53 protein-coding genes and 2 pseudogenes are annotated in these 44,493 nt (G+C 43.5%); 8 read left to right on the forward strand and 47 right to left on the reverse strand.

Annotated elements, in window-relative coordinates; all coding sequences use genetic code 11:
* Positions 1-265: 265 nt before the first annotated feature.
* Complete coding sequence (locus tag FLB61_RS10840; RefSeq protein WP_221920148.1) at positions 266-1,066, forward strand: helix-turn-helix domain-containing protein; 801 nt, start codon at positions 266-268, stop codon at positions 1,064-1,066.
* Between the two features lie 39 nt (positions 1,067-1,105).
* Positions 1,106-1,675, forward strand: coding sequence for a DNA-3-methyladenine glycosylase I (locus tag FLB61_RS10845; RefSeq protein ID WP_005934810.1), 570 nt, complete (start codon positions 1,106-1,108; stop codon positions 1,673-1,675).
* A gap of 731 nt (positions 1,676-2,406) precedes the next feature.
* Here FLB61_RS10845 and FLB61_RS10850 read toward each other — a convergent pair.
* The 18 genes and pseudogenes from FLB61_RS10850 to FLB61_RS10935 form a co-directional block, all read right to left on the reverse strand.
* Positions 2,407-2,526: pseudogene (locus FLB61_RS10850) on the reverse strand (helix-turn-helix domain-containing protein); the annotation flags it as partial.
* Positions 2,527-2,609: 83 nt separating this feature from the next.
* Positions 2,610-3,080, reverse strand: coding sequence for a signal peptidase I (locus tag FLB61_RS10855; protein ID WP_221920151.1), 471 nt, complete (start codon positions 3,078-3,080; stop codon positions 2,610-2,612).
* Positions 3,073-4,230 carry a hypothetical protein gene (locus FLB61_RS10860; protein WP_221920153.1) on the reverse strand — a complete coding sequence of 386 codons (1,158 nt, stop codon included), beginning with the start codon at positions 4,228-4,230 and terminating at the stop codon, positions 3,073-3,075. The genes FLB61_RS10855 and FLB61_RS10860 overlap by 8 nt, the downstream gene beginning before the upstream one ends.
* Positions 4,227-6,221, reverse strand: coding sequence for an isopeptide-forming domain-containing fimbrial protein (locus tag FLB61_RS10865; protein ID WP_087200386.1), 1,995 nt, complete (start codon positions 6,219-6,221; stop codon positions 4,227-4,229). Before FLB61_RS10865 ends, FLB61_RS10860 begins: the two co-directional genes overlap by 4 nt.
* Positions 6,222-6,233: 12 nt before the next feature.
* Positions 6,234-6,755, reverse strand: a complete 522-nt coding sequence (locus FLB61_RS10870) for a hypothetical protein (RefSeq protein ID WP_087200384.1) — start codon at positions 6,753-6,755, stop codon at positions 6,234-6,236.
* A gap of 15 nt (positions 6,756-6,770) precedes the next feature.
* Positions 6,771-7,430, reverse strand: coding sequence for a SipW-dependent-type signal peptide-containing protein (locus FLB61_RS10875; protein WP_087200382.1), 660 nt, complete (start codon positions 7,428-7,430; stop codon positions 6,771-6,773).
* 235 nt (positions 7,431-7,665) lie between these two features.
* Positions 7,666-7,845, reverse strand: coding sequence for a DUF4250 domain-containing protein (locus FLB61_RS10880; RefSeq protein WP_087200380.1), 180 nt, complete (start codon positions 7,843-7,845; stop codon positions 7,666-7,668).
* Positions 7,838-8,422: a 5-formyltetrahydrofolate cyclo-ligase gene (locus FLB61_RS10885; RefSeq protein ID WP_087212965.1), complete on the reverse strand. Its 585-nt coding sequence runs from the start codon at positions 8,420-8,422 to the stop codon at positions 7,838-7,840. The genes FLB61_RS10880 and FLB61_RS10885 overlap by 8 nt, the downstream gene beginning before the upstream one ends.
* Complete coding sequence (locus tag FLB61_RS10890; RefSeq protein WP_087200375.1) at positions 8,400-8,621, reverse strand: DUF896 domain-containing protein; 222 nt, start codon at positions 8,619-8,621, stop codon at positions 8,400-8,402. The genes FLB61_RS10885 and FLB61_RS10890 overlap by 23 nt, the downstream gene beginning before the upstream one ends.
* A 33-nt stretch (positions 8,622-8,654) precedes the next feature.
* On the reverse strand, positions 8,655-9,038 hold the full coding sequence (locus FLB61_RS10895; RefSeq protein WP_087200373.1) for a hypothetical protein: 384 nt from the start codon (positions 9,036-9,038) through the stop codon (positions 8,655-8,657).
* Positions 9,039-9,084: 46 nt separating this feature from the next.
* The gene (locus FLB61_RS10900; RefSeq protein ID WP_087212962.1) at positions 9,085-9,897 is read right to left on the reverse strand and encodes a PfkB family carbohydrate kinase; all 813 of its coding nucleotides are present in this window, start codon (positions 9,895-9,897) and stop codon (positions 9,085-9,087) included.
* A gap of 10 nt (positions 9,898-9,907) precedes the next feature.
* A complete protein-coding gene (locus tag FLB61_RS10905) occupies positions 9,908-11,557 on the reverse strand; it encodes a putative polysaccharide biosynthesis protein (protein ID WP_221920155.1) in 1,650 nt (549 codons plus the stop codon).
* A 64-nt stretch (positions 11,558-11,621) separates the two neighbouring features.
* Positions 11,622-12,116 carry an rRNA maturation RNase YbeY gene (gene ybeY / locus FLB61_RS10910; protein WP_087200368.1) on the reverse strand — a complete coding sequence of 165 codons (495 nt, stop codon included), beginning with the start codon at positions 12,114-12,116 and terminating at the stop codon, positions 11,622-11,624.
* Positions 12,117-12,118: 2 nt separating this feature from the next.
* A complete protein-coding gene (locus FLB61_RS10915) occupies positions 12,119-13,132 on the reverse strand; it encodes a PhoH family protein (RefSeq protein WP_221920158.1) in 1,014 nt (337 codons plus the stop codon).
* The gene (locus tag FLB61_RS10920; RefSeq protein ID WP_221920160.1) at positions 13,107-14,354 is read right to left on the reverse strand and encodes a sporulation protein YqfD; all 1,248 of its coding nucleotides are present in this window, start codon (positions 14,352-14,354) and stop codon (positions 13,107-13,109) included. Before FLB61_RS10920 ends, FLB61_RS10915 begins: the two co-directional genes overlap by 26 nt.
* Positions 14,348-14,677 (reverse strand): sporulation protein YqfC, encoded by a 330-nt coding sequence (gene yqfC / locus FLB61_RS10925; protein WP_221920162.1) that lies wholly within the window; start codon positions 14,675-14,677, stop codon positions 14,348-14,350. Before yqfC ends, FLB61_RS10920 begins: the two co-directional genes overlap by 7 nt.
* Before the next feature lie 68 nt (positions 14,678-14,745).
* Positions 14,746-15,237 (reverse strand): pyridoxamine 5'-phosphate oxidase family protein, encoded by a 492-nt coding sequence (locus tag FLB61_RS10930; protein ID WP_087200363.1) that lies wholly within the window; start codon positions 15,235-15,237, stop codon positions 14,746-14,748.
* The gene (locus tag FLB61_RS10935; RefSeq protein ID WP_158095384.1) at positions 15,230-16,165 is read right to left on the reverse strand and encodes a tRNA dihydrouridine synthase; all 936 of its coding nucleotides are present in this window, start codon (positions 16,163-16,165) and stop codon (positions 15,230-15,232) included. The genes FLB61_RS10930 and FLB61_RS10935 overlap by 8 nt, the downstream gene beginning before the upstream one ends.
* A gap of 79 nt (positions 16,166-16,244) precedes the next feature.
* Here FLB61_RS10935 and FLB61_RS10940 point away from each other — a divergent pair, with 79 nt between their 5' ends.
* Positions 16,245-17,072, forward strand: a complete 828-nt coding sequence (locus tag FLB61_RS10940; RefSeq protein ID WP_221920163.1) for a polysaccharide deacetylase family protein — start codon at positions 16,245-16,247, stop codon at positions 17,070-17,072.
* 244 nt (positions 17,073-17,316) lie between these two features.
* Here the strand turns inward: FLB61_RS10940 and FLB61_RS10945 are convergent, their stop codons facing one another.
* Positions 17,317-17,919 (reverse strand): flavin reductase, encoded by a 603-nt coding sequence (locus FLB61_RS10945; RefSeq protein ID WP_221920165.1) that lies wholly within the window; start codon positions 17,917-17,919, stop codon positions 17,317-17,319.
* Positions 17,920-17,960: 41 nt separating this feature from the next.
* The gene (locus FLB61_RS10950; RefSeq protein WP_221920166.1) at positions 17,961-20,180 is read right to left on the reverse strand and encodes a L,D-transpeptidase family protein; all 2,220 of its coding nucleotides are present in this window, start codon (positions 20,178-20,180) and stop codon (positions 17,961-17,963) included.
* A gap of 276 nt (positions 20,181-20,456) precedes the next feature.
* Between FLB61_RS10950 and FLB61_RS10955 the strand changes: the two genes are divergently transcribed.
* Positions 20,457-20,681: a helix-turn-helix domain-containing protein gene (locus FLB61_RS10955; protein ID WP_087200355.1), complete on the forward strand. Its 225-nt coding sequence runs from the start codon at positions 20,457-20,459 to the stop codon at positions 20,679-20,681.
* A gap of 49 nt (positions 20,682-20,730) precedes the next feature.
* Here the strand turns inward: FLB61_RS10955 and FLB61_RS10960 are convergent, their stop codons facing one another.
* From FLB61_RS10960 to FLB61_RS10995, 8 genes are all read right to left on the reverse strand, one after another.
* On the reverse strand, positions 20,731-21,471 hold the full coding sequence (locus FLB61_RS10960; RefSeq protein WP_221920167.1) for an HAD family hydrolase: 741 nt from the start codon (positions 21,469-21,471) through the stop codon (positions 20,731-20,733).
* A gap of 13 nt (positions 21,472-21,484) precedes the next feature.
* Positions 21,485-22,018: a putative ABC transporter permease gene (locus FLB61_RS10965; RefSeq protein ID WP_158095383.1), complete on the reverse strand. Its 534-nt coding sequence runs from the start codon at positions 22,016-22,018 to the stop codon at positions 21,485-21,487.
* Positions 22,019-22,035: 17 nt separating this feature from the next.
* Positions 22,036-22,542, reverse strand: coding sequence for a P-loop NTPase family protein (locus FLB61_RS10970; protein WP_087200348.1), 507 nt, complete (start codon positions 22,540-22,542; stop codon positions 22,036-22,038).
* Between the two features lie 86 nt (positions 22,543-22,628).
* Positions 22,629-25,283: a hypothetical protein gene (locus FLB61_RS10975; RefSeq protein ID WP_221920168.1), complete on the reverse strand. Its 2,655-nt coding sequence runs from the start codon at positions 25,281-25,283 to the stop codon at positions 22,629-22,631.
* A 35-nt stretch (positions 25,284-25,318) separates the two neighbouring features.
* Positions 25,319-26,107, reverse strand: coding sequence for an ROK family protein (locus FLB61_RS10980; RefSeq protein ID WP_221920169.1), 789 nt, complete (start codon positions 26,105-26,107; stop codon positions 25,319-25,321).
* Positions 26,104-26,259: a hypothetical protein gene (locus FLB61_RS10985; protein WP_221920170.1), complete on the reverse strand. Its 156-nt coding sequence runs from the start codon at positions 26,257-26,259 to the stop codon at positions 26,104-26,106. Before FLB61_RS10985 ends, FLB61_RS10980 begins: the two co-directional genes overlap by 4 nt.
* A gap of 97 nt (positions 26,260-26,356) precedes the next feature.
* The gene (locus FLB61_RS10990) at positions 26,357-27,235 is read right to left on the reverse strand and encodes a hypothetical protein (protein ID WP_087200342.1); all 879 of its coding nucleotides are present in this window, start codon (positions 27,233-27,235) and stop codon (positions 26,357-26,359) included.
* Between the two features lie 64 nt (positions 27,236-27,299).
* Positions 27,300-28,313, reverse strand: coding sequence for an aldo/keto reductase (locus FLB61_RS10995; protein ID WP_221920182.1), 1,014 nt, complete (start codon positions 28,311-28,313; stop codon positions 27,300-27,302).
* Between the two features lie 215 nt (positions 28,314-28,528).
* On the opposite strand from FLB61_RS10995, the gene FLB61_RS11000 reads away from it, so the two are divergent.
* Positions 28,529-30,079 carry an L-glutamate gamma-semialdehyde dehydrogenase gene (locus tag FLB61_RS11000; RefSeq protein WP_221920171.1) on the forward strand — a complete coding sequence of 517 codons (1,551 nt, stop codon included), beginning with the start codon at positions 28,529-28,531 and terminating at the stop codon, positions 30,077-30,079.
* 34 nt (positions 30,080-30,113) lie between these two features.
* Here FLB61_RS11000 and FLB61_RS11005 read toward each other — a convergent pair whose 3' ends face one another.
* The 18 genes and pseudogenes from FLB61_RS11005 to FLB61_RS11085 all read right to left on the reverse strand — a co-directional run bounded on the left by FLB61_RS11005 (position 30,114) and on the right by FLB61_RS11085 (position 41,846).
* Positions 30,114-30,980 carry a S66 family peptidase gene (locus FLB61_RS11005; RefSeq protein ID WP_330620403.1) on the reverse strand — a complete coding sequence of 289 codons (867 nt, stop codon included), beginning with the start codon at positions 30,978-30,980 and terminating at the stop codon, positions 30,114-30,116.
* Between the two features lie 52 nt (positions 30,981-31,032).
* Positions 31,033-31,455 (reverse strand): annotated as a pseudogene (locus FLB61_RS11010) (alpha/beta hydrolase); the annotation flags it as partial.
* Between the two features lie 120 nt (positions 31,456-31,575).
* Entirely contained in the window at positions 31,576-32,106 is a 531-nt protein-coding gene (locus tag FLB61_RS11015; protein ID WP_087200335.1) for a dihydrofolate reductase family protein, read from the reverse strand.
* Between the two features lie 68 nt (positions 32,107-32,174).
* Positions 32,175-32,813, reverse strand: a complete 639-nt coding sequence (locus FLB61_RS11020) for a hypothetical protein (protein ID WP_221920172.1) — start codon at positions 32,811-32,813, stop codon at positions 32,175-32,177.
* A 17-nt stretch (positions 32,814-32,830) separates the two neighbouring features.
* Complete coding sequence (locus FLB61_RS11025) at positions 32,831-33,508, reverse strand: HD domain-containing protein (protein ID WP_087200331.1); 678 nt, start codon at positions 33,506-33,508, stop codon at positions 32,831-32,833.
* A 40-nt stretch (positions 33,509-33,548) separates the two neighbouring features.
* Positions 33,549-33,971, reverse strand: a complete 423-nt coding sequence (locus FLB61_RS11030) for a DUF5301 domain-containing protein (RefSeq protein WP_087200329.1) — start codon at positions 33,969-33,971, stop codon at positions 33,549-33,551.
* A 159-nt stretch (positions 33,972-34,130) separates the two neighbouring features.
* The gene (locus FLB61_RS11035) at positions 34,131-34,526 is read right to left on the reverse strand and encodes a GNAT family N-acetyltransferase (RefSeq protein WP_275952213.1); all 396 of its coding nucleotides are present in this window, start codon (positions 34,524-34,526) and stop codon (positions 34,131-34,133) included.
* Positions 34,527-34,691: 165 nt separating this feature from the next.
* Positions 34,692-35,099 (reverse strand): GNAT family N-acetyltransferase, encoded by a 408-nt coding sequence (locus tag FLB61_RS11040; protein WP_087200325.1) that lies wholly within the window; start codon positions 35,097-35,099, stop codon positions 34,692-34,694.
* A 100-nt stretch (positions 35,100-35,199) separates the two neighbouring features.
* Complete coding sequence (locus FLB61_RS11045) at positions 35,200-35,769, reverse strand: AAA family ATPase (RefSeq protein ID WP_246599214.1); 570 nt, start codon at positions 35,767-35,769, stop codon at positions 35,200-35,202.
* A 25-nt stretch (positions 35,770-35,794) separates the two neighbouring features.
* Positions 35,795-35,956, reverse strand: a complete 162-nt coding sequence (locus tag FLB61_RS11050) for a glycine zipper domain-containing protein (protein WP_191435171.1) — start codon at positions 35,954-35,956, stop codon at positions 35,795-35,797.
* Between the two features lie 46 nt (positions 35,957-36,002).
* Positions 36,003-36,923, reverse strand: coding sequence for a GNAT family N-acetyltransferase (locus FLB61_RS11055; RefSeq protein ID WP_087200321.1), 921 nt, complete (start codon positions 36,921-36,923; stop codon positions 36,003-36,005).
* A complete protein-coding gene (locus tag FLB61_RS11060) occupies positions 36,920-37,315 on the reverse strand; it encodes a DUF2500 domain-containing protein (RefSeq protein ID WP_087200319.1) in 396 nt (131 codons plus the stop codon). Before FLB61_RS11060 ends, FLB61_RS11055 begins: the two co-directional genes overlap by 4 nt.
* A 37-nt stretch (positions 37,316-37,352) precedes the next feature.
* Positions 37,353-37,994, reverse strand: coding sequence for an HD domain-containing protein (locus tag FLB61_RS11065; protein ID WP_221920173.1), 642 nt, complete (start codon positions 37,992-37,994; stop codon positions 37,353-37,355).
* Between the two features lie 20 nt (positions 37,995-38,014).
* Entirely contained in the window at positions 38,015-38,425 is a 411-nt protein-coding gene (locus FLB61_RS11070; protein ID WP_221920174.1) for a TIGR04076 family protein, read from the reverse strand.
* A 144-nt stretch (positions 38,426-38,569) separates the two neighbouring features.
* Complete coding sequence (locus FLB61_RS11075) at positions 38,570-40,393, reverse strand: nucleoside hydrolase (protein ID WP_221920175.1); 1,824 nt, start codon at positions 40,391-40,393, stop codon at positions 38,570-38,572.
* 122 nt (positions 40,394-40,515) lie between these two features.
* Positions 40,516-40,833, reverse strand: coding sequence for a hypothetical protein (locus FLB61_RS11080; RefSeq protein WP_246599215.1), 318 nt, complete (start codon positions 40,831-40,833; stop codon positions 40,516-40,518).
* Positions 40,830-40,979 carry a helix-turn-helix domain-containing protein gene (locus FLB61_RS13085; RefSeq protein ID WP_246599216.1) on the reverse strand — a complete coding sequence of 50 codons (150 nt, stop codon included), beginning with the start codon at positions 40,977-40,979 and terminating at the stop codon, positions 40,830-40,832. The genes FLB61_RS11080 and FLB61_RS13085 overlap by 4 nt, the downstream gene beginning before the upstream one ends.
* A gap of 363 nt (positions 40,980-41,342) precedes the next feature.
* The gene (locus FLB61_RS11085; protein WP_221920177.1) at positions 41,343-41,846 is read right to left on the reverse strand and encodes a DUF7000 family protein; all 504 of its coding nucleotides are present in this window, start codon (positions 41,844-41,846) and stop codon (positions 41,343-41,345) included.
* Positions 41,847-42,133: 287 nt separating this feature from the next.
* On the opposite strand from FLB61_RS11085, the gene FLB61_RS11090 reads away from it, so the two are divergent.
* From FLB61_RS11090 to FLB61_RS11100, 3 genes are all read left to right on the forward strand, one after another.
* Positions 42,134-43,042, forward strand: coding sequence for a helix-turn-helix transcriptional regulator (locus FLB61_RS11090; protein WP_087213706.1), 909 nt, complete (start codon positions 42,134-42,136; stop codon positions 43,040-43,042).
* Between the two features lie 61 nt (positions 43,043-43,103).
* The gene (locus tag FLB61_RS11095) at positions 43,104-43,670 is read left to right on the forward strand and encodes a GNAT family N-acetyltransferase (protein ID WP_221920179.1); all 567 of its coding nucleotides are present in this window, start codon (positions 43,104-43,106) and stop codon (positions 43,668-43,670) included.
* A gap of 65 nt (positions 43,671-43,735) precedes the next feature.
* The gene (locus FLB61_RS11100) at positions 43,736-44,140 is read left to right on the forward strand and encodes a winged helix-turn-helix domain-containing protein (RefSeq protein ID WP_246599217.1); all 405 of its coding nucleotides are present in this window, start codon (positions 43,736-43,738) and stop codon (positions 44,138-44,140) included.
* A gap of 39 nt (positions 44,141-44,179) precedes the next feature.
* On the opposite strand, the gene FLB61_RS11105 is transcribed toward FLB61_RS11100, so the two are convergent.
* A partial coding sequence (locus tag FLB61_RS11105) for a helix-turn-helix domain-containing protein (RefSeq protein ID WP_221920180.1) occupies positions 44,180-44,493 on the reverse strand: 314 nt, incomplete at its 5' end.

The raw sequence follows: 44,493 nt of genomic DNA on the forward strand, positions 1-44,493 counted from the left end.
CACATACATCACAGTTCTCCGATTGCCACACTTATGTTTATTCTTGTTATGAGATTTTCTTGCCCTTGCATTTGCCCTTATGAGCAATGAGGGAAAGAGTAAACTTGTGTGTGACCGTATAAAGAGATAAGGCGAACACATTGCGATAAATCCTTTATTTTCAAGGCTTTTGGAGGATTTTATTAAAACACTGTAACCTCTGTTGAGAGGTTATAATTTACTGATATTCAAATCCTAATTTATCGGGCAGACAAGGAGGGAGAGCATGGAGTTATCCATACAGGAACGGCTAAAAGACCTGCGTGTGGAGCGTGGGCTGACATTGGAACAACTTGCGGAGCAGACCCATCTCTCCAAGTCTGCGCTGGGCAGCTATGAAGCGGAGGACTTCAAGGACATCAGCCACTATGCCATTATCAAGCTGGCAAAGTTTTACGGCGTGACCGCCGATTATCTGCTGGGGCTGTCCGAAACCAAAAATCACCCAAACACCGATCTTGCAGACCTGCGTTTGAGTGATGATATGATTGAACTATTGAAAAGCGGGCTGGTGGACAATTCCCTTTTGTGTGAACTGGCGACACACCCGGATTTTCCTCGGCTCATGGCTGACCTTGAAATTTATGTGAATGACGTGGCAGGAAAACAGGTGCAGAGCGCAAACGCCATTGTGGACGCTGTGAGTGCAACAATTATGAAACAACACAATCCCGGCTTGACTGACCCGCAGTTAAGACAGCTTATCGCCGCCCACATTGACGATGACAGCTTTTGCCGCTATGTGATACAGCAGGACATAAACAAGATAGCCCTCGACCTGCGGGAAGCGCATAAGAACGATTTTTTCAGCGTTCCGGAGGACAACCCGCTGGAAGATTTCTTGCAGACCGCCGAGGAAACCGCCAGAGAGGACAGCGACCCGGAGCAAGCGGCTTTGGCGTTTATCTGTAAGCGGCTTAAACTGAATTACAAGAAGCTGTCTGAAGAAGAAAAGAAGTGGCTGAAAAAGATTGCACAGAAGTCGGACTTGCTGAAAAATCCAAACCCACAGCGGGGGAGAAAATAAGTGGGCGACAAAAACAAATTTTACAAAACGGAGGATACCATGAAGAAAGACGATAGAGAAAGATGTTCGTGGGCAACCACAGAACTCTATAAAGAATACCATGATGAGGAATGGGGAAAGCCCGTTCATGATGATAGAAAACTATTTGAAATGTTGGTTCTTGAAGGTATGCAAGCCGGATTATCATGGCTGACGATATTAAATAAAAGAGCTGCATTTAAGGAAGCCTTCAACGAGTTTGATTATCAAAAAATTGCTCTCTATGACGAAACTAAAATTGATGAGTTAATGCAAAATCCCAATATTGTTCGCAATAGATTAAAAATTAAGTCGACAATCACAAACGCACAGCAATTTATCAAAATCCAAGAAGAATACGGAAGTTTTGATAAGTTTATTTGGTCTTATGTTAAGAATAGACCGATTCATAATCATTTCAAATCGGAAGCGGACATTCCTGCAACAACGCCACTTTCAGATAGAATCAGTAAAGACTTAAAAAAACGAGGCTTTAAGTTTGTAGGCAGCACGATTATATATGCGTATATGCAGGCAATCGGAATTGTAAACGACCATGTGAAAGGTTGCTATTTGTATGTACCAGAATAATTCAATATTTCGGTACAATTTATCGAGAGATAGCAAAGCCAGCCGAGCCAGTCAACGGTCAAGATGAACGGCGCGGCGGTGCCGTTGACAGTCCCGCCCGTCTTTGCTGATGGGCAATCAAGGCGGGAAAGCCCTAAAATGGCTTCCCGCCCATTTTAATTTTTACATCTTTAAACACTCCAAAATCAGAAAGAGAGCGGCCAAGCACTTTGAGGGATTGGCCGCCTTGTCCACCCATCCAGCGGGGCGGCGGTCAAGGCCGGGTGTAACCCCGTTCATTTCAGCCTTGACGGTTGCCCGCTGTCCTGCTACTTTTCCGGGAGTGTGGCCACAACTTCGGGACACTTTGTCCACAAGTCGGAGCGTAGGACGAGGGACGGGGGCTTTCATATACGCCCAGTCTGCTGTTGAAACCAGACCTGTGCTTACGGCTCTACGCCACGCAAGCACAGCCCTGTTTTCCTGCCGCTTCAAATGCCCTTGCCCTCCCCGGCGGCAACGGCATTTTCACGGCAACGCCGACAGAGCGTATAACACACTACACTTTGCTTCGCAAAGTCGTGTGCCAAATGGGGGCGTTGCCCCCTTTGGAAACCCCCACAAGAAAAGGCGGTACGCTACCCCTCCACGGGGCGCATACCGCCTTTTCTTGTTATCCAGCCCTCCGGCTGTATCGATTGAGCAAAAGTCAGCGTGGGATTGATGTGGTATCTTTATCTTTGGGAAACTCCCGTTTCCCACTTTGAAACTGTGGCTTTTGTTACCCCGACAAATTTAGCCAGTTCTTCCTGTGTAATTTTCTTTTCTTTCCTTAACCTGGAAAGATTTTCTGCAAATTTGATTTTATCCATTTTTTTCTTTCTCTCCTTTGCCTCCATTATACGCCGACAGCATAATAAAACAATGGAGGCAAAAGATACTTTTTGAAATTAAATCAACCAATGCGATACATGCGTTTCCTTTTCTGTCCTTTTCTGAAAATTCCACGCACAAGAAAATACCCTGCCAGATAGAGAAGTGTTCTGTAACTACGCAGAGCATCGTAGATAACAGCCCCTTTTCGGAGAACAAACACCATTTTCCCATATACCTGATCTTCCGCTACCGGACTGAAATCTTCCGTTTCGTTTGCATCCCCTTTTGTCACAAAAGCGCCGTTTTCTTTTCTCTGTACTCTGTGAAGGACAAAGCTTCCGCCAGAGAGCCGAAACGCAATCACATCGCCGGTCGAAATAGGATGGATATCGTCTTTTTTCAGATATACAAGATCTCCTGCCCGCACCGTCGGTGTCATAGATCCTGAAAGTACTCCAAAAGGTTCCAAACCAGCCAAAGGAAGAATTCCGATAAAAAACAGATACGCCGCCAGAAGAAAGGCCTGCATCCGGTCAAGCATCCTAAACATGCCGTCTCTTTTCCTTTCTTTTCCTCCGGATCCATCCATAAGCGCATCCAAAAATCGTACATCCGGCGGCTGCGAAAATCAAGAACAAACCGGAAATCGACCTCTCTCCTGTTTTTACCGGTTCTTTCTGATCCGGCATGATGTCTCCTCCTGAATTTCCCTGTTCCGGCGGATCTGCCATAGCACTTTGCCCCAGGAATGTCCATGTCATAGAACCGTTTTTCCTCGCATATGCGTTGTCCAGATTCTCTGGGATTGATAAGGAGAAAGAAAGCGTGTCTTCCTCTCCCGGACCATATTCTCGCAAAAATTGGAATTTGGAAAGGGAATCCGGATCCAGATTATCGTCGTATACAGTTTCTCCGCTCTTTTCCGTAATCGTCAGATGCATCTCCTGAATCAGTTCACTTTCCAGTTCTGCCGCCACTTTCATCCACAACGTCTCTGTAACCGGAAAGTTATTTTTGATTTGGATCTCTCCTTGGAAAACATCTCCCGGGGCCAGATCTCCAAAATCTTCAAAAAATGTATCTGGATTTGCCGCGATCCGATCGCCCTCCAGGATGACTTTACAAAGCCCGGCATCAGAATCCATAAGGCGGAATGTATACCCCTCTTCCGGTTCATTTGCCTCCAGGATCTCCGTGTCGCCCCACGGTGTATCTGATGTAAAATCCGGTTCAAAGTTCCGGCTCTGGACAGCATCTGCCTCGGTCTGAATTTGGATATTTTCCTTGTCAATCTTATCCTGATCCCATGATTGTGGCAGAGCAAATGTTTTGTAAACCTTGACGCTCTCGCCATGAGAAATCGGTTTTTCATAGTAAAGATACTTGCCTTTTTCGATCCAACCGTCCGGAATTCCGCCGAAACATGTAAGCGGTATCTCCTCCTTGGCATCTGTTAAAAGCCGCACTCTTACATAGCAGCTGTCTCCCTGGACTTCAATATCCGTCGGCATGCTGACTGGTTTCCCTGGCACAAGATTCCGAGCCTCTTCCACAGTTTCCTGCCGGATGGCAATCCGCACCTCTCCTGTTCGAAATCGGGATGTGACAGATGTCTCTTTTTCTCCGGATGCGGATGCCGACATGCCAAGAACAGACAACATGATCAGAACCGCAGGGACGATTTGTATCTTCTTTTTCATTCGCCCACCTCTTTTCCAAATCGATTGACAGTCACGTCATTATGACTCAAATTCCTGTAATTGGAAAGTTCATTGCAGAATGTTGCTTTGGCATCATTGTGATCCAGCGTCTGAAGTTCTGCCTCCTCTCCCTTTACTGTACCATGTTCTACTTCTTTGATGCCTGTAAAACGATAACGTGCCACCTCTATCTCGCAGACGGTCCACGTTCCTGCAGGAACATTCACAGTGACAGATTTTCTTCGGATTTCCTCCTCTCCGAAAGGGTCATCAAAGGAAATCATTCGGTAAAAAGTTCGTTTTCCGCCATCGATGTCCTCTCCGGAAATCCGGAACAGAAAGGTAGGCACGCCGTAGGGTTCATAGGCCCCTTTTACTTCTTTTGTGATCGTCAATACAGGATTTCTGTTGTAAATAACCTTTATCTGATGGTCCGCATTGAGTTTTGTAAAAGAATATTCCGAAGGGAATTTAGACGGATCGATTGTATTTCCGTCCACAGATATGGATTCCAGTTCAAATCCTTCCTCCGGAGCATACTGAATTTTCTTTGTGCTCCCGGCTTCTGCTTTTTGATCTGATGAGGTAATGGTTCCATTCTTGACTTCAGTTTGAATTTGAAAATAGAAACGGTTCGTGACTGGTTTGCTTTCCTTTTCTCCGAGATCCGTTTTCAGAAATGCAGTGTTGCTTATTTCATTAGAGTTTCCGAATATATAATCCGGCCGCTTATGTACAGTAATGCGTACTTCCAGCGTCTTCCCATAGATCCAGCCAGAACTGGTATCTTTTGCTCTTACTTCGACTTTATCTTGCACGCCTTTTTCTGTCTGTATATCGAAAGATGAAGTGACTTCTTTTTCGTTATCAGCATCAAACACCGTCACAGTATCGCATGTCACAGCTTCAGGCAGTGTATCTGTCATCACGATATATTCATAATAATCCGCCGGCTGACACTCCGGTATTTTGAAATTAACCTGATACTCGTATGGCTCAGATCCGTGAATGTCTGTCTTTGACACATTTTTCTGCGGAGTTGGAGTGATGAATTTCCCATATCCTTTCGCGGAACCGGCAATCCATCCTAGCGTGACTCCGCCTTCATTTACTTCCTCTACAGCCCGCTCTCCTTCCATGTAGATTTCAAATTTGGAATAAGCTTCCTGAAGCTGCTTAGTGACATACTTCTCATATGTGCATGTTCCAGGAAGCGCCACACCTCCTCCTACTCTAAGCGTAAAGACTGATGTATCTTCGTACTGGATTTGTACACTGTCCTTTTCATACTCCTGCGAATCTATGTTATCTGCATAGAAATAATGGAATCCGTCCTCTTCCTTGTAATAAACTCTGCTGTCTTCCGGTATATTCATCCCGCTTAACGAGTCGTTTTTGCTGATCCCAAGTATCTGTCCGTAATCCAGATCTTCCGCCCGATAGGTCATATCCACTTTCAAAGGATTCCCCTGATCGTCAAATATTTCCAGTTTTGCTTCATACCAAATGTCGCTGAAAGTCAGCCCATAGAGATCTGTCGTAAGTGACAGAACTACGCCTACTACCGGGTAGTATCTTTCCCCTGATTCGGTTCGATAATCTGGCCAGTCTGTAAATGTGATCTTCAGATTCGTGCTTTTTCCTTTGTAATTTCCCATATTTGTAAGATAACAGGAAATTTTCCCTTTCTGCGCGTCGCTCGTGACCATCTGTCCCCACCGTTCGATGGAGGCTCCTTTCTGATGATACGGCTTTTTCCCATTAACTCCACTTGCATCTGTCCATGTACATGTCGTCTGTTCTGTCCTCTTCAGCCGGAAAGAATAGTCAGAGTTTTCCGGATCCCCATAATTTTTGACTGTAATATCACTTCCTTCCTGCTTTGCTGCTTCGAGAGCAGGGACATGGGTTGCTGCATGGGAGACGATGCCTCCAAATCCCAGAAGGAACGCCATACAGACAGTAATAAAGAGTGTTTTCCATTTCTTCAAATTGATTCCTCCTTACTTTCCCTTTATGGATGCAAACGCTTCTATGGGAGAGTCGTACCCTGCTGCCTGGACCGTCTCCTCGTACACGATCACTTCAAACGGAACTGCCTCGTCGTGTGTACGCACCGCACGAATGATCGGTTCTGTCTCTTCCCCTGGTCCAAGGATGTGTTGATAATAATAATACCCATCCTCTCCTTTTTCAGACCAGTCCTTAGTATTCACGTCCATAGTTACATGTACTGCACTGTCCCAGGTTTCCGCGATGACTCTGACATAGCAGTCGGTATCCGTATCATTTTTGACTGTCACAACTTTTTCATATTCCGTATCCGGCTTTACTTCATCCGGCGGGGTAAACTCTTCCTCGATATGGCTTTTATTGCTTCCGGCACGGACTACATTGACCTTTTCATCCAAGTTGGATAGATATGCATCCGCCACCCCGGCAAGACCCTGGTACAATTTGATGCCTCCAAAGAGAAAACCTCCCAGAACAGCCAGTATACAGAGTTTCCTGGTCCATCTTCTCATAGCCGCTCCCTTCTTTTATCCTTCCTGGTTTTGCTTCATATACATATCGTAAATATCTTCCGGCAATTTGGAATCTCCTGCGTTTTCCGCCTGGATCGCATAGCTCTTTACCGGGATTTCCAATGTAGCGTCATCGATCTGTCCTTCCACTGCATTGACAAGTGTGATGTCAGTAAAAAGCGGCGGTGTCGTCTCGCCCGGTTTGAGCATCATGCACTCTGTTTCGCTTCCGTACGCATAGACATATTTCCGGAATTTCTCCTCGTCGTTTTCTCCAACATCCTCCTCCTTGATCTTGGTCCATCCTTCCTGGATTTCATAGGAAAAAAGTTCCGTCTCAGCGGCAGGAAGCTTCTGTCCATCCTCTCCCACACAGACTATATTTTTAACCGGAATCTGTACTTCAGCGAAGACAAAAGCATCATTTTTCCCCGTGTTCGTGATTTCCGGATCTTTCTGGATCATTTCGTTCGGAGTAATATCCTGCTTGTCGTCTTCCGGCACATCCTCCCATCCCGGTTCTTCCAAGTCTGTCTTTACATTTCCAACTGTTACCGTGTTGATCTTCTCATCAGAATCTGTAAAATACGCAGACAGTCCGCTAAGAGCGCCAAAACAGGCGGTTCCCACAAGCGCCATGGCGATAATCGCCTTCCATATTCTATTTTTTCTCATAAAATTCCTCCATAATCATCCTTTATTCAGTAAATAGGTACAAAAATAAAACCACCAAGGGAACCACCTCCTCTGCTCGTCCTGCTTTGTCTCAATAAAATAAATTGGGATTGCTGAAACAGAATCGTTTCAGACAAAATAGAATGGCTGTCTGATGCAGCCTTTTTAGAAATGTCTACAGTATAGCACGGGCATATATAAAAAGCAAGCAGAAAGTAGATAAACTGCTTTCTGCTTACACAAACTGATTTCTTTCCGAATCGTATTCATAATCGATAGCTCCAAGCGCAGAACAGATCTTTGCTTTTTCCACGCCCATATCCTCACACATGGCATCCAGGTTCGGATAATAGTCTCTCAGTTTCATATTGACTGCGCTCAGCATCATGACCGGATCTTTTGGCAGACTATACATGTTCTTCCCTCCTCTGCATGTAAATATGACTCTCTGTTACGATCATCTCCGGGCAAACGTCAAACGGACCAGAAGGAATCTTGTCCAATACCTGGATATCAAACCCCAGCGCCGCTGTGCGGATATTCTCTCTTCCTTCCAGGTAGCGGTCATAATATCCCCCTCCGTAGCCGATCCTTCTGCCCTTTTTATCAAAAACCGTCCCGGGAAGAATGGCAAAGATATCCACACCTTTTTCCGCCTCCCGAAAAACCGGGCACGACATTTTCGGCTCCTGGATCCCCCACACTCCGCTCTCAAAATCTTCCCGGCTTCTTACCTGACAGAAACGGATCTCATTCCCTTCCACTCTCGGGGCACAGACTGTTTTATTTCGTTTCCACGCATCGTCAAAAATTACTTCTGTTTCTACCTCCGAGCGGAAATTTCTGTAAATGAGAAGAACATGTGCCTTTTGGTAGACTGGGAGATCCTTTATTTTCTCTGCAATCCGAAGGCTCTTTTCATGCCTTTCTTCCTCCGGCATGGCATCTCTTTTCCTGATGATCGCTTCCCTAATGTGTTTTTTTCTTTCCATACTTTTCGCCCAGGTTGGTTATCGAGCCATCTTTTTCTTTGATGGAAATATTGTTAAGCTGCCCTCTCAGATTTTCCCGGAATGCATCGATATATTCCTGACGCAAAATCTTCTGCTCTATCTTTTCCTCTTCTGTGAGGCCTTCAGCTTTTGACTTATGATATAATTCGTTGATTCTTCGAATCCGTTCTTCTTTCATATCCTTTGTACCTTTCTCTTTTTACTTTCTTACTTAACTGGAGTAATTCTCCAGAAATCCGTACAGTTTTTTGACAGTGCGGATTTCCTTTCCCTTCTCTATTTCTTGGCGCACATCTTCTGGCAGATCCGCTGTAACGATATTTGTGTATTCATAGATCGTCGTCTTATCGGATTTATATACAGCCACAAACCCATTGAGATCCATCAAATAAAACACTTCGTCCTCGCCTTTGCTTCCTTTGGCGGAAACTTCATATCCTGCTTCTTTCTGTGCTTCCTGAATCTTTGCCTCCTCAATTTTGGCTTCCTGCCTGGCTTTCTCTTCCGCGTAATGGAAGCTGATCTGATAAGCAGCCCCCAGAAGTCCAAGACAGCAGGCAAAAATCACACAATACCAGATACCGTATCTTTTCATAAGAAGTCCTCTCCTTTTTTATACAGTATCGGCAAAATGACAGAATTTATACAAGCCGACGCAAAAGCGTCTCAAAAGGAAGACCGTCCCTTTCCGGCGTCCCTTCTTCTGCTTTCATCTGAAGGCAGTCCGCAACAAAATCCGATGCTTTCTTTACGCATTCTCCGCATTTGGCTCCATTTATATAGACACCTGCAAAGACTCCGTCAAACAGATCCCCTGTCCCGTGAGACATATATGGGACCTTTTCCCTTTCCTGGATCTCAAATATACCTTTTTCCCAGATGGCAGTCCGGATCTTTTCTTTTCCGGAAACTGCACTTGTGATAACGACAGTTCCTGCCCCAAGTGTTGTCAGATGCTTTGCCATATCAAGCACCTCGTTATCGTCCGCCTCATCTCTGTACGGTTTACCAGACAGAAATGACGCCTCGGTCATATTTGGCAAAAGAACGTCCGCACAAGATGCAAGGCGTCTTAGCGCACTACAGTAGGAATCATCAAAATTGGAATAATACTTTCCATGATCCCCCATAATGGGATCAAAGATAACAGGAATACCCTGCATCTTTTCCAGAAGTTCAAAAACTTTCTCCGCCATTGCGGCACTGCCCAGGTATCCGATGAACACGGCATCAAAACGGATCCCTTCTCTCTCGTAATGCCGAAGGCAATCCTCCACGTATGTCCCCGGAACCGCAAGTACAGCCGGCTTCCCGTAACCACCCGTATGGGTGGAAAGAAGCATCGTGGGAATCGGACAGACTTCCACGCCCATTCCATTCAGTATCGGGATCATGTTCATCATCCCTGCTTTGCCGGCAGAACAGAGATCGTGAATCAAAAGCAGTCTTTTCATCCTCTCTCTCCTATTTCAGTAAATGTACTTTTTTCAATAGACCTGCAATCTGAATTCCTTTTGGCATTGAGCGGATTTCCTGCTCCGTCAGTCCGCCAATTGCAAGCAGTCCTACTCCATATACGACAACACCTACAACGATGGCAATGACAGTTGCCACTTTATCATGGATGACAAGTGCCAGCATGAATTGCACTACAAAAACGACAACTCCCATAATCACGGCTGCGATCGTAGGAAGGATAAACGTCTTTTTCTTTTCCTGTATATACCCGACCGCTTCCCGAAGGTCGTGTGCATTCAGAATACACATCGTAATGCCAAATACAACCTTGCTTGCCACCACGGCATAAATGCTCCAGTGGAAAACTACCAGCATAATAAAAAGGCATACTACATGGATGATAAGGGAGACCGTCGCATTCTTGACCGGAGCCATCATCTTGTTTATCCCTTGAAGCACCGCATTGGTCAGCGTAGATATCGAGTAGAACACAATGGAGACTGCACCGATCCGGAACAGGTTGGCCGCAACTGTATTGTCGATAGATCCCCATATGAGATCCAGCATCTCTTTTGGGATGACGATGAATGCCACCGCACTCGGCACCGCGATCAGCATCGTCATTCGCATTGCAAGTTCGATTTTCTGATGTACCTGGCCACTGTCTTTGTTCTCGTACGCACGCACAAGCGGCGGCACGACTGAAGACCCCAGCGCATTTGCCATGAAAAGAGGAACGTTAAACAGCGTATAATACTGTCCAAGGCTTCCAAGAAGATCGGCCGCATACTTTTCGGAAAATCCCTGTGCAGACATGATACTTGTAAACATGGCACTGTCTATAACATTTTGTATATTATAAACAGTTGAACTTAAAATGACCGGTGCGATCGTAAGGATCAGGATACGAAAAAGGAAACGGAAAGATTCTTTCTCCGCATGTTTGTCCCGGTACATTTTTTTTCTCAATACATTTTTATATGCATAGAAAATCAGGATCAGGAACATAAGAGCTGTCAACCCACCGACGATAACGCCCAGTGTTGCTCCTGCCGCCGAGTATGCCGGACCGTAAAGCTTGTTCCCCTGTTTTTCTGCAATATTCTGCCCATACTTCAGAAGCACTGCCGCGCCGACAATACTTACAATGGCATGGATAATCTGTTCCAGTATCTGGGAAACCGCTGTAGGCACCATAGAGCCTCGTCCCTGGAAATACCCTCTGAGGACACCCATCACAGCCACGATAAAGAGACCTGGTGCTAAAACCCGAAGGCCATAGGCACTCATTCCCATTTTCATAATGTCTCCGGCGATAAAGTCCGCCCCAAAGAAAATCAGAAAGCTTACTCCGCCTCCCACAACAGCCGCAAACAAAAGAGCTGTCTTTAAGATTCGGTATGCATTCTTTTCCTGCCCTTTGGACAATCTTGCAGAGACCAGTTTTGACACGGCAAGCGGCAGACTGTAGGACGTCAGGATCAGCGCAATATTGTAAATCTGATATGCAACTTCATAAAATCCCTGTCCTGTGATCCCCATTATATTCAAAAGGGGAATACGGTATATCATACCAATAATTCTGGAAATCATCCCCGCCGCCGCAAGAATGCTGCCTTGCACAAGGAACTCATTTCCATTTTTCTTTTTACCCATAAAACACCCCGCTATTTCTTTTTCTTTTGTCTGATTTTATACACTTTGTGTCAGCGCCAACACATCATCTGGATATCCCAAGCTTTTCCAGGATCTCTTTTTGTTTCGCCTCCATCACAAGCCTCTCTTCTTCCTCCATATGGTCATATCCCATCAGATGCAGCATACTGTGAGCGATCAAAAACGCGTACTCTCGCAAAACCGAATGCCCGTATTCCTGTGCCTGAGCCAGAACTTTTTCTTTGGAAATCACAATATTTCCAAGTACCGCTTCCCCGGTCTCAGGGTTGAAGCAATCTTCTTCCGACTCCAGGATTGAAAAATCCCCTGCTTTGTCGTAGGAGATCATTGGGAAAGACAGGACGTCTGTCGGCCTGTCTATATCTCGGTACTCTCTGTTCAGTTCCTGGATCGCTTCATTGTCCGTCAGAAGAATTTCCACTTCCGCTTCATATGGAAAGTTCTCATAATCAAGGGCTGCATCTATCACTTCCCTGGCCGTCTTTTCACAGTCGATAGAAAGTCTGATATCTGACTCTTCTTCAAAATATAAACTCATCTTTACTCCTTTTGTCCTCTGATTCTCCTGCTTTTATTCTTTCTCTTCTTCCCCTTGTCTTCCATTTTTTCGTATGCCTCATACGCTTTGACGATCTTCTGTACGAGCGGATGACGCACTACGTCTTTGCTGGTCAAACGGCAGATGCTGATACCATCCAAATTTTTGACTACTTTTACCGCCACATCAAGACCTGACATCTGACCTGAAGGAAGGTCCTTTTGTGTCTCATCCCCGGTAATAACGACTTTTGACCCGAATCCGATTCTCGTTAGAAACATCTTCATCTGAGCCGGCGTCGTATTTTGTGCTTCATCCAGAATGATAAAAGCGTTGTCCAGTGTCCGTCCTCTCATGTAAGCCAGCGGCGCCACCTCAATCAGACCTTTTTCTGAATTTTTCTGGAAGCTTTCTGCACCCATGATCTGATACAGTGCATCATAAAGCGGTCTCAGATACGGATCGATCTTACTTTGCAGATCGCCCGGAAGGAATCCAAGCTTTTCCCCTGCTTCAATAGCCGGTCTTGTCAGGATGATCCTGCCCACTTCATTGTTTTTAAATGCTGTAATAGCCATGGCCATGGCAAGATAAGTCTTTCCTGTTCCGGCAGGGCCAAGTCCGAATACAACCATATCGTTGCGGATGGCATCCACGTAAGATTTCTGTCCAAACGTCTTTGGCTTTACAGGTTTCCCCTGGATCGTATAGGCAAGCACGTCTTTGTCGATTTCCAGGACATCCCCTTTTTCATTTTCCATAGACAGTGCCAGCAGATAATCCACATTTTGTTCTGTTATGACATTTCCTCTTCTGGAAAGCTCCAGAAGCTTTTCAAGAATTTCTTCCGCCTGTTTTGTCCGATGTTCTTCTCCCATGATCTTCACGCTTCCATTTCTTGCGATAAAAGTCACGTGAAGAATCCGTTCTATCTTCTTGGCATGGACGTCCAGCTGTCCAAATACATTTCCTTCGTGCTCAGCCGGAATTTCAATCATTCTCTCTAACGTTCCCATGTTCTGTCTTTCTTTCCTTTCCGCATTTTTCAAGCAGAGTTAATGTTCCCCTTGCATATGCGTTGTCTTTGTCCTTGTATATTTTAACATTATTCTCCAAAATTTGAACCCCTTTTTTTCTTAAATCCCTCTGGAATAGTGCAAATCTTTCACTGAGGATTTTCTGAAACTCTTCCTGGGTGTAGGTTTTCCCAATATTTTTGTACGTCCGCATCGTCCGGATGCCTACGGAAATGGGAAACTGAAAACTTTTCGACAGACCGATCCTTACTTCTGAGGAATGAATCTCCATCTGTTTTCCAGCTTTCATCTCGCTCCCAAGAGCATATTCCTTTTTCCCTGTTTTCCAATAAATCTGATGCTTTTCCCGTTTTTCATAACGCTTTTCCTTGTAACTAAGGTTCAGAATATCCTCATACTCCTGTTCTGTTTCCATCCAGATGTCCGCGTCGGAATGCTGGTATTGCCATCCTGTGATTTCCTGGCTGTCATTTTTTATCTCCACTTTCCCTGATACAAGAAGATCTCCTTTTTTTACCTGATCTCCTTCATGGACCTGCGGAATACCATTTCGAACTACGATCTTTCGCACGACACCGTCTTTTTCCGCGATAAGATCTGTCCCTTCTTCACTGTTTTCTCCTGTCTTCTTTTCTTCCGCCCCTTGTTCAGCCTCTTCCCCGGAATCGCTGTTTTCTTTTATAGCAATGCGGATGCGGCACCCTTCCAAAGAAGCGGAGACCCATATCACATCTTCGAACTCTTTCCGGATCATCTTTGCGATCTCTGGGCAATCCACTTCCGAGCGTCTCATTCCGCAGGCAATCTTCTCTTTTCTCAGGAAAGCAAGGAGCGTCTCGTCGGTCTTTTTATAATTTCCTTCTATCTGTATATCCCACACAAACAACGACAGCACATAAATAAGAGCCAGACATCCCAGACACCCGGCAAAAAATACTTTTCGTTTTCTATGCTGAAAGAGAAAGAAAGGAAGGCCGTATTTTTTCAGGATCCGCATTCTCGTGTTGGTCTTCCGCAAAATGGGGCCAAGATGTTTTACTCCGTGGATGGTAACATACATCTCATACGCATGCCCCTTTGGTTCCAGACCCCATACCGGAATATGATGATACCGACACAGATTCAGAAACCGTTCTGGAGAATTTCCCCTGATCCGGATTCTGACATAACCTTTTACGTATCGCAATATCCGAGTCAGCAATGTCCATCCTCCTTGTTCTCAAATTCCACTTTTGCTATATTCCCTGTGATCTGCATCTCATCATCAAGATAGTACTCAATCCGCATTCGTCGTCCTGTGACCCTAAGAACACCTTCCTTTGTCCGAATCCGGATCAATTCTTCTGTATATTCCAAAATCCCTCTGTAATTCTCTATACATAGTTCCGCTTTTCCCGTCAAGGAAACCAGCGGCATCCCAAGCACAACATCTTTAGGAACATCTGCCGCCTCAGCAATCTTTTTTCGTACGATATCTCCACGCGGCTCTTTTCCGTTGTTTTTTTTGTTTTGCCTTGTTCCCATAAAAACGCCGCACACCTTGCTTTTCTAGCAATATATGCGGCAGATTTCTCCTTCATACGTTGTCTTTTTTATCTCTCTTTTCCTGTAAAAGAAGTCACATCAATACAGTACACATCCGCTGCTTCGATCATATTTGTCTCGAATCGGATATCAGCGTCAGGGGCCATATGTTCCATGATCTTCTCAAGACCATGCAGCTTTTCTTCCTTTTCTGTCAAAAGACGTATCTTGCCACTTCCCATAATACTCTGATAGGAACAGGAATATGCACAGGAATACTCTCCAGTAATAACACCTCGTTCGATATCCATCTCAATGGCAACGACGGGATGTTTTCGGAAAGCGTCTGCCTTTCTTCCTTTCTGAGCGGAATGAATATAGATTTTCCACTCCGGTTCTCCTGTTTTTTTGATCGTCCAGTCATATCCGAAGTTCAACGGGATAACAAAGATTCCGTCTTCATCCGCGACGCCTATCCGTACGACCGCGCTCTTTTCAACGATCTCCCGAAGTGTGGCCTGATCCGTAATTTCCCGCTTTTTCAATCTCATCTCACGCATTTACTTCCTCTCCTTCGCTTCTTTTTATCTCTTCCATATATTCTTTCAGACTTCTGGTCCTTTGTATCCGCTCTATCCCGGTGCGCCCAAGAAGCCCTGTCATCCCGCGGTATGTCCACAGTTCTTTCATCTTCGCAAGTACATATTTTTCCTTCCCGAGTTTTTCCCGATATGCTTCCACAAGGGCATTTTGAAATTCCAGATAGACGGAGGGCCCTGCTTTTCTTTCGCCCTTTATTTCCGACAAAAGAGAGGGATTTCCAATGAGTCCTCTCCCAAACATCAATCGCTCCACACCTGGACATTTCTTCCGAAGACGCTGCACATCCTCTGCAGTAAAAAGGTCGCCGTTGTAACAGAGTGGATGCCTGGATTTTTTCATGGCCTTTATATATGCATCAAGGTGTGGGGCGCCTTTATAATATTCTGTCAGTGTACGAGGATGAACGATGAGTTCTTTGACTGGGTACTGATTGTAGAGTTCTAAGAGCATATCAAACTCCTCCGGATCTTCTGCCCCTATTCTTGTTTTTATAGAAATTTCCACATCGGCCTTGTCGAAAATACGATCCAGAAATTCCCTAAGGTATTCTCTTTCCCTGAGTAATCCAGCCCCCTTCCCTTTTGATACGACTGTCCTGGACGGACATCCAAGATTCAGGTTCACTTCCCTGTACCCCCATTTGTGAAGCCTGACAGCAAGGGCAGCAAACTCCTCCGGGGAATTGGTCAGAATCTGAGGCACCGAGGCAAGCCCTTCATTGTTCTCCCAGAGGACATCCGCTTTTTGTCTTCTGGAAAGCTTTCCTCCTTCTGCAGGTGTCAGGAACGGAATAAAATATTTGTCAGCCGGTCCAAAATACCGGTCAAACAAACCTCGATACACGAAATCGGTCACTCCCTCAAGAGGTGCCATATAATACATCATCGTTTTAATCCTTTCGTCTACTATTTTTACAGTTTTCCGCATACTATCAATCAACAAGACAATTTGCAGGTAAACGTATATGAAACATATCCGATGTTATCGGAAACTTTTCCTGACCGCTCTGTTTCTCGTTGTCTCTTACTTCGTCGGCATCGGAGCAGGAAAACTCACGGAGCAGATGAACGCCAGGGAAACTGCCTCTTCCGCTTCAGAAAACTGGGGACTTGGGTTCCAGGAAGAGGGCTCTCCTCCTGTGGGGAATGCTTCTTCAGACGAACTCTGGAACTATCATGCATCTTTTCTTGACGATACAGATGAAAAAGTCATTTATCTTACTTTCGACTGCGGATTTGAAAATGGAAACACAAAAGCTATTCTGGATGCTTTGAAAAAACACGAAGCACCGGCTGCTTTCTTTATTGTGGGGACCTACCTGGAAAGCGCTCCCGATATGGTAAAACGCATGGTCGACGAAGGTCATATTGTAGCCAACCATACATATCATCATCCAAATATGTCTTCCATTTCCTCAAAGGAAGATTTCCTGAAAGAATTAAAAAGCGTCGAAAACCTTTTTAAAGAGACGACGGGGCAAGAGATGCCCCATTACTACCGACCGCCTCAGGGGAAGTACAGCCTGCAAAATCTGAAAATGGCTGACAGTCTTGGCTACTATACCTTTTTCTGGAGTCTTGCCTACGTAGACTGGTATCAGGATCAACAACCTTCAAAAGAGGAAGCATTTGAAAAGCTCCTCGGACGGATTCACCCGGGGGCTATCGTGCTTCTCCACAATACTTCCAGCACGAACGCCCAGATTTTAGATGAACTTCTGACAAAATGGGAGGAAATGGGATACCGCTTTGCTTCCCTGGAAGATCTGCTTTCCAAAAAACAGGATGCCTAATCGGTGTCCTGTTTTGGAAAAACAGAACTCTTCTCTGCTTTCTCTGTTGCCCGTCCTCTGTCCCTGTGTTATACTGACATCATACTTTTCATATCATTTCTTGGCGAGGACTATTATACCCTTTTTGTTCCTCGATTCCAACTGTTTTTTTCCTGCATTTGTACAGTCTCCCCCCTACAATCGCTGTTCAAGACACAAAACGCGGGGGTGCGCTTACGTCATCCCCCGCATCAGTATTCTAATATCAGATTTTCTCAAAATCTGCCGCTCCATGTTTGCATATTGGACAGATAAAGTCATCCGGAAGCACTTCTCCTTCATAAATATATCCACAAATCTTACATCTCCACCCCGCTTTTTTCTCCGGCATTGGAGCATTTTTGATATTGGACTGATAGTAGGCGTATGTGGCTGACGGCTCATCGGAAAGCACCTCTGCGTCCGTCACATCTGCGATAAACATCGTGTGAGTTCCTAGATCCACAGTCTGTACAACCTTTGCTGAAAGCCATGCATTCGTCCCTTCTGTGACAGCAAAAAGTCCGTTTTCTGTCCTCTTGGCCGCCTGAAAATCAGCAAACTTATCTACTGTTTTTCCACTCTGGAACCCAAAATGCCGGAACAGGCCGAAAGATGCCTTCTCTGATATCACAGACACATTGAATACACCTGTCCTCATGATCATCCCGTGTGTGTAATTCTCTTTATGTACTGTGAGGGAAATTCTGTTTGGTGTGGAAGTGACCTGCCCTGCTGTGTTTGTTATGCAGCCGTTGTCCTTTTCTCCTTCCTTTGCTGTCACTACAAATAAACCGTAAGTTAATTTATACATTGTTTTCTTATCCATTCTTTTTTTCCTCCTAAAACAGATGCTGCCGTTTGCATGGATCAGATCGTTGGATCTGTTGGATCCCAATTCTGATTTGCCGGAATCTTTGCATAGACTGGTTTCCCAAGCGGACCTGGGCTGGATTCATTATAGATAATGACCTTTGTTCCGGATTTGCAGTAATCGTAAATCCATTTTGCGTCTCCTGCCCTCAGGCGGATACAGCCGCTGGACGCCCATGTTCCAAGCTTGTTGTACTGATTTGGCATCATAGTCCGATTGTTGAAATCTGTATACGGAAGTGAGTGGAACAGGATATGTCCTGTAATCCTTGTACACCACTGTCCTTTTGCTCCATAGAGTGTATGCCACCGATATTTGTCTGATGTACTGAAAGTGCCGGTCGGTGTACCGGATCCAGGGGAGCAAGCAAATGCCACAACCGGAATGATATAGCCATTGCTGCCGTCGTTTGCGTAAACTGTCACACAACTTTGCGCTTTGTTGATCTTGATGACATAGGAAGACTGGGCTCCGATCACATTTCTGATATCAGTCTGTTTCACATTGTTCACATAATAAAATTTGTATCCATTCTCGTAGTACCATCCCGCTTTCCCTTTACGGAATGCATTTGATGTGGAACCTGGTGCCTGGGAACCTTTTGGAAGCAAACGGATCTCAAAAGCTTCCATGCGATATCCATACTGAGACGTCCCAGCTGACTCCCCGTTTTTTGCCCAGCCAAGCCAGCCGAACTGCTGGACATGGGCGCGGTAATAAATATCGTAATACTTTGCCATTTCTCCTGTCAGACGAATCTCGATAGCTTCCAGGCGCTTATTCTCTCCTGTAGTGCCGCTCGTGGCTCCATTTTTTACCCAGGACTGCCAGCCGATTCCCTGGACATGAGATCGGTACTCGATATCCCCTGCATACTTCTGTCTGTTAAGCCGGATTTCAAGAGCTTCCATTCTCTTGCTCTCTCCGAACGTTCCGCTTGCGGATCCATCAGCAGACCAACCAAGCCAGCCATATTTCTGAACATGAGCACGATAGAGTGTCGGAGGATACTTACATGCCTCCCCGCCTGTCCCCGGTGCTGCCCCGCCTTTTTCCACAAGACGGATTTCCAATGCTTCCATCCGATATGAATATTCCTGAGTTCCCGCAGGTTCCCCGTTTTTTGCCCAGCCAAGCCAGCCGAACTGCTGGACATGGGCGCGATAATAAATATCGTAATACTCTGCCATCGCACCCGTCAAACGGATCTCTATAGCTTCCAGACGTTTATTTTCTCCGACTGTTCCGCTTGTCGCACCATTCTGTACCCAGGACTGCCAGCCGATTCCCTGGACATGAGATCGGTACTCGACAGATCCTTCATATTTCTGATGATTCAGAGAAAGAGAAAATGCCTCCAGCCTTCTGCTTTGCCCGAGCGTTCCGCTTGTATCCCCATCTTTTACAACAGGCTGCCAGCCAATTCCCTGAACGTGGGTTCTGTATAGCAGCGGCGGATATTTGCACGGTTCTGTAGTCTCTCCAGGTGCTTCCTGATTTTTCTCTACCAGACAGATTTCCAACGCTTCCATTCGGTAAGAATACTGTTCTGACCCTGCTGTCTGTCCGTTCTTGGCCCAGTCAAGCCAGCCGAAATTCTGCACGTGCGCACGGTAATAAATATCATATTGCTGTTCCAGGTCGCCTGTCAAACGGATTTCAATAGCCTCCAGACGTTTGCTCTCTTGCATCGTCCCGCTGATTGCTCCGTTTTTTACCCAATTTTGCCATCCATACGTCTGTACATGAGTACGGTATTCCACATCTCCTGATATTCCAGTGTCATTCAGCTTGATACGGATTGCTTCTAAACGTTTGGACTGTTCTGTTGTTCCGCTTGTTACACCGTCTTGTACCCAATCCTGCCATCCATATGTTTGTACATGTACCTGATACTCCACATGTGTCTCTGTCTCCTCAGGCACTTCTGGCGTTTCTTCTGGTGTCTCCGGCGTTTCCGGACTCTCTTCCGGTACTTCCGGCGTCTCCTCCGGTACTTCCGGTGTCTCTTCCGGCGTCTCCTCCGGTACTTCCGGCGTCTCTTCCGGTGTCTCCTCCGGTACTTCCGGTGTCTCCGAGATTACGTTACCGGTCTGGGTTTCATTTGCTGCCGTATTTTCCGCTGTGTCTGCCGCATAGACAGGAACCGATGTACTTACCAGCATTATCCCCAAAAGAGCCGCAGCAACTTTTTTCAGAAATTTTACTTTTTTCATAGCTTCCTCCCTTCTCAATTTTGTTAATAATTGCTTTTCTATTTTAATTATATCGTAGATTACCCTTTATTTCCAATCCAATCTTACAATTTCCCGATAAAAATCTGATTTTCGTTCCATTTCGGAACATAATTTCAGTGAAATTTTCTGATTTTATTTTTCATTTTTCTTAGTTTTCCATTATTTACCACATTGCTCCATTTAATATACCGCTATATGGTAGCAATTCAAGAATTGAAATGCAATTATTTGATAGCATAATAAAGAGGTGACTTTATGCAATTTCAACGATTGGAACATTTACGAATTGACAATGATAAGACCCAGGCGGATATTGCACGCTACCTGGGATGTCATAGGGAAGTTTACCGCAGATATGAAAAAGGTGTCAGGCAGATCCCTATCGATTTTTTAATCCGTCTTTCGGAATTATATCACGTAAGTATCGACTATCTGGTCGGTATTACAGATCAGAAAAAACCATACCCCAGAAACAAGTAGTTTTGCTTTGTATCTGAGGTATGGTTTTTTTGTAAGATGATATGCGCTCCTATACTTTTCTATCCAAAAGATAATTTTCCAGAGCTTTCATATCTACCATTTTTAAAGTCATATCCGCTTTTGGATTATCTTCTTCCGGAGAAAGGTTGGAGTGGATATACACTGTGTCAAAACCGGCTTTCTTCGCCCCTGCAATATCACAGATCCCGTCATTCCCGATCATGACAGCCGTATCTTTCGAAATGGAATATCTGTCCAAAAGCATCTGAAAAAATCCAGCTTCCGGTTTTTTTATTCCTGCTTCTGAAGAAATTAATATCCCGTCAAAACAGTCATAAATACCCAGCGCCTTCATCTCCGGCTCGGCAAAAATCTTCTGCGCATTTGACAAAAGATATAGCTTTTTTCCTTCTTTTCTAAGGCTTTGCAGCATTTCTTTTGTTCCTTCGTAAAGCCGGATATACTCTGTTGACATGGCACGGAAAAACTGTGCTGTATGAATAACCAGATCACTGCCAGGGACAATACCTTTTTCCTGGTAGCATCGTGCGAAGACTTCTTCGATCTGAATTTCCGGAAATGCCTCATGGCTGTCTTGTCTGAGAGATTTCCCTGGCATCTGCAGCTCTTTGACTATTTTGCAATACAGGTCATGCAGCTCTTTGGATGTATATACCGCCCCTTGATACCCCAAAAACAAAGAAAGGCACTCCCATATTTCTTCCTTTTCTTCCTCTGTGTGAATATCGATCAGTGTCCCGTACAAATCAAATATACATGTCTCGTACATGTTCTTCCTCCCTTTACCGAATCAAAAACACATAGATTGCGTCTGCTGCAAGCAAGACCGCCAACGTGTAGAAACATATATTTCGCACTTTTGCTCCCATGGCACGTACTGCCTTTTCAAACAATGGCTGCAGCAAATACAGAAAAACCATGCCCCCAATCCCAAAACGGATGCTTGGATTTAAAGCGATCCTTCCTTCAAAATTAAACGCAAACCGTGTGTAGTCCCACAGCCATTCTCCTCTTGTAAATTCCATGATATAGCTGGCTGCCAGCTCGACTGCCGTTGTGATCACAACGATACCGACAAATACAAGTACCGGAGTCACATTGATCCCTGCAAGTCGGATTTTCTTTTTCTTCAGACCGTCCAGTGCAAAAATCAAAAGCAGTGCCCCGAATCCGTAGATGACACAATAAGGTCCAAAAAGGACACCCCGATTGGAAAATCCCCACCTGTATACGACCACTTCCAAAAACACTTCATAACACCATCCAATGACGGAGTAAAATATAAAATACAAAAAATATTCTTTCGCTTTATTCATCTCACTTCTCATACTTTCTAATCTTTTATCAAAAATTGTTTCATCTGTCTCTGACACTTGATACAGACCATTTTATCCGGATATTTTCTTTTAACGGTTTCAAATATCCGGCGTCGCCTACGGACTCTGCCATCCCACAGAATCCATTTTACAAATTCTATATCTATCTTTTCCGGGCACCCTTTCGTCATGGACTTTCTCGTCTTTCCTCGCCAGGTTACATATCTTTTCAGTGCCCGCAGCAGACAGGTTCCCCTTCCAAAAGCAAGAAACACGATCCTGTCAGCCTCTTTCATTCTTCTGTCCCAGCATATCTTGCTATAATTTCCGTCAATGACCCAGCTGTCATGCTGATCCAGAAAATCTGATACGATCTTCCTTTCTTCTTCTGCCGGCCTCTCCTTCCATCCTGGAAGCCAGTGGACTTTGTCAAGAAACAATATCGGCAGTTGTCTCTTCTTCCCGATATATTCGGTCAGTGTCGACTTTCCACATCCACTGTATCCTATCACAGCAATCTTCATTTTGTTATCCTCTCTTTTTCATCTGCATCCATCTTCTGTACTGTCGGAAACAGAAACCGGGACGCAAATCCCGGTCTCTTTTTCTGCTATGAAACAAGCTCATAGCCGCTTTCTTCATTTCCTCTATAATAGGATATCGTGTTGTTTTCAGCGTCATAAACAGCAATGTCATATCCTTTTTCCGCGATGATGGCGTCTGAAAATTCCATCAGATAACATCTGTCATTTTGCGCGAGTGAAGCGATCGCACTGCTTGCCGTCGCTTTGTCGATATAGGATGCAAACCAGTCAATCCCTGAATAATCCACACTGCTTTCCGGACTCAGAGCATCCGACTTGCGCATTTCAAAAAGTCCGCACGCCATTTCTTCAGACGCGGAATTGAAGGTGCTGGATCCATACCCAGACATCCGGATCTCCGGATTGAAAAACAATATCAGTTCCGCTGCCACAGAGGAATCTACATCTGTTATTCCAAGTCTGTCCAATTCCTCCTGTTTCTCCGGATACAGGCCTGTAGGTGTATTCGGATGTCCTTTGTAGTAGTACAGGTAGTCTTCCCCGTAATACATTTTTGTCATACGCGCATAATCCTCAAAGGATTTTTCATTATAGACATATGTTCCAAGAAGAAGCATAACCTTTTTATTCTGCTCTTCGGCATCTGCAAAATACTCATCGTTGAAATTGTAAAGAGCCTTGAATTCATTTACCGTCTCTTCTCCTTTTGCCGTCAGATCCTGCAGCATTGTATTTATATTTTTTACTGTAACATCGCTCTTGATCTTTTCTGCAAACGCATTGTCATCTCCGCTTGTAAAGAGATTATCCCTGGAAACCCACCATTGTGTACCAGGTTCACATGATAAAACAGCATACATGCACTCCCAATGTGCATGCCATCCCCAGTCCTCTCCAAATGTTCCTGTCCTATATGCTTCCTCTTTAGCGTCATTCCAAAGTTTGATCAGTTCCTGGTGCTTCGCTTCCGGATTTTCCACGCCGTATGTTTCATTCATGATACTGAATGTGGCGGAACCATCTGAGAGCATCGTAATCGTATACTGATTTTGTGGTATACGATTCGCGTAGATCCCCCAGTGGATGAAACTGCAGTCAATATCATTAATAAACAGATGGAACTTGGAATCCGGACTTACCTCATACAGATCTTTTATGTACTGTGCATATGCAATGTGATCTGATTTCGTACGAAGATCTTCATCAGAAAGGTATGGTACTCCGTATACTCCTTCCGGGAGCTGATCCCAGTCATATGCGGACGCCCTCGAGAGCATCACTATCGTCGGGATCTGTTTGCCTGTTTCCTGGGAAACATTGATGTCCCAAAGCGAAAGTGAAAAATAAAGTACCGGGAATGTTGCGGAAAGCGGGGCCAGATTGTATTCGCTTGCAGTCACACCGAATACTTGCTGCTGTGTCTCTACCGTGGTTCCTGCAATCTTGTACTCAATTGTCACATAAAACTTTCCGTATGTCCCAAAGTCCATATCGAACCCTTCTGCCGGTATATCGGAAAACCGCATTTCCTTTTGCTGTTGGCGAATGACTTTGCTTTTATATTTGATGGCCGCGGTTACCTTGACTGTCGTATCTGCATTATTCTGTATGATTTCTTCCGCTCCACCCGGCTTGATGCTTACAAGCGTTGTCTCTCCCTGCTGTGTGAGCGTCGTATTCCATTCGGATGAAATGTAGGCATTGTCTGTGGATCCTGGCGCCGCCTCTCCCTTTTTCACAAGCTGGATCTCTATGGCTTCCAAACGTCTCGAAAGTCTGGATGTCCCTGCACTCTCTCCGTTTTTTGCCCATCCAAGCCAGCCGTATGTCTGAGCATGGACACGGTAATAGATATCGTATTGTTCTGCCGCCTCCCCGGTCAGTCGTATCTCGATAGCCTCCAGGCGTTTGTGCTCTCCTTGTGTCCCACTCATCTCGCCATTTCGTTTCCATCCATCTTCCCAGCCGTATGTCTGTATATGTGTGCGGTATTCCACACTTCCGCTGATCTCTGACTGATTCAACTGGATACGGATCCCTTCCAGGCGCCGGGATTCCCCTATCGTCCCGCTTACCGCACCGTCGCTTACATAATTCTGCCAGCCATGATCCTGAATATGGGTCGCATACTGGATTTTCATAGCTTTGTATGGTTCATTTGTGCTTCCTGGAGCCTCCGCTCCTTTTTCTGTCAGAACGATCTGAATCGCCTCCAGACGCTTCGACTGTCCGGATGTTCCTGCTTTTTCTCCGTTCTTCGCCCAGTCAAGCCAACCGTATGTCTGAGCGTGGACACGATAATATATATCGTACTGTCCGCTCATTTCCCCTGTCAGCCGGATCTGGATCGCCTCCAGACGCTTCGACTGATTGGATGTGCCGCTTGAAGAACCGTCTTTCTTCCATTCTCCTTCCCATCCGAAGCCCTGGATGTGTGTGCGGTACTCCACTCCTCCGGAAATACCCTCCGGCTTGTCAAGCTGGATTTCGATGGCTTCCAGGCGTTTCGACTGCCCGATCGTCCCGCTTGTCTTTCCATCCGTCACATTTTCCTGCCAGCCGTATGTCTGCACATGCGTGCGATAAGAAACATGCGCTTTTCCCGTCCGCCTCTGCGCATCCTTTTCAGACGCATCTGCTGCGCTTGCCGGCACTGCACCAAACAGTATCGCAGCTGCCAGCACAAACGCCAAAATCTGTTTTATTGGTTTCTTTTTCATTTTTTCCTCCTGATCATTTCGATGTTATGCCTTCATTATAACGTATGGTCTTCTCCATGTACAGACAAACAAACTTCTCTTTTTCTTCTGGAAAGATTCACTGCAACACCGATCAGATTGGCATCTTCCCGAAAAGTACACACATCGATGTTTGGGACAACTACTTTTGTCTTTGCACATTCCCCCACTTTTCCCACAATCTCTTCCAGTTTTTTGCGAAGCGTCTCTGCAAATCCTTCTCTCCGGCTGATGCCTCCTCCAAGAAGAATAAGCTGTGGATCAATGACATGCTGTATATTGTAGATCCCTTCCGCCAGATTATAGAAAAAGGTATCTATTGCCTTCCTGCATTCCTCGTTTCCTTTTTCCGCCTCGGCAAATACTTTCACGCCATTCCACTCCTCCTGTGGATATTTTTTCTGGATCTTTCTCACAAAAGACATCGTAGAGGCCTCTGATGAAAATGTGCTGAGCTCCCCATTTTCATTGCGCATGACCATACAGCCGAATTCTCCTCCGTAAAGATTGGTCCCGTGCTGTATTTCCCTGTTGATGACAACTGCCCCTCCGATTCCGGTTCCGCACACGACAAATGCCATATCTTTCATTCCTTTTGCACTTCCTAATGCCAATTCGGCAAGTGCTGCACAGTTGGCATCGTTCTCGATTGATGCCGGCACCCCAAAGCGCTCCTCCAGTTTCTCTGTCCAGGATGGTCCATGAATACATGGAAGTGCACTCATGCCTCCGATGATACCTGTTTGGACGTCCACTGCGCCAGGCGCACTTACCCCCATCCCGTCGATCTGGTATTTTTCTTTCATTTTTTCACATACTGGTCAATCTCGCAGAAAATCTCCTCTAATGTCTCATGCACCGGCAAAATACACTGCTCTCCAAGTATTCCGCTCTGTGACATGAATCCAGCTTTCATGGACGTCCCTCCAAGATCGATACATACAATCCCTCTCTCCATTATATCTCTTTCAGCGCCCGAGGACAAGCTGTTCTTCTTCCTATTGGCACACCGGACTCAGAGAGGTCTGCCTGAAAGTAAAATCCGGCGTTTACAGTCACGCCGGATTATGCTTCTTTTTTACCTCATATTCTACCGCTGCACGCGCAGCCAAAATTTCCTTTTCCTTCTTTTTGCCGCAGAAAAAAATATAGTCTGCCTGACAGGATGGATACTCACAGATCTTCCGGGTCATCTTTCCGCTGCATGGTGCATGTAGCATACTCCCTTCCTTTTCCCGCAGACGAATGAGAACTGTCTTTCTCCCCTGACGGATCTTAAGCACGTTTTCTCCCATTTTCACGACAGAAGCTCCAAGATAGGTCGCAAAGCGGCATTCTTTGTCTTTTTGTCTTACGATACCGATCGTTCCTTTAAAGTGCACTCCCAAAATAGGAATGTCTGCCGCTGCAAAGACAAGTGAACCATCCCGAAAGAAATGTTGTGTCCATACATATGTCTCCGGAAAGGAGGTTCCGCTGTCTCCTTCCATATAACCGCGTGCATCCGAAAATCGTATATCTTTCCCCTGGATCTGTATCGTCCCATTCACACTGTGCTCCATACTGTAGACAGAATGTCTGCACTCCATCCCTGGAATACAGCAAAACGGTCCCATGATATCAAAAGCCGGTTTTGCAAAAGGCCCAAAGTCAAGTCTTCCTTTGATCTTTATCCCGGCTCTCTCAATATCCAGCCGAATCCCTTTCTCGGAAAAACAGTTCTTTTCGATCTGCATTTTCATCTGCTTCCGGCTGAGCTTGAATTCGGAAATGGGGAATTCCATATTCCATACCCCTCGTTCTGTTAAAATCTGAATCGAACTGCTGCTTTTCTCCCCCGATATGTGAACTGCCGGTATCACAGCTATCGTATCGGTCTCAGACTGGCACCGGAAATACCAGCCATAGAAAAATGGTCTTCTTTGAATGTGCATCCTTCTTCCTCCATCCGTTTTTCTATTCAGTATTCCCGATCTTCTTTTTTTGATCCCTTATGTCTTACAGAAAGGTCTTATAATCTTCGTAGTTTTTCCGAAGGAGTTCCGGTGTGTCAAGTCCGTACGGGCACTTTTTCCGGCAGTTGCCACAGTGCAGACAGTTCTCTATTTTCTTCATCTTGTCCTGCCACTCCTCGGAAAGCCACGCCTCCTGCGGCGCTCTTCTGAGCATCAGGCTCATACGTGCACAGTTATTGATCTCAATCCCTGCAGGACATGGCATACAATAGCCGCACCCTCTGCAAAACTCTCCGGCAAGCTGTTCCTGATCTCTTTGTATCTCCTTCATACGTTCTTCATTCAGTTCCGGCATGTGGTCCTGGTATGATAAAAATTCATCCAGCTCCCGCTCTCTTTGAATCCCCCATATTGGCTCCACATGTGCGTACTGCGGCTGACACATAAATGCATAAGCGCACGCCGCATTGTGAATCAGCCCCCCTGCCAGTCCTTTCATAGCTATAAAACCAGTATCCGTTTTTCTGCACAGTTCGACCAGCTCTTTTTCCTCCTCGGATGCAAGATAGGAAAACGGAAACTGAAGTGTCTCATAAAGCCCGGATAAAACTGCTTCCCTTGCCACTGCAATACGATGGTTTGTGATCCCGATGTGCCTGATCTTCCCCTGTTCTTTTGCCTCCAAGGCCGCCTCATAAAGTCCCGTTCCATCGCCAGGTTTTGGACAAAATGCCGGATTGTGGAACTGGTAAAGATCGATATAGTCAGTCTGAAGCCTGGCAAGACTCTCCTCCAGGTCTTTCCGCAAATCTTCCGCACGCTGTGCGGCAGTCTTCGTACTGATAATGATCTGCTCACGCATTCCCAGAAAAGCTTCTCCGAGCTTTTCCTCGCTGTCCGAATAGGCCCTTGCCGTATCATAATAATTAATCCCACTTCGGAATGCCTTTTGCAGCAGATAGACTGCCTCTTTTTTGGAAATTCTCTGGATCGGAAGTGCCCCGAACCCGTTTTTATTCACTTTTAATCCTGTTTTGCCTAAAATTACACTCTCCATCATACCGCCTCCTGATATTAGATATACTTTTCTTACCATTATACCTGATTTTGATTCCAACGTACAGAACAAGAAAAGAATATAAATTGTCTGTTATTTTTTTATTTGTTTATAAATTAACAATTATTTCGTCCACCAAGCCATTGACGTAGGAAAACCCAAATGATAATATATTGAAAGAAATGAAAAAATATACATAGTAGGAGGTATGCACCATGTTAAAAGGGTTCTACAACTCATCTGAATTGGATTTCACAATTCCGGAAAACAAAGAAGCGATGCTGAAGGCATTTGAACAGGTAGACAAAGAAAAAGGGAACGATTATCCTCTGATCATCGGGGGAGAACGAATCATGACAGAAGAAAAAATCTTTTCTTTTTCCCCGTCCACAAAAGAACAGCTTGGAGCAGTCAGTTCCTGCAGCCAGGAGCTTGCCGATCGGGCTATCCGCACCGCACACAATGCTTTTCTTTCATGGCGCACAACTCCTGTCGAAGAGCGCATCTGCTGTGTCCGCAGACTGGTTGAACTGATGAAGCAAAACCGTTTCCTTCTCGATGCATGGAGCATTGAGGAAAGCGGAAAGAATTGGGGCGAAGCAGACGGAGAACTCTGCGAAGCGCTTGATTTTTTCAACTCCTATATCATGCACATGCGTGAGCTTGACAAAGGGCTGGAGTTAATGGATACAGATGAGGCTGTAAAATGTATATATATTCCGATCGGTGTCGGTGTCGCCGTCCCGCCGTGGAATTTCCCGCTCTCTCTTCTTGCCGGAATGGTTGTATCCGCAGTCATCACAGGCAATACGATTGTCTGCAAACCATCTTCCGACACTCCAATCGTAGCGTACAAATTTATCGAACTTTGTGAAAAAGCTGGATTTCCTGCCGGAGTGATCAACTTTATCCCTGGTTCCGGTTCTGTCATCGGAGACTATATCGTAAAACATCCTCTGACACGTTTTGTCAACTTCACAGGATCCAAAGAAGTAGGACTTCGCATAAGCCGTATGGCTTCTGAAGTCTCCGAAGGTCAGAAATGGATCAAACGTGTAGTGGCTGAGATGGGCGGCAAAAATGCCATCATCGTCGATTCTTCCGCAGATCTGAAACGCGCTGCTGCCGGGATTGCAAATTCTGCATTTTCCTTCCAGGGACAAAAATGCTCTGCGTGCTCCCGTGCAGTTGTGTTAAGCGATGTTTATGACGCGTTTGTGGAAGAAATCGCTGCATGCGCAAAAGATCTTCAGGCTCATCAAGGCAGCGGCCGTGAGGATCTTCCAATGGGACCGGTCATCAACAAGAGCGCTTTTGACCGTATTTCCCACTATATTGAAATTGCGCGGAACGAAGGGACTATCGTCTGCGGCGGCGGCTTTGATGACTCCAAAGGATTTTACATCGAACCAACGGTTGTCCGCGATGTAGCAAAGAATGCCGTCATTGCAAAAGAAGAAATTTTCGGGCCGGTTCTCGCTGTCATCCGGGCAGAATCATTTGACGAGGCACTGGAAATTGCAAACAACACTGAATACGGACTGACCGGCTCAGTCTATACAGAAGACAGAGCACACATCCAGAAAGCAAAAGAAGAATTCCATGTGGGCAACCTCTATTTCAACAGAAAGTCTACCGGAGCAGTCGTGCTTCAGCATCCATTCGGCGGTTTTAACATGTCCGGTACAGACGCCAAGACCGGAACAAGGGATTATCTTACTAACTTCCTGAATCTGAAGTCAATCTGCGAGGATCTTACCTATTGATTTCGATATGTATAACACAAGGCAGGACACCGGATCATTTCCGGTATCCTGCCCCTTTTTTCGATATCTCTTCCCCGATGATAATACCCTTGGAATTTGTGCCATGTCCGATTTCGGAAGTATACGCAATTGCGATCTCATTACCCGCATATTTTCTTACGAGATCGATGATCTGAGGTCTGCATTTCTCTTTTTCCATATAAGTAAATGTTCCGAGCAAAATGCCTGAAATCTTTTCGAAAACCTCCATCTGCTTCAACTGGTTCAAGTATGTGACCATTTTAGGGACATCGCCTCCATATGCCTCAAGCAGCAAGACTTTCCCGTCCATATCTGGCCAGTACTTTGTCCCTGCTAATTTTAAAAGGCATCGTATATTTCCGCCGACCACAATCCCCTTTAGTTCCTTTCCCTGTATCAGAGAGTAAGAAAAATCAAACAGATCTGACGCTCCGTTCATTACCGTGTTGGTAAAATTCTGTATCTGATTTTGTGCATCGTCGTAGATCAGATTCCGTATCTGATAAAGAACCGATTTTTTCCCGCTCTTTGCAAAAATAGCATTTATGACGGTCGTAAGATCACTGTATCCCCAAAAAACTTTCTCGCTTTGGGCGATCTCGTCATATTCCAGGTAAGGCAGTATTTCGTTGGCAATATCTCCGCCTGAAATATCAAAAACTGCTTTGATTTCATCATCTCTGAAAAACTTCATCAGACTGTCCGCCCGCTCATTTGCCGACCCGCTGAATACAGACTCCTTCTCATAGATGTAATCCCCCCAGACCGGTATAAGACCAATTTGACGGATCGTTTTGTCCAATCGGATCAGTTTCTCTTTGTAAGAAACGGATTGACCATTGGAGCATCCTACGATCGCCACTTTATCCCCTTTTTTCACACATATCCCTCCAATAGGTATCAAGTATCTATATTATAGACATGTTTTTTACCTACTTCAAGTTTTCTGTAAAAAAGATGTCCAGTTTATCAAATGGAATCGCATTCTTTTTTCCGCCGTCATACAGATCGGTGTGTACTGCATCTGGGATAATAAGCAGTTCTTTGTTATCCACACAAGGATTGCCGTTTATCATCTTCGCGTAGGCGTCCCGGCTAAAGTAACAGGAATGTGCCTTTTCTCCGTGCACAATAAGTACTGCACTACGAATCTCGTTACTGTACTGCAAAATTGGCTGGTTCATAAAAGACATACATCCAATCACATTCCATCCTCCATTGGAATTCAAAGAACGTGCGTGATACCCTCGTTTCGTTTTATAATAATCATGATAATCCTTGACAAAGAAAGGAGCATCATCTGGCAGAGGATCCACGACACCTCCGGCCAAGGTATAGTTTCCACTGCTATAGTCTTTATATGATGCTTCCAAAATAAAAAGATCCAGGAAGAATCTGTTTATCTGCAGATTCTTCCCGGATTGTTTTCATGTTCATATTCTCTCCCTTCAGATTCGGCAATATGTCTGTTGGATTTATCTGCGTACATAGACCAGATCTGTCATGCCGTTATATGCCTGTGTATAAAGTAATTTCAACTTAATCTCTGTTGTCCCGTTTTCAAAAAGACGTATGCCAGATCCCAGAAGTGTAGGGATAATCGTAATATAGTAGTAGTCAATAAGATTCTCATTTATGATCTGCTGAACAAGCTTAGCACCGCCGCAAATCCAAATATCTTTTCCATCCTCTTCTTTCAATTTTTTTATCAGCTTTATGGGATTTTCTTTTGTAAATCGGATCTTTTCAGAAGAACAGTGCTCTCTGTGCGTAATGACATACGTGGTAAAATCACGATATACCCACTCTTTCGGCGAAAGTTCAGTGGCAACTTGATGATAGGTATTCCAACCCATCAAAATGGTATCGATATCTTTTACAAACTCAGAATAGACATCGATATTTTCACTGTCGCTCCTTTGTCCTTCCAGCCACGAAACACCGCCATCACTGTCCGCAATATAGCCGTCAAGACTCATGGCAATAAATAAACAGATTCTTCTCATTTTAATATATCTCCCCTCTAATATTGTAACAGCTACGCTTGTTTCCCAAGAATTGAAATCTGAAATAACTATACATTCCACAATGTTCCATCCGGCATCAGATAGAGACTTCCCTTCTCCACGTTTAATTCCTTTCCTGTATTTATGTCAACTGTCACTACATACTCCTGATAGTAAGGTTCTTCTGTCCATCTGGAAAAATACAGGACATCGCCATCCCGGCAGATCATGCTTTCGTTATCCCTGATAGGAAATATTTTTTTCAGCGGCCAGATTATCTCGTATTCACTGTCTGCTTGCCTTCCAAGTGTCCACGGGGACATCTCTACTTTCAGATTGTAACAGTCTTTTACAGACGTAAGAGGCAGTGTTGCTAAAATTTCAGCCGCATTCCCCGGACAGTACGTGTAAATATCAATCCTGCCCTCTGAAAAGTCAACGGAAAGTATTCCGAAACAGTCTTTATCCCACACTGGTCGTTCGTAATAAACATTTTCTCTTCCTTCAAATGGTTTATATACACTTCCATCCGGATAATGAATAAAGTAAATCTGATTCCCAGCAAATTTTTTGCCCTGCTTTACGATTTCTTCTGCATCATAAAGATCACAGGCCTCTTCGAAAAAATGAGTTCCCATATACCATTCTGCCGTGCCCTCAGCTAGTTCCAGATACATGTCCGGCAGATCAAATTTTCTTTTCTGCATATCAGTTTCCTCCTATGCTATCGAATAATTTTATCCAATTCCTTTTTCCCATTTTGATACGATAAATTTGCCTCTTGATACAGACTATTATAAAATTCTCTGGCAATATGTTGCCTTTCTTTTGCAAGCTCTCTTGCTTTTTCAGTATAAAAAACGGAGCACAAATTCTCCAATTTAAGCTTATACTCTTGAAAAAAAGATGGCAGAATATCGTTTTCGCCATTCGAAATCATTCCATCTGGCAACACAGAATACAATGGTTCTGAAACACTGCCTTTGTAAAGTAATGTTCTTGCAATCCCTATTGCTCCTGTTACATCTAATTTATCTGCATCAAATAGGATTTTTGCTTCTAAACTTACAGGAGGATTGCTTTTTCTATAGCTGTGTGTGTGAATGCAATGTTTCACTTGTTCTGCATACTCTTTCTCAAACCCGTGACTCAAAAGAAATTTGTAAGATTTTTCTCCTCCTACAATCGCATGGCACAAAGAAGGGTTTTCCGATTCTTCTTTTCTCCCAATATCATGTAATAAACATGCTGCAATCAAGACATCATAATTTACATTATTCTCTTCCTTTGCAATTTCTAACGCATTATACAACACACGATATATATGCTCTTTATCATGAGCAGCATCTTCTATACAACAGATCATAAATTTTTCAAGTAAACAATATGTCTCTTTGTTCATCGATTTGGTTCCTCCTGTACCATTCAATTGTAAGCTGTGATTATAAAACATATTTTGCTATGGAATTATATTCATCTCCGCTGATTCGATAAACCCCATTATATGGTTGTTCTAAATAATATTGATTTCTTTGTGTATAAATATATAAAATCGATCCTCCATTTTGCTGAAAATGAAACTCTATCTTTATTGGAGTTTCTGCATTTACAGGAGAATCATTTATACTTTCCTTCTTTGTTGTTCTCTCGTTGCCCTCCAAGACATAAATAATATCCTTGATCTCCTCGATACTTGTGACTTCTTTCTTCACAGTATCAGTGCTGATCATTATGCGTGTTACCTCTTCTGTTTTCGGAAGGTTTAATGAATATGTTTCTTTATTCATCAAGAGAAAAAATACCATTGCAATTACCGTCAAAAATATAATGATAGCAATTATTCTTATACTTTTTTGTCTATCCATAAATTTTAACCTTCAAATTTTCCTTTCTATTTTTTTTATAAAAGGATAAAAGAAAATTCTTTAAGCGTCTTTATGGAATTCTTAATGTTTTTTGAGTTTTATTGTTTATACATCATTGATTGCAGGAATAAACCGTAAAAATGCGGAAGCGGCTCCATCTTACCGAGTACTTTGCACTTTTCTCTTCAATTCATATGATGGGTGGTACAGACCTGTTGGTGCATAAAATTCATCTCCGATATATTGAAATCCCAATTTGCTCAAAACCTTTTTAGAAGCCGTATTGTTGGGATTGTGGCCCGCAAACAATGCTTCTGCCTGCAGAATTTTAAATGCATAGTCAATAACGGCTTTTGCCGCTTCCACTGCATATCCCTGTCCCCAAAACTTCGGACGTAAATGAAAGCCTATTTCATATTTATTTTCTTTGTAAGGCCTTAGTCCACAACAACCAATGAATTTCTTTAATCGAAGCTCAAAGATCGGCCAATATTGAATATGGTATTTGTTGTTGCGGTCGATTTCGATTTTCAAGCGGTTTTCAATCTCCTCCAAACTGAATGTTCCGCTGGCACAAATAAATCAGGAAAAACTCTCTTTCCATTTTACATCCCCTTCTGTAAGCTGCCTGTTGGCATTCCCAGCTGCCACTATTTTTCATATATCTATGCTCAGATCGATCACAGTTGTTATTAAAATGATAGTTGTAATAAAGGGTCATCAAAACTGGCACTCGATCGTTTTCATCATTTCACAAAAACCGTTTCTTTCATAAAATCTCATGCCATCAGTATTTTGCGGGAAAACCTGCGTTCTGATAAAATCTGCTCCATGTTTTTTCCCATATTCCTTACTTGCATTCATGAGAAGCGTTCCGATCCCTTTATTTCTTTCACTCTCCAGCACATCCAAGTCCTGTATGTATACGGCGGTCTGTGGTTTCAAACACGCTACCTCTTTTTGTTTCAGAATCATGAGATGAGAAAATCCAAGCACTTTTCCTGCTTCTTCTGCCACAAGAATATCCTGCTTCTCACTCTCAAAGATTCCCTGAAAAAATTCGTCGCTCCGATAACCCACAACAAAATGCTCTGGCTGATATTTTACACCGTCGGTCTCTAATTCCAGTTATAGCTTCCTTAACTGCTCCACATCCTTTTCATTTGCAATTCTGATCTGCATCACTTTCTTCCTCCCATGTTCTGAATCTGATCTATCCTCTTTAAAATCATGACGAGCGCTCTTTTTTCTCCGAAGACAGACGCCGATATGTTTCTATAATTACTTTTGCATTCTTTTCCAGTGAATCGCCCCCATCGAGTTTCAGCACCGGGCATCCTATCTGGTTCAGCCACAACTCATGCTGGCTTTTGTTACAAGCTGACGCATCCCCATCATAATTTGCCGCATCATTTAAGAACTGCTGATGTTCCTCGTACATATCTCCGCCAGGCAGAATACGGTCACCAAACTCTTCTTGTTCTCTCTCATGGATACGGGTTACACGGACTTTTGCATCTGCGGTCAGATAAACTGCCAGCCGAAACATAGGGTCGAAGTACTCATGAAAACTGTTCATGGAACCTGCCATAACAAATTCCTCCGCTTTCTGTACCGCTCCCATAAGATTACTGATTTTTTCCTCTTTTGAAAACATAACCGAATATGGCTTTTCTGTATCATTCCGCCAGATATATTCATCAATATCCAGAAAAGCAATCTCCATTTTGTCGGCAACATACTTGCCCAACGTCGTTTTTCCCGATCCTGCCGGGCCAAGAATAATCATTCCATGCATGATAATAATCCGCCTTTCAGTTCATCTATTTCTTCCCTTTTCCTTTGAAATCCGGCATACATCCAAACGCTACACCTAGGCATAATCCTAATGCCAGATTGTCGAATAACAGGCCAAATGAAAGTCCAAGACAAAGTCCAATGGCGAGTTTATTATTCTCTTTATTATCATCGGATTTTTTCTTCACAATTTTCCTCCTGTCTGGAACAAAGATCCGTATTTTCTGTTTTTTGTTATTCGACTGTCCGCTCGATCATTTTTTCCATTCCACTTCCCGACTCCTGCTCTGTCAAAAGCTGGAATCCTAGTTTCTGATAAAACGGCTCTTTCCCTTGTGCGGATCGTAGATCAATACATGCTTTCCATCCTGGTTTCATGGTACTTTTAATAAAGTTTTCAGAGTAACGATACAGAAATGTTCCGATCATCTTCCCCTGGTAATCTTTGTGAACGACAAACTCCTTCATGAACCAGTGCATACCATAGTCCCCGAGCCAATGAATCATTGCGATTGCCCTGCCTTTATGGCGAATAACAAAGGACTGGGTACTATTTTCTATGGCTGTCTGCATCTGTTCTATGGAAGGAGTATTCCATCCGGCAGAAATACAAAGCTGCGCAAACTCCTCCACACAGATGTCCTGACTTATCGTATAGTAATCAAACTCCAATTCCCGCAATATTTGTAACTCCCGTGCCCGTCTTTCTACTAAAGATTGCATTGAGTCTTCATAATCAAACATGCTACCTTTTGCAGCTTTAACATTTGCTTTGTCGATGTAGATAAGAATCGGCTTCAAAGGTTTTATGATTTCTGCTATTTCTGCAATGTATACTTTAGATTCTTCTACGTCCTCATCAAACCGTTTCTTTACTTCGCACAGAGCATTCCAAAAGAAGCCGCAACAAAGGACATAAATTGTATCTTTATCTGCTTTCGTCACAAATGATCTCCATCGCTCAAGAACTTTCTTCCATTCTGCTTCAAAATCTGAAAAGTCATAGTCTGTATTGTCCGATGAATGATTCTGGACACCGTTATCAACGCAAATAACAGACTTTCCTTTTTTCTTCAATTCTTCCGCAATCATGGCTGCAGTCATGCTCTTCTCACTTTCCGAAAGGCCTTCCACAATCATTAAATTTGTCTTCATTCTTCTTCCTTCTCTCCTTCTCTTTGAAAGGACAGGTACCTTGTTCCCTGAAAAGAAAGCTTTCCCTTATCCCCTTCCACCAGCATTCCATATTCGGTTCCGCTGACCGAAAACTCCATTCTGTCTCCACTCTCCACTTGAAAAGTGACATAATAGATCGTGTTGGAAGCAACATGAGCGGTATGGTTCACATTTGCATGGTGATGATAAGACACATCAGAGCGTTTTGCGACCACCACAGCCGACACTGTCAGTCTGGGAGAGTTGTTATTTTTATTCCAGGTGCCGAGTCCTTTTACTGCCATGACAACAAATGATCCAATCACCAGAATAAAAACAATAGCAAACATGCCTTCAAACAAACCATATGCTGTATCAAATTCTGTATACATCTTCTTCCCTCTTTCTGTATAAATAAACTTTTCACTGTTACCGTTTTCCCTCCCACTCAAGGAGGAATTCATCCACATACTCATGCATAAACCTGTCTCGGTGCTCTGCAATTTCTTTTGCAGTCGAGGTATTCAAAAGCTCGTTTAAGAGAAAAAGCTTCTCATAAAAATGGTTTATGGTTGTTGAAATATGATTTCTGTATTCGTCTCCTGTCATATTCAGAGACGGCTTGATATCAGGATCATAAATGACTCTATTGTGATTTCCGCCATAGGAAAAGGCACGTGCGATACCGATTGCTCCGATAGCATCTAGTCTGTCTGCATCCTGTACACACTTTCCTTCCAAACTCTGCGGCGTCACAGGATTGCCCTCAAAAGAAACCTCTTCAATAATGGTACAGACATCAGAAATAATTCTGTCATCTATGCCGCATTGTTTCATAAAAGAAACTGCGTTTCCCTTTTCTTCATAAGTATCCGGAGAAATTTTTCTGTCATCTACATCATGTAGAAGTGCTGCCAGACGGACAACAAAAAGATTCGCCTGCTCTTTCTTGGCAATTTCTTCTGCCAGTTTATAGACCCTGAACGAATGCCAGTAATCATGTCCACTGTAGTCATCAGCAAAATATTCCTTGATATACTGAATCGCTTTCTGAATCACAGCCTCTTCCATAAGCAGGTCTCCTTTTCCAATCATCCTGTATAGGCATCACCGGCATCATTTTTAAAATTTTGTTTTTCAAGCCATTCCTTTTCTTCTTCCGTTTCCGGAATGTCAATTCTTTCAATCTTAAAGATTACCGGTCTCGTGCCGTCGTTACAGCAGGCAATCATCATTCTGTCATCATTCGTCCAGTTGCGCATGATAGAGCCTCCCTGTAATGCGGTATACACATATCTGCTGATCGCATCCCATGCTTCGCCACAGAATTTTCCGTTCATCAAATGATAAAAATCATCTCGTTCATTTGTCCTTTTCAAAACAAATGTATCCCCTTTCTTGAAAAAAGGACACGGACCCGATTTTGGATCAGCAAGATATTTCTCCTGATAATCCGTGAATACTTTTGTTTCCAATACTGTAATTTTACATTCATACTGCATACGCATTTCCTCCATAAATCAAATTGTTCTTACTATCTTTTCTTATTGGGTTTCCATTTTATTTGTCTCTTATCTGTGTTCTTCTAGATATTTCATAAATTCTGGCGTTTTAGACCAATATTTAATGCCCGGTTAAAATTCTCTTCACGTTACCTGTTCGACCCAATGCTCTGCAGTACTGAGCATCTGATGTCCAGTTTTCTCCTGTCCGATTTGAAGCAGTACAAATCCAGTGGAAACCGTCTGTAGATATCCCCACTCCCAGATTGCCTGTTCTGGAACACCCGTCAATCGGTGGAGATAATTACACCGCTCTTTTCCTTTTTCCAGCGGAAACTGATCGTATTCCTCTGTCCATTCCCGCATAAGCACGCCAAGATCATAGGCTTTTTCATAAAAAATACCATCCGGATCAATCAGCTTATAGTCATCTCCCGATAAGGTTTCCAGTGTATTCCTGCCATGGGCATCGCCGTGAAGCAGTACATACTCCTCCGGATTCAAGGCTTTCTCCCTTGACTGCAAATACGCAAAGGCCTGGTCCATCACTTTCCGCGAACAAGGACGATTTAATTTTTCCCATGTTTCTCCAAGGAACTCCCGAAACCATGATACCGAATCCTCTCCTTCCGGAAGATCTGCATCTGTAACAGGAATTTCCCATACTTTTTCCAGGGCAGAACAGATCATTTCAAGCTGTCTGTGAACAGAACAGCCCGGTTGCTGAATCGGTTTCCCCAACCGTTCCAGCAGACAGGCTTTTCGTTTCAGGTCATATGCATATAGTCTCGGGAACCCGTTTCCGTCTGCCATTTTCAGCACGTTAATGCCTCTGGAAAATTCCCCGCCGAGATTTTCGGGCATATCTATTTTCAAAACATACTTTTCTCCATGTTCTCCATCAGCATAACCGACAAAGGCGTGTGTGCCGCCGGACAGAGCCTCCCCGACAGAAATATGCCATGTTTCCTCCAGTTCGGAAATCACGGAATCCAGATTGGCAAGCCATGCTTCGCCGATAGCCCCCGCCGATTTGGCGCGGCTTACGACAAGCGGCGGAATCTTTCTCCGGCTTTCTCCCCTCCGTTTTCCACGTAAAGTGCTGCTTAAAATACGATAAAAGGTTTCCCTGTCAACGGTTTTCGCGATTTCTACATTCCCGTCCGGCGAAGGCATAAAAGTAGTGCCTCCCATATTGTTTTTCTGCTCTGTCTCTACCCGCACTGTTCCCCGTTCAAACTGGCAGACTTCCGGATGAAACACACAGACGGCAGCCAGCGGATCGTGCAGCGTCAGCTTTTCCGAATGCTCCAGCCACGCATTGCCAAAAGAAAAGACTGCTTTCATCAAATCACTGTCCGGTCTTAAAAGGATTTCTGCCTGTTCAGCGTCGATCGTAAGACTGTCTGTAACCTCCAACGGAACTGCCCGGTGTATCGCTGTTCGTGTTGAAAATACAATCTTTGAAGCCAACGGATCTGCCCAGGAATTCCAGTTATAATAAGGATCCGGCAACGGTTCTTTACCAAAATATCCATTCATGACATATAATCCCTTCAGCAGATTAGCGGCATCGTGATAAGTACAGAACATGGTGGCAATGTTGGTCATATTGCCGATTCCAATTAACACCACTTCGTGCGGATTTTCTTTTATTTTCTGATACAGAAAAGCAGGGGCATCTCCTTTTTCAAACGTGCTGTGCTTCCAGAATTTCAACGCTTCCGCACCGTCCGGCGTCGGATAGACCGGAACCGGCTGCATTGTACTGTCAAGCCCTGCCACGATCGGGATCTCTTTCCCAACAGTCCTGCAGACTGCGTCAGCAACCGCTGCCCGTTTTTCCGGCTCACCGCAGACGGTTGTAATCCCAATCAGGTCGCACTGCGGTTCTTTTAATAAGTAAGCAAGGCAGATTGCATCATCAATATCTCCGCCAATATCTGTATCCAGTAAAATTTTTTCCATCTTTTATAATCTCCTCCTGTATTTTAATGATTGATACAAGAGTTTATTGAAATTCCCATGAGATTCCTCCTTAGAAATCATTGTTTTCTCAACAGAGTTTCTTCTCTGCTTTCCATTCAAGCTTAATGCCCGGCAATTGTTCTGCCAAGCATGTAAACCCCCATCAGCATCTCTCCCACGGCTAATCCCAGGAGAATCCCAGAGAGAAAATCTTTTATATCGGTTCCTCCCAACGTATAGGAACAGGCCTGCAAGGCAATTCCCATTACAATCAGCAGAATCCCATATAAAAGCTTTTGCTGTTTCTCCAATTCCTGTGTCCGCCTCAACAGATCCATAATCTGATCCTCATCATAGGAACGCACACTTTTCTCTTCTGCTTCTTCTCCATCCATCAGCTCCGCAACTGTGATTTCCAGTTCTTCACATAAACTTTTCACAACAGCATAATCCGCATACATTTTCCGGTTTCCCATTTTGAAATCGTTTTATTCGATACACCAATCTTCTCTGCCAGCTGCTCCTGCGTCAGATTTTTCTCTTTCCTTTTTCGTGCCAGAAATTTTCCTGTAGTAAGCTGATTCATCCGATCTACCTCCATTTACTATCAATCCTAATGGAAGAATATCCTTTTTCTGCCCAAAACTCGACCCCTTATTTGGAGAATTTACGTGGAATTGCGGATAACATTCTATTTACTATTATACCATCCGGCAAATCTTCTGTCATTGGTTTCCTTCCATCTGCGCAGAGAAGACACCAAACATGAAAACCGCCGCTATGGTGTTACCCATGCGGCAGCTATGATTTCGGATTATAAATATTCCAGCACAATACTGAGTTCTTCTCCATCTTTTCCATTCAGCACATAGCGGAACTGGCTGTTCTCCTGCTTTGTTACAATATAAAATTCTTTGCTTGCTCCTTTGTGTCAGACCTGCGCATCTTTTCAATCCTCTCTCTCATCTTGAGCATTCGGATTTTCATTTTCCAAATACTTTTGTATCTCCTTTGCCAAAGACAACGCGCTGGTAATAATCGTTTCCGTCATGCGTTCTTTTTCATTGAAAACTATTCTGTTTTCTAAAACTACTTCAAGGACAGAATATCGAGGCATTTCTTTTCGGTCTATATTCCATTTGGAATCTTTCAGAATTTCCCAATACTCTTTTTGTACATTGGCATTCTGCCCCATAAGCCATATTTCAAACTGCATATCAAAATGATTTAATACTATCCCAAACCGCAGCTTATGACTTCTCAGATACTCATTGAAAAACGGAAAATATGTATAATCCAAATAGCCAAACGATATATTCCCCGTATGATACTCCTTTGGAAATACAGACTTTAATTCTCCTTCATATTTTATCAAAGCTGAATATGCAGTTTGTATATAGCCCTTATTTAGTTGTTCTTTGTAAATTTCTATACATTTCTGAACATCTTTCATCTTCTTACGTGGAATACATTGATAAGCAAGCCTGTTTTTTAAAGTATATGTTTTTGTAAAATTATAGCCTATTAACAGTGGTTACAGTATTTTAATTAAATCCTTTGAATGTGTTCACCTTATCCGTTTATAAAGTTTGCACAAGCATATTTTACTTACTGCTTGTAAGAACAAAGATAGGGACAAGAAATCTCATAACAAGATATAACAGATTATATCGGCTGTTTATTGAACTACAAAGGCTCATTAAGATATAATACATTTTAGAAATTAGGAGGAATAAGCAAATGAAAATAGAACGTCTTTATGCGATAACTGTCTATCTTCTCAATCATGGAAGAACATCTGCGAATGAATTAGCTAAATATTTTGAAGTTTCCGTGCGAACTATCCAGAGAGATATTGACTCATTATGCATTGCTGGAATTCCGATTATTTCAGTCACTGGGGCGACAGGTGGTTATGAAATATCCTCGCAGTTTAAACTTGATAAACATCTTGCCACTTCAAATGATTATTCTTATATTTTGACTGCGCTTAAAGGATTGGTTTCGGCTACAAATGATCAAAATGCAAAACATACATTAGAAAAAATATCTCACATATTTAAACAAAACAATATGAATATTATATTAGATTTTTCCGTCTTACGAGAAGGTGAGCAAGATACTCTGCAAACATTGCAAACTGCCATAGCTCAAAAACGTATGGTAGATTTTATATATACGAATAATAACAATGAAACTCGTGTACACAGCGTAGAGCCGATTGCAGTTTTATACAGGTGGTACGCTTGGTATCTTCTTGCTTACTCTAAAATAAAAAACGATTATCGTACCTATAAATTTGTAAGGATGAGAGATTTAAAAATTACGGATATCCCGTTTACAAAAGAACATGACGCTCCAGAAAGTATTTTGAAAAAGTCTGATAAAACAGATTGTCGTCAATATATAGATGTTATTGTAAAATGTAAAGAAAAGGCACGGGCACGAGTTCAAGAATATTTGAAAGGGAGTGTAATTGAGAGTCTTCCGGATGGAAACACATTCATGAAGTTAACCGTGGTGGAAAATGAGCAGTTCTGGATTGGCACACTATTGTCATTGGGTGATGATGTTGAGGTAATTGCACCAAAAGAAATACGTAAACGCCTTTTTAAAGTAGCTTCAAAAATTGTTTCTTTATACAAATAACTATGACATACTGTTGTCATATATACCGTGATATAGTGTTAATAAAAACGGAGGTGCATTTATGTTGAACCCATATGAAAGATGTCCTAAATATGAGAATGAAAACTATTTGTTAAGAATGGTAAGTAAAAAGGACAAGGAAGATTTATTAAAAGTATATTCTGATGAAAAAGCTGTACCATTTTTCAATAGTGATAATTGCGGGGGAGATGACTTTCATTATACTACTGAAAATAGAATGGAACAAGCAATCGAATATTGGCTGTGGGAGTATGATAGACAAGGTTTTGTTCGTTGGACTATTGTATCAAAAATAGATAACAAAGCAATAGGAACGATTGAAGTATTTAATCGGAAAGCTGATGATTATTTTAATAACTGTGGGTTATTAAGACTTGATTTGAGAAGCGATTATGAACAGGAAGAAAGTATTTTTGAAATATTATCGCTTATCGTGCCCTCGGTGTTTGAATTATTTAATTGTCAGATAATTGCAACAAAAGTTCCTCATTTTGCTTCTGAAAGAAAATTGGCAATAGTCCGGTTAGGTTTCGTTGCTTCTGAAGAGAAATTGATAGGTGGACATGATAAAAAGACTTATACTGATTATTATGTCCTGCAAAAATAGAATTGGAGATTTAAAATAAATGCAATTCTTAATAAATGTAGCGGAGGGATATACATGGGAAAATATTGATTATTGAATTTTGTGATAATGAGGAAAATATATATTCTCAAACAATAGAATGGCTCTCAAAACAATTATGTGCTTCACCTATAATTATACAGGGAAAAATGAGAGGGCTGAATATAAACCCTTATAACCGTACTGTTGTTGATGACTCTGGTAAAAACATACAATTAACTGCCAAAGAGTTTGATTTATTGCATTTCTTATTTTGTCACAAAGGACAGGTATTTACAAAAGAACAGATTTACGAAATAGTATGGGGATATAACAATGCTCCAGATGCAAGTAATTTATCCTCATTCATCAGAAAACTAAGATTGAAGATTGAACCACACCCAGACAATCCACGATATATTATCACCGTCTGGGGCGTGGGATATAAATTCAGTGAAAAAGAAAAACCGTAGCTGTATTTCACAATTCATTGTGATCTGCACGCTACGGTTTTATCTATTGAACTGATTTCTTACTTCTTTGTCCCTACGCATGGCTGATTTTGCACATTTCAGCAGGTCAACTAAAAATCGGGTTTCGTATTCGTCGCAATCCTCAAAAATCTCTTTTGCTTCTCCCTTGAAAATATTTTGTGAAGCAAGTACATTATCACATAGGAGAACATCAACTGATACGGAAAGAGCATTGGCAATCTCAATCAATGTCGGCAGGCTGACTTTCGTTTTCCCTGTCTCCACGTTGCTCATGTGGGCTGGGGTAATATCTATAAGGTCTGCGACGGCTTCCTGTGTTATGCCTTTCTTAA

Source organism: Sellimonas caecigallum (genome assembly GCF_019754295.1).
GTDB lineage: Bacteria > Bacillota > Clostridia > Lachnospirales > Lachnospiraceae > Sellimonas > Sellimonas caecigallum.

Bases quoted from the DNA above. Each gene is read 5' to 3' on its own strand.
- FLB61_RS10970 (WP_087200348.1), bottom strand. From the start codon at position 22,542: ATGAAGATTGCTGTGATAGGATACAGTGGATGTGGAAAGTCGACACTG.
- FLB61_RS10860 (WP_221920153.1), bottom strand. From the start codon at position 4,230: ATGAAAAAGAAGATACAAATCGTCCCTGCGGTTCTGATCATGTTGTCT.
- FLB61_RS10930 (WP_087200363.1), bottom strand. From the start codon at position 15,237: ATGCGTGAGATGAGATTGAAAAAGCGGGAAATTACGGATCAGGCCACA.
- FLB61_RS11000 (WP_221920171.1), top strand. From the start codon at position 28,529: ATGTTAAAAGGGTTCTACAACTCATCTGAATTGGATTTCACAATTCCG.
- FLB61_RS10975 (WP_221920168.1), bottom strand. From the start codon at position 25,283: ATGAAAAAGAAACCAATAAAACAGATTTTGGCGTTTGTGCTGGCAGCT.
- FLB61_RS10935 (WP_158095384.1), bottom strand. From the start codon at position 16,165: ATGATGTATTATATGGCACCTCTTGAGGGAGTGACCGATTTCGTGTAT.
- FLB61_RS10885 (WP_087212965.1), bottom strand. From the start codon at position 8,422: ATGGAAAGAAAAAAACACATTAGGGAAGCGATCATCAGGAAAAGAGAT.
- FLB61_RS10880 (WP_087200380.1), bottom strand. From the start codon at position 7,845: ATGTATAGTCTGCCAAAAGATCCGGTCATGATGCTGAGCGCAGTCAAT.
- FLB61_RS10890 (WP_087200375.1), bottom strand. From the start codon at position 8,621: ATGAAAGAAGAACGGATTCGAAGAATCAACGAATTATATCATAAGTCA.
- FLB61_RS11085 (WP_221920177.1), bottom strand. From the start codon at position 41,846: ATGAAAGATGTTCAGAAATGTATAGAAATTTACAAAGAACAACTAAAT.
- FLB61_RS10980 (WP_221920169.1), bottom strand. From the start codon at position 26,107: ATGAAAGAAAAATACCAGATCGACGGGATGGGGGTAAGTGCGCCTGGC.
- FLB61_RS10955 (WP_087200355.1), top strand. From the start codon at position 20,457: ATGCAATTTCAACGATTGGAACATTTACGAATTGACAATGATAAGACC.
- yqfC (WP_221920162.1), bottom strand. From the start codon at position 14,677: ATGGGAACAAGGCAAAACAAAAAAAACAACGGAAAAGAGCCGCGTGGA.
- FLB61_RS10875 (WP_087200382.1), bottom strand. From the start codon at position 7,430: ATGAGAAAAAATAGAATATGGAAGGCGATTATCGCCATGGCGCTTGTG.
- FLB61_RS11055 (WP_087200321.1), bottom strand. From the start codon at position 36,923: ATGAAGACAAATTTAATGATTGTGGAAGGCCTTTCGGAAAGTGAGAAG.
- FLB61_RS10855 (WP_221920151.1), bottom strand. From the start codon at position 3,080: ATGTTTAGGATGCTTGACCGGATGCAGGCCTTTCTTCTGGCGGCGTAT.
- FLB61_RS10960 (WP_221920167.1), bottom strand. From the start codon at position 21,471: ATGTACGAGACATGTATATTTGATTTGTACGGGACACTGATCGATATT.
- FLB61_RS10985 (WP_221920170.1), bottom strand. From the start codon at position 26,259: ATGGAGAGAGGGATTGTATGTATCGATCTTGGAGGGACGTCCATGAAA.
- FLB61_RS13085 (WP_246599216.1), bottom strand. From the start codon at position 40,979: ATGAATCAGCTTACTACAGGAAAATTTCTGGCACGAAAAAGGAAAGAG.
- FLB61_RS10870 (WP_087200384.1), bottom strand. From the start codon at position 6,755: ATGAGAAGATGGACCAGGAAACTCTGTATACTGGCTGTTCTGGGAGGT.
- FLB61_RS11090 (WP_087213706.1), top strand. From the start codon at position 42,134: ATGAAAATAGAACGTCTTTATGCGATAACTGTCTATCTTCTCAATCAT.
- FLB61_RS10950 (WP_221920166.1), bottom strand. From the start codon at position 20,180: ATGAAAAAAGTAAAATTTCTGAAAAAAGTTGCTGCGGCTCTTTTGGGG.
- FLB61_RS11025 (WP_087200331.1), bottom strand. From the start codon at position 33,508: ATGAACAAAGAGACATATTGTTTACTTGAAAAATTTATGATCTGTTGT.
- FLB61_RS11030 (WP_087200329.1), bottom strand. From the start codon at position 33,971: ATGGATAGACAAAAAAGTATAAGAATAATTGCTATCATTATATTTTTG.
- FLB61_RS11070 (WP_221920174.1), bottom strand. From the start codon at position 38,425: ATGCAGTATGAATGTAAAATTACAGTATTGGAAACAAAAGTATTCACG.
- FLB61_RS10845 (WP_005934810.1), top strand. From the start codon at position 1,106: ATGAAGAAAGACGATAGAGAAAGATGTTCGTGGGCAACCACAGAACTC.
- FLB61_RS10840 (WP_221920148.1), top strand. From the start codon at position 266: ATGGAGTTATCCATACAGGAACGGCTAAAAGACCTGCGTGTGGAGCGT.
- FLB61_RS11020 (WP_221920172.1), bottom strand. From the start codon at position 32,813: ATGCAGAAAAGAAAATTTGATCTGCCGGACATGTATCTGGAACTAGCT.
- ybeY (WP_087200368.1), bottom strand. From the start codon at position 12,116: ATGAGTTTATATTTTGAAGAAGAGTCAGATATCAGACTTTCTATCGAC.
- FLB61_RS10895 (WP_087200373.1), bottom strand. From the start codon at position 9,038: ATGAAAAGATACGGTATCTGGTATTGTGTGATTTTTGCCTGCTGTCTT.
- FLB61_RS10965 (WP_158095383.1), bottom strand. From the start codon at position 22,018: ATGAATAAAGCGAAAGAATATTTTTTGTATTTTATATTTTACTCCGTC.
- FLB61_RS10905 (WP_221920155.1), bottom strand. From the start codon at position 11,557: ATGGGTAAAAAGAAAAATGGAAATGAGTTCCTTGTGCAAGGCAGCATT.
- FLB61_RS11045 (WP_246599214.1), bottom strand. From the start codon at position 35,769: ATGCATGGAATGATTATTCTTGGCCCGGCAGGATCGGGAAAAACGACG.
- FLB61_RS10945 (WP_221920165.1), bottom strand. From the start codon at position 17,919: ATGGATAAGAAAACAATGTATAAATTAACTTACGGTTTATTTGTAGTG.
- FLB61_RS10995 (WP_221920182.1), bottom strand. From the start codon at position 28,313: ATGGAGAGTGTAATTTTAGGCAAAACAGGATTAAAAGTGAATAAAAAC.
- FLB61_RS11060 (WP_087200319.1), bottom strand. From the start codon at position 37,315: ATGTATACAGAATTTGATACAGCATATGGTTTGTTTGAAGGCATGTTT.
- FLB61_RS11065 (WP_221920173.1), bottom strand. From the start codon at position 37,994: ATGGAAGAGGCTGTGATTCAGAAAGCGATTCAGTATATCAAGGAATAT.
- FLB61_RS10900 (WP_087212962.1), bottom strand. From the start codon at position 9,897: ATGAAAAGACTGCTTTTGATTCACGATCTCTGTTCTGCCGGCAAAGCA.
- FLB61_RS10990 (WP_087200342.1), bottom strand. From the start codon at position 27,235: ATGCACATTCAAAGAAGACCATTTTTCTATGGCTGGTATTTCCGGTGC.
- FLB61_RS11015 (WP_087200335.1), bottom strand. From the start codon at position 32,106: ATGAGAAGAATCTGTTTATTTATTGCCATGAGTCTTGACGGCTATATT.
- FLB61_RS11075 (WP_221920175.1), bottom strand. From the start codon at position 40,393: ATGGAAAAAATTTTACTGGATACAGATATTGGCGGAGATATTGATGAT.
- FLB61_RS10940 (WP_221920163.1), top strand. From the start codon at position 16,245: ATGAAACATATCCGATGTTATCGGAAACTTTTCCTGACCGCTCTGTTT.
- FLB61_RS11095 (WP_221920179.1), top strand. From the start codon at position 43,104: ATGTTGAACCCATATGAAAGATGTCCTAAATATGAGAATGAAAACTAT.
- FLB61_RS10915 (WP_221920158.1), bottom strand. From the start codon at position 13,132: ATGGGAACGTTAGAGAGAATGATTGAAATTCCGGCTGAGCACGAAGGA.